At 36.7% G+C, this 57,671-nt stretch carries 53 protein-coding genes, 1 tRNA gene, 3 rRNA genes, 1 other RNA gene, 2 pseudogenes and 1 riboswitch (2 of these 61 only partly in view); of the genes and pseudogenes, 11 read left to right on the forward strand and 49 right to left on the reverse strand.

Annotated features, from left to right (window positions below; genetic code table 11):
- From LAU42_RS11400 to metG, 18 genes are all read right to left on the reverse strand, one after another.
- Nucleotides 1-346 carry the 5' portion of an FtsB family cell division protein gene (locus tag LAU42_RS11400; protein ID WP_224183649.1) on the reverse strand. 41 nt of this gene lie to the left of the window's left edge, so the window shows 346 of its 387 coding nt (coding positions 1-346); it begins with the start codon at nucleotides 344-346; its stop codon lies beyond the left edge, outside the window.
- Between the two features lie 11 nt (nucleotides 347-357).
- Nucleotides 358-624: an RNA-binding S4 domain-containing protein gene (locus LAU42_RS11405; RefSeq protein ID WP_224183650.1), complete on the reverse strand. Its 267-nt coding sequence runs from the start codon at nucleotides 622-624 to the stop codon at nucleotides 358-360.
- Nucleotides 611-1,783, reverse strand: a complete 1,173-nt coding sequence (locus tag LAU42_RS11410) for a MazG nucleotide pyrophosphohydrolase domain-containing protein (protein ID WP_224183651.1) — start codon at nucleotides 1,781-1,783, stop codon at nucleotides 611-613. The genes LAU42_RS11405 and LAU42_RS11410 overlap by 14 nt, the downstream gene beginning before the upstream one ends.
- A gap of 4 nt (nucleotides 1,784-1,787) precedes the next feature.
- Nucleotides 1,788-3,296, reverse strand: a complete 1,509-nt coding sequence (locus LAU42_RS11415; RefSeq protein WP_224183652.1) for a polysaccharide biosynthesis protein — start codon at nucleotides 3,294-3,296, stop codon at nucleotides 1,788-1,790.
- Nucleotides 3,286-6,786, reverse strand: a complete 3,501-nt coding sequence (gene mfd / locus LAU42_RS11420) for a transcription-repair coupling factor (protein WP_224184813.1) — start codon at nucleotides 6,784-6,786, stop codon at nucleotides 3,286-3,288. The genes LAU42_RS11415 and mfd overlap by 11 nt, the downstream gene beginning before the upstream one ends.
- Complete coding sequence (pth, locus tag LAU42_RS11425) at nucleotides 6,783-7,352, reverse strand: aminoacyl-tRNA hydrolase (protein WP_224183653.1); 570 nt, start codon at nucleotides 7,350-7,352, stop codon at nucleotides 6,783-6,785. Before pth ends, mfd begins: the two co-directional genes overlap by 4 nt.
- 117 nt (nucleotides 7,353-7,469) lie before the next feature.
- On the reverse strand, nucleotides 7,470-8,120 hold the full coding sequence (locus LAU42_RS11430) for a 50S ribosomal protein L25/general stress protein Ctc (RefSeq protein WP_224183654.1): 651 nt from the start codon (nucleotides 8,118-8,120) through the stop codon (nucleotides 7,470-7,472).
- 178 nt (nucleotides 8,121-8,298) lie between these two features.
- Nucleotides 8,299-9,264, reverse strand: coding sequence for a ribose-phosphate diphosphokinase (locus LAU42_RS11435; protein WP_224183655.1), 966 nt, complete (start codon nucleotides 9,262-9,264; stop codon nucleotides 8,299-8,301).
- Nucleotides 9,265-9,295: 31 nt separating this feature from the next.
- Nucleotides 9,296-10,651: a bifunctional UDP-N-acetylglucosamine diphosphorylase/glucosamine-1-phosphate N-acetyltransferase GlmU gene (gene glmU / locus LAU42_RS11440; protein ID WP_224183656.1), complete on the reverse strand. Its 1,356-nt coding sequence runs from the start codon at nucleotides 10,649-10,651 to the stop codon at nucleotides 9,296-9,298.
- Nucleotides 10,652-10,832: 181 nt separating this feature from the next.
- Nucleotides 10,833-11,153, reverse strand: a complete 321-nt coding sequence (gene spoVG / locus LAU42_RS11445) for a septation regulator SpoVG (protein WP_224183657.1) — start codon at nucleotides 11,151-11,153, stop codon at nucleotides 10,833-10,835.
- A 40-nt stretch (nucleotides 11,154-11,193) separates the two neighbouring features.
- Nucleotides 11,194-11,568, reverse strand: a complete 375-nt coding sequence (locus LAU42_RS11450; RefSeq protein WP_224183658.1) for a RidA family protein — start codon at nucleotides 11,566-11,568, stop codon at nucleotides 11,194-11,196.
- Nucleotides 11,568-12,410, reverse strand: coding sequence for a pur operon repressor (gene purR, locus LAU42_RS11455; RefSeq protein ID WP_224183659.1), 843 nt, complete (start codon nucleotides 12,408-12,410; stop codon nucleotides 11,568-11,570). Before purR ends, LAU42_RS11450 begins: the two co-directional genes overlap by 1 nt.
- Before the next feature lie 58 nt (nucleotides 12,411-12,468).
- A complete protein-coding gene (ispE, locus tag LAU42_RS11460) occupies nucleotides 12,469-13,320 on the reverse strand; it encodes a 4-(cytidine 5'-diphospho)-2-C-methyl-D-erythritol kinase (RefSeq protein ID WP_224183660.1) in 852 nt (283 codons plus the stop codon).
- Nucleotides 13,321-13,442: 122 nt separating this feature from the next.
- Entirely contained in the window at nucleotides 13,443-13,706 is a 264-nt protein-coding gene (gene veg / locus LAU42_RS11465) for a biofilm formation stimulator Veg (protein ID WP_041636232.1), read from the reverse strand.
- 98 nt (nucleotides 13,707-13,804) lie between these two features.
- On the reverse strand, nucleotides 13,805-14,695 hold the full coding sequence (rsmA, locus tag LAU42_RS11470; RefSeq protein ID WP_224183661.1) for a 16S rRNA (adenine(1518)-N(6)/adenine(1519)-N(6))-dimethyltransferase RsmA: 891 nt from the start codon (nucleotides 14,693-14,695) through the stop codon (nucleotides 13,805-13,807).
- Nucleotides 14,695-15,240, reverse strand: a complete 546-nt coding sequence (gene rnmV / locus LAU42_RS11475; protein ID WP_224183662.1) for a ribonuclease M5 — start codon at nucleotides 15,238-15,240, stop codon at nucleotides 14,695-14,697. Before rnmV ends, rsmA begins: the two co-directional genes overlap by 1 nt.
- 87 nt (nucleotides 15,241-15,327) lie before the next feature.
- Nucleotides 15,328-16,092 (reverse strand): TatD family hydrolase, encoded by a 765-nt coding sequence (locus LAU42_RS11480; RefSeq protein ID WP_224183663.1) that lies wholly within the window; start codon nucleotides 16,090-16,092, stop codon nucleotides 15,328-15,330.
- A 13-nt stretch (nucleotides 16,093-16,105) separates the two neighbouring features.
- On the reverse strand, nucleotides 16,106-18,070 hold the full coding sequence (gene metG / locus LAU42_RS11485) for a methionine--tRNA ligase (protein WP_224183664.1): 1,965 nt from the start codon (nucleotides 18,068-18,070) through the stop codon (nucleotides 16,106-16,108).
- Between the two features lie 298 nt (nucleotides 18,071-18,368).
- On the opposite strand from metG, the gene LAU42_RS11490 reads away from it, so the two are divergent.
- Nucleotides 18,369-18,647, forward strand: coding sequence for a transition state genes transcriptional regulator AbrB (locus tag LAU42_RS11490; protein WP_224187402.1), 279 nt, complete (start codon nucleotides 18,369-18,371; stop codon nucleotides 18,645-18,647).
- 48 nt (nucleotides 18,648-18,695) lie between these two features.
- On the opposite strand, the gene rsmI is transcribed toward LAU42_RS11490, so the two are convergent.
- From rsmI to LAU42_RS11555, 13 genes are all read right to left on the reverse strand, one after another.
- Nucleotides 18,696-19,532 (reverse strand): 16S rRNA (cytidine(1402)-2'-O)-methyltransferase, encoded by an 837-nt coding sequence (gene rsmI, locus LAU42_RS11495; RefSeq protein WP_224183665.1) that lies wholly within the window; start codon nucleotides 19,530-19,532, stop codon nucleotides 18,696-18,698.
- Entirely contained in the window at nucleotides 19,529-19,783 is a 255-nt protein-coding gene (locus LAU42_RS11500; protein WP_224183666.1) for a GIY-YIG nuclease family protein, read from the reverse strand. The genes rsmI and LAU42_RS11500 overlap by 4 nt, the downstream gene beginning before the upstream one ends.
- On the reverse strand, nucleotides 19,776-20,504 hold the full coding sequence (locus tag LAU42_RS11505) for a tRNA1(Val) (adenine(37)-N6)-methyltransferase (RefSeq protein ID WP_224183667.1): 729 nt from the start codon (nucleotides 20,502-20,504) through the stop codon (nucleotides 19,776-19,778). Before LAU42_RS11505 ends, LAU42_RS11500 begins: the two co-directional genes overlap by 8 nt.
- A gap of 37 nt (nucleotides 20,505-20,541) precedes the next feature.
- Entirely contained in the window at nucleotides 20,542-20,877 is a 336-nt protein-coding gene (gene yabA / locus LAU42_RS11510) for a DNA replication initiation control protein YabA (protein ID WP_224183668.1), read from the reverse strand.
- 11 nt (nucleotides 20,878-20,888) lie between these two features.
- Complete coding sequence (locus tag LAU42_RS11515; RefSeq protein ID WP_224183669.1) at nucleotides 20,889-21,689, reverse strand: PSP1 domain-containing protein; 801 nt, start codon at nucleotides 21,687-21,689, stop codon at nucleotides 20,889-20,891.
- Nucleotides 21,686-22,609, reverse strand: coding sequence for a DNA polymerase III subunit delta' C-terminal domain-containing protein (locus LAU42_RS11520; RefSeq protein ID WP_224183670.1), 924 nt, complete (start codon nucleotides 22,607-22,609; stop codon nucleotides 21,686-21,688). The genes LAU42_RS11515 and LAU42_RS11520 overlap by 4 nt, the downstream gene beginning before the upstream one ends.
- Before the next feature lie 50 nt (nucleotides 22,610-22,659).
- Nucleotides 22,660-22,989 carry a cyclic di-AMP receptor DarA gene (locus LAU42_RS11525; protein WP_224183671.1) on the reverse strand — a complete coding sequence of 110 codons (330 nt, stop codon included), beginning with the start codon at nucleotides 22,987-22,989 and terminating at the stop codon, nucleotides 22,660-22,662.
- Nucleotides 22,990-23,022: 33 nt separating this feature from the next.
- On the reverse strand, nucleotides 23,023-23,637 hold the full coding sequence (gene tmk, locus LAU42_RS11530) for a dTMP kinase (protein WP_224183672.1): 615 nt from the start codon (nucleotides 23,635-23,637) through the stop codon (nucleotides 23,023-23,025).
- A 13-nt stretch (nucleotides 23,638-23,650) separates the two neighbouring features.
- A complete protein-coding gene (locus LAU42_RS11535; protein ID WP_224183673.1) occupies nucleotides 23,651-25,021 on the reverse strand; it encodes an aminotransferase class I/II-fold pyridoxal phosphate-dependent enzyme in 1,371 nt (456 codons plus the stop codon).
- A 171-nt stretch (nucleotides 25,022-25,192) separates the two neighbouring features.
- Nucleotides 25,193-25,307: ribosomal RNA gene (gene rrf / locus LAU42_RS11540) — 5S ribosomal RNA — on the reverse strand.
- A gap of 97 nt (nucleotides 25,308-25,404) precedes the next feature.
- Nucleotides 25,405-28,329: ribosomal RNA gene (locus LAU42_RS11545) — 23S ribosomal RNA — on the reverse strand.
- A 218-nt stretch (nucleotides 28,330-28,547) separates the two neighbouring features.
- Nucleotides 28,548-30,101: ribosomal RNA gene (locus tag LAU42_RS11550) — 16S ribosomal RNA — on the reverse strand.
- The 16S, 23S and 5S rRNA genes sit together here, the layout of an rRNA operon.
- Before the next feature lie 289 nt (nucleotides 30,102-30,390).
- Nucleotides 30,391-31,233 (reverse strand): patatin-like phospholipase family protein, encoded by an 843-nt coding sequence (locus LAU42_RS11555; protein ID WP_224183674.1) that lies wholly within the window; start codon nucleotides 31,231-31,233, stop codon nucleotides 30,391-30,393.
- 180 nt (nucleotides 31,234-31,413) lie between these two features.
- Here LAU42_RS11555 and LAU42_RS11560 point away from each other — a divergent pair, with 180 nt between their 5' ends.
- The 4 genes and pseudogenes from LAU42_RS11560 to phnE (LAU42_RS11575) all read left to right on the forward strand — a co-directional run.
- Nucleotides 31,414-32,331 (forward strand): phosphate/phosphite/phosphonate ABC transporter substrate-binding protein, encoded by a 918-nt coding sequence (locus tag LAU42_RS11560; RefSeq protein WP_224183675.1) that lies wholly within the window; start codon nucleotides 31,414-31,416, stop codon nucleotides 32,329-32,331.
- Between the two features lie 79 nt (nucleotides 32,332-32,410).
- The gene (gene phnC, locus LAU42_RS11565) at nucleotides 32,411-33,184 is read left to right on the forward strand and encodes a phosphonate ABC transporter ATP-binding protein (protein WP_224183676.1); all 774 of its coding nucleotides are present in this window, start codon (nucleotides 32,411-32,413) and stop codon (nucleotides 33,182-33,184) included.
- Nucleotides 33,184-33,963 carry a phosphonate ABC transporter, permease protein PhnE gene (gene phnE, locus LAU42_RS11570; RefSeq protein WP_224183677.1) on the forward strand — a complete coding sequence of 260 codons (780 nt, stop codon included), beginning with the start codon at nucleotides 33,184-33,186 and terminating at the stop codon, nucleotides 33,961-33,963. Before phnC ends, phnE (LAU42_RS11570) begins: the two co-directional genes overlap by 1 nt.
- Before the next feature lie 56 nt (nucleotides 33,964-34,019).
- Nucleotides 34,020-34,766, forward strand: a pseudogene (gene phnE / locus LAU42_RS11575) (phosphonate ABC transporter, permease protein PhnE); the annotation flags it as partial.
- A gap of 41 nt (nucleotides 34,767-34,807) precedes the next feature.
- Here phnE (LAU42_RS11575) and recR read toward each other — a convergent pair.
- From recR to LAU42_RS11625, 10 genes are all read right to left on the reverse strand, one after another.
- The gene (recR, locus tag LAU42_RS11580; protein WP_224183679.1) at nucleotides 34,808-35,404 is read right to left on the reverse strand and encodes a recombination mediator RecR; all 597 of its coding nucleotides are present in this window, start codon (nucleotides 35,402-35,404) and stop codon (nucleotides 34,808-34,810) included.
- Between the two features lies 1 nt (nucleotide 35,405).
- Nucleotides 35,406-35,726 carry a YbaB/EbfC family nucleoid-associated protein gene (locus LAU42_RS11585; RefSeq protein ID WP_086043586.1) on the reverse strand — a complete coding sequence of 107 codons (321 nt, stop codon included), beginning with the start codon at nucleotides 35,724-35,726 and terminating at the stop codon, nucleotides 35,406-35,408.
- Between the two features lie 21 nt (nucleotides 35,727-35,747).
- Entirely contained in the window at nucleotides 35,748-37,394 is a 1,647-nt protein-coding gene (gene dnaX / locus LAU42_RS11590; RefSeq protein ID WP_224183680.1) for a DNA polymerase III subunit gamma/tau, read from the reverse strand.
- Between the two features lie 150 nt (nucleotides 37,395-37,544).
- An RNA gene (ffs, locus tag LAU42_RS11595) (signal recognition particle sRNA large type) lies at nucleotides 37,545-37,810 on the reverse strand.
- A 51-nt stretch (nucleotides 37,811-37,861) separates the two neighbouring features.
- Nucleotides 37,862-38,590, reverse strand: coding sequence for a trehalose operon repressor (treR, locus tag LAU42_RS11600; RefSeq protein ID WP_224183681.1), 729 nt, complete (start codon nucleotides 38,588-38,590; stop codon nucleotides 37,862-37,864).
- A gap of 47 nt (nucleotides 38,591-38,637) precedes the next feature.
- Entirely contained in the window at nucleotides 38,638-40,275 is a 1,638-nt protein-coding gene (treC, locus tag LAU42_RS11605; RefSeq protein WP_224183682.1) for an alpha,alpha-phosphotrehalase, read from the reverse strand.
- A 79-nt stretch (nucleotides 40,276-40,354) separates the two neighbouring features.
- Nucleotides 40,355-41,827, reverse strand: a complete 1,473-nt coding sequence (gene treP / locus LAU42_RS11610; RefSeq protein WP_224183683.1) for a PTS system trehalose-specific EIIBC component — start codon at nucleotides 41,825-41,827, stop codon at nucleotides 40,355-40,357.
- A gap of 146 nt (nucleotides 41,828-41,973) precedes the next feature.
- Nucleotides 41,974-43,527: a TcaA second domain-containing protein gene (locus LAU42_RS11615; protein ID WP_224183684.1), complete on the reverse strand. Its 1,554-nt coding sequence runs from the start codon at nucleotides 43,525-43,527 to the stop codon at nucleotides 41,974-41,976.
- A 19-nt stretch (nucleotides 43,528-43,546) separates the two neighbouring features.
- A complete protein-coding gene (locus LAU42_RS11620) occupies nucleotides 43,547-44,416 on the reverse strand; it encodes a cell division FtsX domain-containing protein (protein ID WP_224183685.1) in 870 nt (289 codons plus the stop codon).
- Between the two features lie 228 nt (nucleotides 44,417-44,644).
- Nucleotides 44,645-44,737, reverse strand: a tRNA-Ser gene (locus tag LAU42_RS11625).
- Between the two features lie 441 nt (nucleotides 44,738-45,178).
- Between LAU42_RS11625 and spn the strand changes: the two genes are divergently transcribed.
- From spn to LAU42_RS11640, 3 genes and pseudogenes are all read left to right on the forward strand, one after another.
- Nucleotides 45,179-45,472 carry an SPIN family peroxidase inhibitor gene (spn, locus tag LAU42_RS11630; protein ID WP_224183686.1) on the forward strand — a complete coding sequence of 98 codons (294 nt, stop codon included), beginning with the start codon at nucleotides 45,179-45,181 and terminating at the stop codon, nucleotides 45,470-45,472.
- Nucleotides 45,473-45,535: 63 nt separating this feature from the next.
- Nucleotides 45,536-45,715, forward strand: a complete 180-nt coding sequence (locus tag LAU42_RS11635) for a hypothetical protein (RefSeq protein ID WP_224183687.1) — start codon at nucleotides 45,536-45,538, stop codon at nucleotides 45,713-45,715.
- Nucleotides 45,716-45,972: 257 nt separating this feature from the next.
- Nucleotides 45,973-46,239: pseudogene (locus LAU42_RS11640) on the forward strand (transposase); the annotation flags it as partial.
- Nucleotides 46,240-46,650: 411 nt separating this feature from the next.
- On the opposite strand, the gene LAU42_RS11645 reads toward LAU42_RS11640, so the two are convergent.
- The 3 genes from LAU42_RS11645 to LAU42_RS11655 all read right to left on the reverse strand — a co-directional run bounded on the left by LAU42_RS11645 (nucleotide 46,651) and on the right by LAU42_RS11655 (nucleotide 49,389).
- Nucleotides 46,651-48,147, reverse strand: a complete 1,497-nt coding sequence (locus LAU42_RS11645; protein ID WP_224183688.1) for an RNA/DNA-binding domain-containing protein — start codon at nucleotides 48,145-48,147, stop codon at nucleotides 46,651-46,653.
- 688 nt (nucleotides 48,148-48,835) lie between these two features.
- Complete coding sequence (locus tag LAU42_RS11650) at nucleotides 48,836-49,177, reverse strand: sigma factor-like helix-turn-helix DNA-binding protein (protein ID WP_224183689.1); 342 nt, start codon at nucleotides 49,175-49,177, stop codon at nucleotides 48,836-48,838.
- Nucleotides 49,174-49,389 carry a hypothetical protein gene (locus tag LAU42_RS11655; protein ID WP_224183690.1) on the reverse strand — a complete coding sequence of 72 codons (216 nt, stop codon included), beginning with the start codon at nucleotides 49,387-49,389 and terminating at the stop codon, nucleotides 49,174-49,176. The genes LAU42_RS11650 and LAU42_RS11655 overlap by 4 nt, the downstream gene beginning before the upstream one ends.
- 10 nt (nucleotides 49,390-49,399) lie before the next feature.
- On the opposite strand from LAU42_RS11655, the gene LAU42_RS11660 reads away from it, so the two are divergent.
- Nucleotides 49,400-49,846 (forward strand): Abi family protein, encoded by a 447-nt coding sequence (locus tag LAU42_RS11660; protein ID WP_224184815.1) that lies wholly within the window; start codon nucleotides 49,400-49,402, stop codon nucleotides 49,844-49,846.
- Between the two features lie 188 nt (nucleotides 49,847-50,034).
- Here LAU42_RS11660 and guaA read toward each other — a convergent pair whose 3' ends face one another.
- From guaA to xpt, 4 genes are all read right to left on the reverse strand, one after another.
- Entirely contained in the window at nucleotides 50,035-51,576 is a 1,542-nt protein-coding gene (gene guaA / locus LAU42_RS11665) for a glutamine-hydrolyzing GMP synthase (protein WP_224183691.1), read from the reverse strand.
- Nucleotides 51,577-51,638: 62 nt separating this feature from the next.
- Nucleotides 51,639-53,108 (reverse strand): IMP dehydrogenase, encoded by a 1,470-nt coding sequence (gene guaB / locus LAU42_RS11670; protein ID WP_224183692.1) that lies wholly within the window; start codon nucleotides 53,106-53,108, stop codon nucleotides 51,639-51,641.
- Nucleotides 53,109-53,153: 45 nt separating this feature from the next.
- A complete protein-coding gene (locus tag LAU42_RS11675; protein WP_224183693.1) occupies nucleotides 53,154-54,422 on the reverse strand; it encodes a nucleobase:cation symporter-2 family protein in 1,269 nt (422 codons plus the stop codon).
- Nucleotides 54,422-55,006, reverse strand: a complete 585-nt coding sequence (gene xpt, locus LAU42_RS11680; protein WP_224183694.1) for a xanthine phosphoribosyltransferase — start codon at nucleotides 55,004-55,006, stop codon at nucleotides 54,422-54,424. The genes LAU42_RS11675 and xpt overlap by 1 nt, the downstream gene beginning before the upstream one ends.
- A 66-nt stretch (nucleotides 55,007-55,072) precedes the next feature.
- Nucleotides 55,073-55,174, reverse strand: a riboswitch (purine riboswitch).
- A gap of 308 nt (nucleotides 55,175-55,482) precedes the next feature.
- On the opposite strand from xpt, the gene LAU42_RS11685 reads away from it, so the two are divergent.
- Nucleotides 55,483-56,457 (forward strand): DUF2382 domain-containing protein, encoded by a 975-nt coding sequence (locus LAU42_RS11685; RefSeq protein ID WP_224183695.1) that lies wholly within the window; start codon nucleotides 55,483-55,485, stop codon nucleotides 56,455-56,457.
- A 115-nt stretch (nucleotides 56,458-56,572) separates the two neighbouring features.
- Nucleotides 56,573-57,187 (forward strand): GNAT family N-acetyltransferase, encoded by a 615-nt coding sequence (locus LAU42_RS11690; RefSeq protein ID WP_224183696.1) that lies wholly within the window; start codon nucleotides 56,573-56,575, stop codon nucleotides 57,185-57,187.
- Here the strand turns inward: LAU42_RS11690 and LAU42_RS11695 are convergent.
- Nucleotides 57,184-57,671: the 3' portion of a YfbU family protein gene (locus LAU42_RS11695; protein WP_224183697.1), read on the reverse strand. 76 nt of this gene lie beyond the right edge of the window; 488 of the gene's 564 nt are visible here — the last part of the coding sequence; the start codon falls outside the window, past its right edge — the gene reads right to left on this strand; it ends in the stop codon at nucleotides 57,184-57,186. The genes LAU42_RS11690 and LAU42_RS11695 overlap by 4 nt on opposite strands.

Raw genomic sequence — 57,671 nt, forward strand, 5'->3', positions numbered from 1 at the left:
ATTTAAATATCACTTCACCATCATTGCTCAGGAAATATTCACTGCGCGCAATCTTCTCGATGTATTCTTTACTGTTTAATTGTTTCAGCTTTTCTCTTAATACAATTTCTTTTTCCTGAAGCTTCTTATATTCAGCTGTCTGTTTCGCATGTTCTTCTTTAAGGTGGCGATTGACACTCATCTGATAAAGCATTAATCCTGATAAAAATAAGAGTATTAACAGTAGTCCTCCACCAAATACGAATAGTCGTCTTTTTACGACTTTATTTGTCTTTCTTTTACGTCGTGCCTGTAGTTCACGTTCTGATATATATTCATTTTCAATATTGCTTACTTTTTTTGCCACGCGGTACACCTCTATTCATCAGCGTGTATTTTCTCTTCAGAAATAACTTCGAACATTCCTTTTGCGTTATCTTTTGTTGCATGTTCTTTTAAGTCTACTACTTTAACCGTAATAATACGTTGTCCTAACCTTACTTCTAACACATCATCAATAGCAACGCTGCTTGATGCTTTCGCTACATTACCATTGATTTTAATACGGCCCTGGTCACTTACTTCTTTCGCTAATGTACGCCTTTTTATTAACCTTGATACTTTCAAATACTTATCGAGTCTCATCTTGTTCACCTGCCAATACTTTAAGTCCTTCTGCAATTGTCATATGCTGTTTGTTAACCAAATCATATAATTTTAAGTACAAATCTGCAAAAATTTTCTCTTGTTTAATTTCTTTTTCCTCTTTGCCTTCTGCCTGCTTCGCTTTTTTCCACACATCGTTCAAATCTTCAATATTATTCACTTCCACGCCTTCTCCGAATATGTGCGGATGACGTCTAATCATTTTATCTGTAATTACGCTAACCACTTCACGTGCATCGAACATCATCGACTTCTTGCCGATTGCACTATGAAATACGACTTGAAGCAGTATATCTCCTAACTCTTCAATCATGTTATCAATATCATCATTATCAATCGCTTCAAATAATTCGTATGTTTCCTCTAATAAATATCGTTTTAAGCTTTCATGGGTCTGGGCTTTATCGAAAGGACACCCATCTTCTGCTACTAAAGTATCCATAACCTGCATTAAATATTCGAATTCACCAGAAAGGTTTTCATCTGATAATGCCGGCACAAATAGTGATGTCAAATTTGAAAGTTCGAACTCATGGTCGATTTCATATAACGGACACCAACGTACTACAGAACCTTCACCACGCGCGCCCGTCACAATTGCAACTTGATGTTCATCAGGATACTTTTCCATTAGTGTCACTTTAACATCTCCAGCAATCATCTGATCATACACTTGCGTAATAATCAGTGCACTTCGCACATTAATCATATCGCTTTGAAGCATCGTACCATCCAGCATTTGAAATCCATTATTCGGATCATATGCTACAGCATGAAACATATCATCTATAAAGCTTTTTCCACCGATTACCTCTACTTGAATCGATGCATCGTCGAGCAGTAATTCTGTCGTTGATTCTGCAACCATAGGATGACCAGGTACAGCATAGACGATATCCCCTTGCTGCGCTTTATCTTTTAACGTTGATACAATTTCTCGATATACATCTTCAAATCGATCGTGACGTTCATAAATGTGGTCAAAACTAATCCATTTAATATCTTCCAAATCTTCTACAACTGGATGATCAATCGTTCTCACATACACGACATCTGATTTATTTAAAAATCGATATATTCCAAACGGCAGTTCATCGAGACCATAGTTACCTAAACCTACTACTGTTATTTTCCCCATGTAATCACTCTTTCATAAATTTTATCATGACATTCCCAAATGGTAAGTGATGCCACTCATCAATACTAATAATTTTCCACTTTATCATAGCATATAAAACGATTATTAAACCGATCACGATGCCAATAAGAGATACGCCCATCGCCTGCATTCTGGAATCAAATGGTATTAATAGCACACATTGAATTAAAACACTCATTACGATTAATGTGCCAATCCATCGAACTAGAAACGTGTTTAAACTTAAATCATACAGTGCTTTTACATTTATATATAAAATTGCAGCATACATAAAGAGTCCGGCAACCGTTGCTATAGATGCACCAACAATATTAAACTGCTGCACCATTATAACGTTAAGTATTAATTTCATCATCACACCTATTGCAACAGCTGCAACTTGTACTTTATAAGCATTAAATATTTGAAGCATCGCCGTAAACATAATGATCAATGACACAAATATGACGGAAATCATATAAATCGCAAGTGCCTCGTAACCATTAACAGTCTTAAATAAAAATAAATTGAGTGGGCGAATCAAATTCATTAAGCCGACTGCCGCTGCACTACTGAAAATAATCGTAATTTTTAAAGCACTACTCGCATATGACTGCATATTTTTAATGTCATCGTCATGTTTACACTTAGCAAGAACAGGTATTAGCACTAACGAAAACGATGTCGTAACAATTAATCCTACTTGTATCAATGAACTGCCACGGTCATATACACCTTTTAAATCTCGCGCATCATTTAATGACATCACTTGCTTAAGTTGGTTAATAATCGTAAAACTATCTACAAGCTGCCATATAATAAGCACTAAATAACTTAAACTGTAGAAGAAAATAAGCGTGATAAATTGTCTGTAATGTGACCCTTCTTCACTTATATTCGTTTCATTATCCGTAATTCGAATACCTTTATACTTTAAATAAACAAACGCACCACTCAGTCCTAAAAATGAGCCCAGTATGCTGATGACACCACTATCGTAAACAGTTAGGTCAATATTTACGTATAACAGTATTGCAATCAGAATCGTACCTACTCTTATAACTTGATCAATGACCTGACTAATTGCAATTTGCTCCATCATATGTCGTTTCTGAAGTATGCCCCGCGCGAGCGACACGAACGGAAACGGCAATAACACGAGCGCTGATACTTTTAACATTCCAGATAATGCTCTATCCCCCATCATTTGCGCAATCTGCTCACTGCACAATGCAGTCAATATAACAAGTGACACACTTATAACAAAAAGCCATACATGGAGTTGTTTCATAAATGTATTACTGTACCTTGACTGGCTTACGACTGAAGGAATCGCATTGAGCGATAATACTGATACGATTGCAATAATCGGATAAACTTGCTGATACGCATACAACCCCGCATCACCTAATATATTCTGATATGGCACGCGATATATCGCACTCAGCACTTTAACGAGCAACATCGTAAACGTTAATATAATCACACTGTTGAATACCGGTTTACTCTCCATCCATCATTATTCCTTCCTGAATGCACTGCGATAGTTGAACGAGTGACAATAACCAGTTTGCATTTTTCTTTAATATAAAAGTGATTTTATTGTTCTTAAATTCTATCTTCAAATCTCGACCAAAGCTTTCTGTAGCTTTAAAAAGTCGTTCTCCGTTAATACGTGACGTTGTCGCTTCAGATGATTCAAGTTCAATTGTTTTCCCAATATCTTTAACTTGGATAATACCAAAATTCAATGCATTAACTTTAATCTCAACAATTTTCATCAAGTGATCAACCGCTTCTGGATATTCACCAAATCGATCCGTCATTTCATCCTGTACATCAATTAATTCCTGCTCTGTCGTTACGCTGCGAAGCTTTTTATAAAATTCTATCTTCGCCTGCTCTTCTCTAATATATTCAGCTGGAATATATGCATCGATTTCCACATCAATCTCAAGTTGTGGTACGATTGTTTCCTCTTTAATGCCACGTTTTTCATTCACTGCTTGCTGTAACATTTCTGAGTATAGATCATATCCGACAGAGTCAATAAATCCATGCTGCTGTTTACCGAGTAAGTTACCTGCACCACGAATATTTAAATCCCGCATTGCAATCTTAAATCCCGATCCAAGCTCTGTAAATTCTTTAATCGCCTGTAAACGTTGCTCCGCTACTTCTGTGAGCACTTTATTTGGTGCATGCAGGAAATACGCATAACTAATTCGATTGCTTCTGCCGACACGACCACGAAGTTGATACAACTGACTGAGCCCGAATCGATCGGCATCTTCTATAATTAATGTATTCGCGTTCGGGACATCAACACCTGTTTCAATAATTGTTGTTGTCACTAATATATCGTACTCACCATTAATGAATCCGAGCATTGTTTCTTCAAGTTCACGTTCAGACATCTGCCCATGCGCAACTGCAATACGCGCATCCGGCATCATCATCTCAAGCTGCTCTGCCTTTTGATAAATTGTCGCAACGCGGTTGTAGAGGTAGAATACTTGCCCATTTCTTGATAACTCACGTTCCATTGCTTCTTTTATGAAGTTATGCTGATACTCAAGTACGTATGTTTGCACAGGAAATCTATTTTCTGGTGGCGTTTCTATAACAGATAAATCTCTTACACCAAGCAGACTCATATGCAATGTTCTTGGAATTGGCGTAGCCGTTAGCGTCAATACATCTACATTTGTTTTTAACGCTTTTATCTTTTCCTTATGCGTTACGCCGAAACGTTGTTCTTCATCCACAATTAATAACCCTAAATCTTTATATTCAATATCTTTCCCAAGTAACTTATGCGTTCCTACAACAATATCGACAAATCCGGACTTTAGCCCCTTCTTCGTTTCATTAATCTCTTTTGTCGTTCTGAATCGACTCATCATCTGAATTTCTACAGGGTAATCCTGCATACGTTCCATTATCGTTTCATAGTGCTGCTGTGCTAATATCGTTGTCGGTACTAGAAATGCTACTTGCTTACCATCCATTACCGCTTTAAACGCTGCTCGAACAGCAACTTCCGTCTTACCGTAACCAACATCTCCACATAACAGACGGTCCATCGGCTTTCGTTTTTCCATGTCAGCTTTTATTTCAACGAGACTCTGTTTCTGATCATCAGTCGGTTCATAAGGGAAGTCCATTTCAAAGTTTTCCTGTTCTTCTGTATCAGGACCAAACTGATAACCTTCAACACGCTCACGTTCCTGATACAGTTTCAGCAATTCTTCTGCGATATCTTCTACATTCTTCTGAACGCGCGCCTTCGTTTTCTTCCATTCAGTTCCACCAAGTTTATTAAGCTTTGGATCCTTGTCTTCAGAGCCAACAAACTTCTGTACTTGATCCATCTGATCTACGGGTACAAATAGCTGATCTGTCCCTTTGTACTGAATTTTAATGTAGTCTTTATGCATCTTATTGACAAGCAGTGTCTCTACACCTAAATAACGTCCGACACCATGATGCGTATGTACAACATAATCGCCTATATTAAGCTCCTGGTATGACTTAATCTTTTCTGCATTCGATAGCTTCTTCTGTGTACGTTTCGGTTTTTCCTTACGTAGTTTAAAAAGCTCTCTCTCTGTAATGATGACGAGCTTCATATAAGGGAGTTCCAGACCTTCTGAAAGATCACCTTTCGCGATGATAGATATCCCTGGCTTACTCTCTTCTGCACGGAATGTTACAGGAAGCTTCATGTCGGTTAACATCGTCTTAATTTTTTCTTTTCTTGTATCATTCGTTGCCAATACGACAATATTAAAATCATTTTTGCGATAGCGTTCGAATTCTGAAAGCATCAAATCATATTGACCATAAAATTGCTGAACAGGTTTACAGGAGAACTTAAATATTTCTTCCAGCTGTACAGACATACTCGCTGTGAATAGCGTAAAGTATGCAACTTTATGATGATGCGTTAATTGATTTAAACACCCTTCTTTCACGAATGTCTGACCAACAAACCCGCGTCCGGACTCGATAAGCGATTCCATAAATTCGCTGTTTTCACGGATTGTCGCGTCTTTTGCTTCAACTACGCGATTATACTCATCTATAATTATAATTGCGTCTTCCTTTAAATAATCTACAATTGTCGTCTCTATAGGATACGCAAACTTAACCATGCGACGCAGCACATTATGATTGAGTAATTCTGTCATATTTAATTTAATTGTTTCATACGTTTCTCTTAAATCGTCACGTACATTCGTTTTGATTTTAGTACGCGTCGCTTCAAATGCATCATTTAAATTAAGCGCCATCAAATCAATATCTTCTTTCGAGAAAATAAATTCACTTGCGGTGCTTAATTCGACGTGTTCAATATTATGAAGTGACCTCTGACTATCAGCATCAAATGCGCGAATTGCATCGACTTCGGTATCAAACAACTCTATACGCACCGGCTCACCAATCATTGGATATACATCAATCAAACCGCCACGAACAGAAAACTCACCGAGCGTTGTAACACGTTCTCGTTTTTGATATCCCATATCGATAAGTTGTTGCTGTAATTCAATTAAATCTATATCCATACCTAATTTAATATCAATATGATACTTTAAAAAAGTTTCCTTCTGACTAATCAGTTTTTCTAAACCATTCACCGGAATGAGAAATAACCCATTCTGGCCTTTCGCCAAATGGGTAAGCGTTCTAATTCTCTCCTGCATTAAATCCGGGCTTTTAGTTGAGAACTCCTCAATCATAATATCCTGAACCGGAAACTTAAATACTGCATCTTCATCAACGAGCTGTACTAAATCTCTTTCTAACTTTTCAGCCTGATATAAGTTGCTCATAACAATAACCATCTGCTTTTGATGATATTTGTAACTTTCAGCAATCATAACTGCTTTAGCTGAAGAATTTAAACCTGTTATCAATACATCTTTTTTGCCAAGCGCCTTATTATATTCCTGAAATCGTTCATCTCTATAAATAAATTGATCCAGTATTTGCATTATACATCACCGTTATACTTGTTCATTACATTTTCAAACTTTTCGCCTTTAATAAACGCTTCTAACGCTTCAATTGTGTGATCGATTACTTTTTCCATCGTAATCATCTCATCATCACTAAATTTTTGTAATACATAATCGACAACTGGCTTACGACCTTCCGGGCGACCGATACCTAGTCTGATGCGTTTAAATTCCTGCGTACCTAAATGCTGAATCATTGAACGCATTCCATTTTGTCCACCGGCAGAACCTTTTTGACGAATACGAATGCGCCCTTGCGGCATATCTAAATCATCATAAAGTACTACTAGATCTTCGACTGAAACTTTATAATAATCCATTAATGGACGCACTGCTTCTCCAGACAAATTCATGTATGTCATAGGTTCAATGAACAGTACTTTCTCGCCATGAATATTCGCCACTGTATAATTCCCTTTAAACTTCTGTTTATCTAAATCGATATTATATTTATCTAAAAATGCATCTACTACCATAAAACCAACGTTATGGCGTGTTTGCTCATATTTCTTACCTATATTACCTAGACCAACAATACACTTCATTTTCTTTTCCTCCGAATATCAATTACTACTATTATAGACAAATTGAATATAAATATCATTCAATAAATATGCAAAAAATTCCTGATGCGTGAGCATCAGGAATCTTTACTTTAAATATTATTCAGCTTTTTCTTCGCCTTCAGCTTCTTCTTTAACTTCTTCAGTAGCTTCTACTGCTTCACCTTCAGCATCTTCCACTTCTTCACCTTCAGCAGGTGCTACAGTCGGAGGTACTACAGAAACAATCGCCTCATCGTCTTCGTTGTTAATTGTATATGATTTGTTAGCTTTTAAATCACCAACTAAAATAGAGTCTCCAACATTTAATTCTGTTACATCTACTTCAATTGATTCCGGAATTTCGTCTGGTGTTGCTGTAACCGATAATTGGAATAATGGTTGCTGAACAACGCCACCTTCTTTAGCACCTACAGCTTCACCTGTTAAGTTTACAACAACATCTACTGTTAATTCTGATTTCATATTGATTGATAAGAAGTCAATATGTGTAATTTGGTTTTTAATTGGGTCAATTTGGTAATCTGATACCATAACTTTGATTGTTTTTGATCCTACACCTAACTCGATAATACCATTACGCCCTACTTCACGGATAACTTTAATAAATTCTGGCTCATCAACTTTAACTGAAGTATTGTTTGCACCGAATCCATAAACTACTGCCGGAATTTTACCTTCGTTTCTGATTTTGTTTAATGAACCTTTCGTTTGTTTACCTTGTCTAATAATTGCTTTTAATGAAGTCATTATAATTTCTCCTTTTTTTGCGCCTATTGCGCTCCTACGCTCACCCATCAGTTGTGTTAACCTGCTTGTAAAGCGTTTATTTTGTATGTCTATGTTTTATATATACCCCGCAAAAATTGTTATAAACATAAAATATAAAAAAAGTTAAAGTGCAGACCATTGCCTGCACTTTAACTTATTAATCGAATAATATACTTACTGACTCCTGCTCATATACACGAACAATTGCCTGCGCTAATAATTCACCTACTGAAAGTTGTTTAATTTTAGTCGGTTTGTTTTCTTCAGGTAATAAAATTGAATTCGTTACAACGAGTTCTTTAATCGCTGAATCTGTAATACGTTGGTATGCTGGGCCTGATAATACAGGGTGTGTACAGCATGCATATACTTCTTTTGCACCTTTGTCAATTAACGCTTGTGCCGCTAATGTAATCGTACCTGCTGTATCAATAATATCATCGATAATAATCGCTGTTTTACCATTAATATCACCAACGATATTCATAACTTCCGCTACATTCGGCTTCGGACGACGTTTATCAATAATTGCAATTGGTGCTTTTAGACGGTCCGCCATTTTACGTGCACGTGTAACCCCACCATGGTCAGGTGATACAACTACGATAGAGTCTTTATCAATTTCTTCTTTTGCATCGAAGTAATCCGCAAGAATTGGCACTCCCATTAAGTGGTCAATCGGAATGTTGAAGAACCCTTGAATTTGAGGTGCGTGTAAATCAAGTGCGATAACGCGATCTGCACCCGCTTTTTCCATCATATCTGCTACTAATTTCGCAGTAATCGGCTCACGACTTCTTGCTTTACGGTCTTGTCTTGCATAACCGTAATATGGCATAACGATATTAATCGTTTCTGCAGATGCACGCTTTAATGCATCGATCATAATTAATAACTCCATTAAATGTTCGTTAACAGGGTTAGATGTTGGTTGTACGATAAATACATCACATCCACGAATACTTTCTTCAATATTAATTTGCACTTCACCGTCACTGAAACGTTTAACGCTTGATTTCCCTAATGGAATCCCTACTACTTTAGCGATTTCTTCCGCTAATGGCTTATTACCGTTTAAAGAAAATATTTTTAAAGATGTGTTTTTGTATTCACTATTCATCATTTTTATTTGCCCCCATTTTGAAATATATCGTTTATTTATTATAATAGCCTTCTTTATTTGTTTGACGCGCGCGTCCTAATGCTAAACTCTTCTCTGGTACATCATCTGTAATCGTACTACCAGCAGCAACGAATGAACCATCACCGACAGTAACCGGTGCTACTAAGTTTGAATTACATCCGATAAATGCGTCTTTCCCTACTACTGTTTTAAATTTATTCTTGCCATCATAATTTACAGTAATTGCACCGCACCCAACATTTGTGCGTGCACCAATTTCAGCGTCTCCAATATAGCTTAAATGAGATACTTTCGCTTCATCTTCAAGCGTCGCTTTTTTCACTTCAACGAAATTACCAATCTTCACTTCTTTTCCAAGAATGCTACCCGGTCTCAGTTGAGCAAATGGTCCTATCGTTGTACCGTCGTCTACTTTAGACTCACTGATAATAGAATGCTTCACTGTAACACCATTACCAATTTCACTATCAGTAATTGTGCTACCTGATGTAATAACAACCTCACTACCGATCTGTGTATTACCTTTAAGCATTACACCCGGCTCAATCACCGTGTCATTACCGATTGTTACTTCTGTATCTATGTACGTCGTTAACGGATCAACAATCGTAACACCATTCATCATATGCTGTTTGTTAATACGTAGACGTAACGTTTGTTCTGCAATCGATAAATTATATCTATCATTAATTCCTAATGTTTCACTAAAGTCTTCAGTAACATATGCTTCTACAAGCTCACCTTTTTCACGCAGGAGCCTTATCACATCCGGAAGGTAGTACTCACCTTGTGCATTGTTGTTATCAACTTGCTGAAGTAATTCAAATAGCAATGCATTATCAAAACAAAATGTTCCAGAGCTTACTTCATTCACAAGTTTTTCTTCTATAGTGGCATCTTTCTCTTCCACAATACGCTCAACTGCACCATGTTCATCACGAATAATTCTACCGTAACCGAATGGTGTATTCGTCTTCGCTGAAAGAATTGTAGCTTTCGCACCTGTAGTTTCGTGATGTGCAATAAAACCAGCGATTGTTTCTTCTGAAATAAGCGGTGTATCTCCACAAATTACAATCGTTGTTCCTTGCTTATTCTGTAAGTGCTCAGCTGCCATTTGCACAGCATGCGCTGTACCGAGTTGCTCAGCTTGCATACTGAACAATGATTGTTCCTTTAGCGCTGCTTTAACATCTTCTGCACCATATCCGACAATCGTTACGATTTCTGTGACATCTGCCTTCTTAATATTATCTATGACATGTTGCACCATCGGCTTACCACAGACAGGGTGCAACACTTTGTGAAGCTTTGACTTCATTCTCGTACCCTTACCAGCAGCGAGAATAACAGCTTGTCTCGTCATAATGTTTCCTCCATTTTGAGTGATATTATAATTTATGATAGAGCATCTTTTCACAAGTACTCAGTCTATAATATTTTAACATAGTTTTTGTATCTATAGGACAATTTTCAAGACAACCCTCTAAACATATTGTATACAAAAAGAGATCATGTGATGTGTTCACATGACCTCCTAAAGATAATTATTCACTTTGTTCGTTCGCTTCTTCAGTTTCTGATGCATCTGTATGATGTGCTGTAGGTTCTACAGCTTCGGTCTCATCATAAACTTTCATAACAGCATCCTGAATTTCCTGACGCATTTCACTATTAATCGGATGTGCGATATCACGGAATTCGCCATCAGAAGTGCGTTTACTCGGCATTGCTACAAACAATCCGTTATTCCCTTCGATTACACGAAGATCATGCACAACAAACACATCATCTAATGTAATAGATACTAATGCTTTCATTCTACTATCTGTAATTAATTTTCTCATTCTTACATCTGTGACTTTCATGCTGAATAGCCTCCCAAAATAAATGTAAGTTAATGATCATTTATAATTTCAGGGCTACCGCTTCGATTTCAACCTTTACATCCTTTGGCAAGCGACTCACTTCAACACAACTTCTTGCAGGTAAATGCGTATGGAAATACTCTCCATAAACTTCATTAATCAGCGGGAAATCATTCATGTCGCTAATAAAGATTGTCGTTTTAACAACACTATCTAAACTCGCGCCACTATCCTTTAATACTGCTGATAAGTTTTCAAGAACTTGTTTCGTTTGCGCTTGAACGTCGTCACTTACAAGCTCTCCTTGAAGCGTTAACGGAATCTGTCCACTCGTATAAACCATATTGTTTACTACAACTGCATGACAGTATGGACCGATTGCTGCTGGTGCATTTTTAGAAATAACATTTTTCATTACTCATTTCTCCCTACTTTAGAAAATTTGTCTAAGCAATTGCCTTCTTCAACTGTAAAAGATTGATTATACTCATCAACATCCGATAATTTCACCAAAGAGGTATAGTCCTGAATTAAACGATTCTTAACTTCTTTCGATTCTACAAGTACTGTTACCCCTTTTACGGTTGCTTTAAACTCATTCATCAAATTCATAACACCCGTTATAGAACCACCCGCTCGCATGAAATCATCAACGATTAATACTTTCGATCCTTCCGGCAATGTACGTTTTGATAATACCATTGTCTCTATCTTACGTGAAGATCCTGAAACATAATTAATCGACACTGTAGACCCTTCAGTCACTTTATTATCCTTTCGAATAACAACGACCGGTAAATTCATAATGCCCGCTACTGCATTTGCCAGGGAAATTCCTTTTGTTGCTATCGTTACAACGGCGTCTATTTCCCTATTCATATACATCGTAGCTATCAGCTTTCCGACCTGGTTTAGTAATCTAGGGTTTCCTACAACATCGGACATAAATAAGTAACCACCTGGAAGCAGTCTTTCTTTTTCCTGAAGCATCGTACATAACGTTTTTATCAATCTTTCTGCTTCATCATAATACATACGATGTTTGAACATGACGCCACCGCTTGCACCTGCTGTTGTCGTAATAATGCCAATTTCTTCTTTTTCAAATGTATCTTTAATTATTTGTACGTCTTCACTTATAGATGACTTTGCTTGTCCGAATTTTTCTACAAAATATGTTAACGGTACAAGTTCATTTGGATGACTGAGCAAATAACTCGTCATATATACGATACGCTCGCTCCTTTTAAACTTCATAAAACCCCTCTTTTACGCATAATATACGTATAATATACCACAAATGTTCGTGTTTTACCTACCCTAACATTCTTACCATATACACTTCTTTACAGCAGCCTTTTAATGCATTTACAATTCCTTTTGCCTGTCTTTCTTTCGCTGCAAGGCCATATACAGTCGGACCACTACCACTCATCATCGCCGCATCCGCACCTGCTTTCATCATCGTATCTTTCAGCATCTGAATAACCGGATGCATTTCAATCGTCACAGGCTCCAGACGATTTCCAAGCGACTGTATCATCTCCTGATAGTCACCGGATTCAATTGCCGTTTTACAACGTGCATTATCGATGACGTCATGTGGCGCTGTTAAATCAAGCGCGCCATAAACTTCTTGAGTTGATACACTAATTTCCGGTTTCGCTAATACAACCCAGCATGCCGGAGGTTTCGGTAAGTGCTCAAGCACTTCTCCACGCCCCTTACATAACGTTGTCTTACCATGGACGCAAAACGGAATATCTGATCCAATTTCGCTGGACAGCTCTGCAAGTGTATCAAGTGATAATCCTAAATTAAAGAGTCTGTTCATCCCTCTAAATGTCGCTGCCGCATCGCTTGAACCTCCCGCAAGCCCTGCAGCTATCGGAATCGTTTTATCAAGCGTAATCGTTACACCTTGTTTTAAGTCATAGCGTTCCATCATTAATTGTGCCGCTTTATATGCTAAGTTACGATGATCATTCGGTACGTAACGATGTTCAATTTTGAGTACTATTCTTTTGTCCTTGCGTTTCTCTAATGTTAGCCTGTCATACAAATCAACAGTTGTCATAATCATCTCAACTTCATGATAGCCATCACTTCTTTTAAACAGCGTATCAAGTGTTAAATTTATTTTTGCCGGTGCATTTTCATAAATCATATCGTGTCCTCGCTCATTAATTAATAAAGCTATTTTATCACAATTCGATTTCAAAATTTAAAATATAAGAAAAGAAAAATAAAAAACTGAGACGCATATTCGTCTCAGTTCTTTATCGATGGTTATTGTACAAGAAATTCTTCTTGTTGATCATTTACAAATGTTACTTGTACGTTTTCTGTTAAAACGTCAGTGTATGTATAAGACACACGCTCAAAATTATGTTGCTCCTGGTCTAACTCGACCACGAAAACTGATGGATAAGTTTCTTTAAGCACGCCACGGCGCTCAATTAACTTTTTACGTCCTCCATTAGCTCTTAGTACAATTCGATTACCTAACTGACAGTCAAGAATTTTTTTGATGTCTACTAATGTTTTTGGCATAATGACCCACCTCGCTATACCATTTATTATAGCATAATAACATTAAAATGTAAATAAAATTTTTAATTTTATCAATTATATTTTATGTTGTCAATATTTTAAATCACTAATTCGGGATATTTTTTCATGTTATTAGCAAGATTCGCATAATCATTTAAATCGAGACTCTCCCCTCGTCTCGTAGGCGCTACACCACTTGCTTCCAGCCATTCCATAATACGTTCTTTATGAACTTTACTCTCTTGGATTAAGCTCATATAATTGTTTAAAATCGTCTTTCTGCGCTGTACAAATGCGCCACGCGTTAATTTAAAGAATAACTGTTCATCCTCTACTTGTACATGTGGTTTATCAAGCGTTGTCAGCTTTACAACAAGTGAATCCACATTCGGTGGTGGCATGAACACACCTTTAGGCACGACCATTACACGTTTAACATCTGTATAGTACTGGACAGCAATCGATAATGATCCATACGCTTTCGTTGATGGTAACGCCGTTAGACGTTCTCCAACTTCCTTTTGCATCATGACTACATAACTATTAATATTTAAGTGTTGTTCCAGTAATCCCATTAATATCGGCGTCGTAATATAGTATGGTAAGTTTGCCACAACAAATACTTGATCACACTCGCTTAAATGCGCATTAATTGCTTCACTTACATTCGCTTTTAATATATCTTCGTTAATCACAGTGACATTATCATACGGGCTTAATGTTTCCCCGAGTATCGGTATTAAACGCTGATCAATTTCAAATGCCAGTACATGTTTTGCATGTTTCGCTAACTGCTCTGTTAAACTTCCCATACCTGGACCAATTTCAATAACACCAGACGTCTTATCAATACCAGCTGCATCGATAATATTTCTAATTACATTCGTATCAATTAAAAAGTTCTGACCGAGACTTTTCTTAAATTTAAATCCATATTGCTCTAATAATTGTTTCGTACGCGACGGTGTTGCAATATCGTTATATTCCATTATTTCTCTCCTTTATTGTGTAATGCATCATATACATCTGCTTCTGTTATACCAAAAGCATTTAATCTATGAAATAATTGCTTACCATTGCAGTAACCAATTTTTAAGTACTTGCATACATTTTTTCGTTTTTCCTTTGCATATGGTCCGACAATTAATCCATTATCGACTAAAAATGCCTTACTGACAGTCTCATACGTATGATCAAACGGTGTTGATACATGTATCAATGCATCCTGAATTGCTTCGATTGGAGCATGTTCTATACCGATTTTACCACGTTTATTCACAGCAACATCTGCATCGATAAAAGCATGCTTTACATTAGGAACATAATTTTCAATCGTCTTTCTAATTTTATTTCCTGGGTAATCTGGATCAGTTAAAACGATGACCCCTCTGACATCAGCCGCATGCTTAATCGCGTCAAGTGTCGCCTCATCAATAGCCGATCCGTTCGTCTCTATCGTATCACATGTTACTGCAAGCTTGACGCGTGTCGTATCATCTTTACCTTCAACTACAATGATTTCATTGATTTTCATCTACATCTTCCTTAATTCTTTAGCTTCGCACTAAATTATACTTGAAATAAAGAAAAAAGACCATGTATCCATGGTCTTAATCTCTATTTATAGGTTAAACAGTCGTTCTGCATTTTCTGTCGTTTGTCGTGCAACCGTTTCAAATGACACACCGCGTAACGCTGCTATTTCTTCAGCAACAAGCTTAACGTGCATCGGTTCATTGCGCTTTCCACGATATGGATGCGGTGTTAAGTAAGGTGCATCTGTTTCAACGAGCAGCTTATCAAGTGGTACGTGTTTGGCAACTTCTTTTGGTTGCTTTGCATTCTTAAATGTAACTGGACCACCTAATGAAATAACAAAGTTCAGCTTCAGTACTTCATCACACGTTTCCGGGCTGCCACTAAAGCTATGCATCACACCGCCAACTTCCTGTGCATTTTCCGACTTCAGTATTTCGATAACATCCTGAGTCGCCTCACGGTTATGAATTACAATCGGTAAATTCACTTCTTTTGCAAGTTGAATCTGGCGTTTAAACACTTTTTTCTGTACGTCTTTCGGCGATTTATCCCAATGATAATCTAAGCCCATCTCACCAATCGCAACTATTTTAGGATGTTTACATAAATCTTTAATCCATTCATAATGTTCATCAGTGAAATCAATCGCATCAACCGGATGCCATCCGATGACACCATAAACGAAATCATATGCATCAATGAGACGCATCGTACGCTTAATTGTTTTCTCATCAAACCCAACTACAATCATACGATCGATGCCATTCTCACGCGCTCTATCAATAACGTCCTGTAAATCTTCGTCGTACTGGTCTGCATTCAAATGTACATGTGTATCGATTAACACAATATCACTCCTATTATTTAACGATTGAACCGTTCTCAATCGTGTTCGGTAAACTTACAAGTGTAAGTTGTCCATCTTTTTCTGCTGAAAGGATCATACCTTCTGATTTCTCACCACGAAGTTCGACAGGTTTTAAGTTCGTCACAACGACAACTTTCTTTCCGATGATATCTTCCGGTTTATAGAACTCTGCAATTCCAGAAACAATCTGACGCTTTTCATTTCCTAAGTCAACTTGAATCTTCAGTAATTTCTTCGCTTTCTTTACATAATCCGCATCAATAATCGTCGCTGACTTTAACTCTACTTTATCGAATACATCGATTGTAATTTCTTCTTTACCCGGAACATCAACTTGCTCAGGCGCTGGTGGCTGCATTGTTCCTTTAATAAACTCTACTTCCGCTTCTACATCTAATCTCGGGAATATTGGCGTTGCTTTCTCCACCACTGTTAATTGTTTAATCTGTCCGTAAGATTTCAGACTGTCAAACTCATATAATGTTTCATCCGTTAAATTTAACTGTTCAAAGATTTTGTAAGGTGTTTCAGTTAAGAACGGTCTTAATAATACTGCCGCAAAGCGAATATTTTCAACTAAATGATACATTACGCTTTCTAACAGTTCTTTCTGACTTTCATCTTTAATTAAAATCCATGGTGTCGTTTCATCAATATACTTATTTGTACGTGAAATAAGCTTCCATACTTCCTGAAGTGCTACTGAATACTGCATATTCTCCATAGCTGCATCATATGCTGCTTTCGTTTCGACAGCCAACTTTTCGATTTCAGCATCGACTTCATGCATTTGCCCTTTATATCCGCTTAATGTACCACCAAAATATTTGTTAATCATTGCAATTGTACGGTTTACAAGGTTACCTAAATCATTTGCCAGATCAAAGTTTGTACGATCTACGAAAGCTTCAGGTGTGAATACACCATCAGAACCAAACGGCAATTCTCTCATTAAGTAGTAACGTACCGCATCTAATCCGTAACGATCAATTAATATATGAGGATCTACGACGTTTCCTTTAGACTTACTCATCTTTCCGTCTTTCATTAATATCCAGCCATGTGCAAAGATTTTCTTCGGTAATGGTAAATCCAATGCCATTAATAGTGCTGGCCAGATAATTGTATGGAAACGCACGATTTCTTTCGCCATAATATGCACATCTGCCGGCCAGTATTTATTAAATTCTGTTTCATCATCAGATAAATAGCCAAGTGCAGAAATATAGTTCGTTAGCGCATCAATCCATACGTATACGACGTGTTTCGGGTTAGAAGGCACTTTAATACCCCAGTTAAACGAAGTACGTGATACTGCTAAATCTTCAAGACCCGGCTTAATAAAGTTATTAAGCATTTCATTTTTGCGTGACACTGGCTGGATAAATTCCGGATGTGCGTCGTAATATTCAATTAAGCGATCCGTATATTTACTTAGTTTAAAAAAGTAACTTTCCTCTTTAACAAGTTGTACGGGGTGGTGAGAGTCTGGACTCTTACCTCCAACAATCTTTTCTCCTTCATAAATCGGATCCACAAGTTGTGTTTCAGTATAGAATGTCTCATCAGGAACAGAATACCATCCTTCGTATTCACCAAGATAAATATCACCTTGTGCTAATAAGCGTTCGAATACTTTTTCCACTACAACTTTATGTCTATCTTCTGTCGTTCTAATAAAATCATCGTTTGAAATGTCGAGTTTCTTCCAGAGCGCTTTAATATCTGTAATAATTTCATCAAGATATTCGATTTCAGATTTCCCGGCCGCTTGCGCCTTCTCCTGAATCTTCTGCCCGTGCTCATCTGTTCCTGTTAAATATTTAACATCGTATCCCTGCATTCTTTTATAACGTGCGATTGCATCTCCAGCTACAGTGGAATATGCATGTCCTATATGTAATTTACCACTTGGATAATAAATAGGTGTTGTAACGTAAAAAGTATTATTCGTCATGTGAAATCCTCCTCATCTTTACTTATTAAATATACATAAAAACAAGCTTTTTTTCAATATTACTAATACTTACAATTCGACATGTTTGCAAAAATAATACATATAATTACCTATTATTAATATTAATTATAATTAACAAACATTACTGTTATATTACATTTCTGTTTTATAAATTGATATCATTGACTTTGTAAAAAAACGGTAGTAAACTCTAATTAAGACAAATGTCGAACAAATTACTTCGAATGTCGAATTTACTGATATTAATTAAATATACTATTATATGGAGGAAATTATAATGAAATCTACGGGTATTGTAAGAAAAGTTGACGAATTAGGACGTGTAGTAATTCCTATCGAATTACGTCGTATTTTAGATATCGCTGAGAAAGATGCTTTAGAAATTTACACAGATGCTGATAAAATTATTCTTAAGAAATATAAGCCAAGCATGACATGTGCTGTAACTGGTGATGTTTCTGAAGACAACTACTTATTAGCGGGTGGTAAAATCGTATTAAGTAAAGAAGGTATTGCTCAATTACTTAAAGAAATCGAAGAAAAAGAAGGAAAGTAATAACTTTTCTAATATAAAAGGCATCACGGATTTTGTCCGTGATGCCTTTTAGCTTTCTATATGATATATTTCATACACTTCATTCTTCTTCATATCTCGATCTATTGCAGTTTGCTTAATCGCATCTTTAGAGCGCATACCTTCATCAATATAATGCACAACATGGTCATACACTGTTAGCGATGCCCACCAATGCACTTTATCCGCTTCGTCCATTGCATCAATAACAATCACAAATTCACCTTTTAAGTTGATGTCGTCTTCTAATCTATCGTATATTTCTGAAACAGATGCAGTAACAACTTGCTCAAATTTCTTTGTGAGTTCTCTTGCTACTGCCACTTTTCTATTGCGATCAATTTCCATAATCGTTTCGATTGTATGTTTCACGCGAAACGGCGACTCATAAATAATAACTGTATGCGGTAATGTCATTAGTGATTCCAGACGCGCTTTCTTCTCTTTATCCTTTCTAGGCAAAAAGCCATCAAATAAAAATGAATACGATGCAATGCCGCTTGTCATCAAGGCTGAAAGTGCTGCATTTGGTCCTGGAATCGTTTCAACGTTTATACCTTTGTTGCGACATTCTACAACGAGTTCGAATCCCGGATCACTAATGAGTGGTAATCCTGCATCTGATACGAGTGCAATCGTATGGCCACCTTCAAGATCATTTATTAATTGCGCTGTAACTTTATCTTTATTATGTTCATGATAGCTTTTTAATGGTGTTGCTATTTCATAATGCATCGTTAGCTTCTTCGTAACACGTGTATCTTCACAATAAATAAAGTCTGCTTCTTTTAACGTTCTAATTGCACGAAACGTAATATCTTCTAAATTACCGATTGGGGTTCCTACTAAATATAACGTACCTGTCATTCGATCTCTCCTTTAATAAGCTTTAGTTTCTGTGCTCTCGTCAATTGTTTAATCGCGTATTCTCTCTGCATCGCTGCACGTTTTGTCTCAAAGTGTTCCTCGTAAACACGATGTACTGGTAAACGTACACGCGTATACTTTGCTCCCTTTCCTTCGTTATGCGCTGCAAGTCTTCTATCTAGATGTGTTGTATACCCCGTATATAGCGTATCGTCTGCACACTTTAATATGTAAACATAATGATTATCCATAATAAACCTCATTCATACTTTCTGAATATGTATCATCTTCATTATAGATATAAAATGGCTGACTAATCTTCATATCCGGTTTCCCACCTTTAATACCTTCAACAACAATTGTTATCGCCTGTGGCTTAGATTGCTTTGAATATATCGGAATTAATCTTTTCGGTTCAACACCGTTTAATCTCATATCTATCAATACATCCGCAAGACGATCTGCTCTTTGTACGACTACAAGTTTCCCACCTTGTTTCAGCAAATGATTTGATGCCTTAACACAATCAGAGAAACTACACATTACTTCATGGCGTGCAATGCGATGTGCCTCCTTTATATGCTGAAATGTTTGATTTTCCCTAAAATAAGGTGGATTGCATGTAACGATATCAAATTGACTCGGGGTAAATATACTTTGCACATCTTTTAAGTCCATATGATGCATCGTAATATGGTCTTCTAATTTGTTATGCTGAATCGTTCTCGACGCCATATCAACTAAAGCTTCCTGAATTTCTATTGCTTCTATATGCATCTGTGTGCGATGCGTAAGCAATAACGGAATAATACCGTTACCCGAACACAAATCCATAATTTTATCTTTTGGACGTAATTTTGTAAAATGAGCGAGCAGTAGCGCATCTGTTGAAAACGAAAAAACGTCATCGTTTTGTATTATGTATAATTTCTCTTTAATTAGCTGGTCAAATCTTTCATTTGCTTTTAACATAAGTACCCTCCAATAAAAAAAGGCTTTACGCCTTTTTTTATTTCTTATCCGATAATAAATTTAAGCAGAATATACAGCCTTCCCCACCGCGATGCTTTCCGAATAAATCTGTTGGACAAATATGAAATCCTTCTGCATATAACATCGCAAGATTGTCTTTACTTTGAAGCACTGTACTTTTCTTCGGTGCTTTAGCTTCTTCTTTTTTCGGCTCATTAATAAACATCTGCATGTTCTCAATTTCTAAATTTAACGTCACGTTCTCTTCAACAAGCGCTACAACCATATTTTTAAGCTGGTCGTAACTTTCATTGATTTGTTTAATGTCTTTTTCAAGTTGCGAAAGTTGCTTCAACATTTCGTCTCGATTCACGTATAATCCCCCTAAATCTCTATTTCATCAATATGAAATTCAATTGGCGCTTCCATTTCAGGAACTTTAACCTGCATCGTAACGTCCAGTATATTTAATCCGATTACTTTTCCTTTACCATGAGGTGTATCAATCATAGTACCGATATCAGGCAGCTTTTTACGCGTTTCTTCATAGTAATCATTCTCGTATTTCAGACAGCACATTAATCTTCCGCACGCACCTGAAATTTTAGTAGGATTTAATGATAGATTCTGGTCTTTAGCCATCTTTATAGAAACTGGTTCAAAGTCTCCAAGATAAGTAGCACAGCATAGGCTTCTTCCGCAAGGTCCTATACCACCAAGAATCTTCGCTTCATCTCTGACACCAATTTGTCTTAATTCAATTCTCGTCTTTAAATCGAACGCTAAACTCTTAACAAGTTCACGGAAATCTACACGCTCACTTGCAGTAAAGTTAAAGATTATTTTACCTTTATCCAGCGTATATTGTGCATTTACTAAACGCATATCTAATTCATGGTTATGAATATGTTTTTTACAGATTTCAAGCGCTTTATCTGCATCTATCATATTCTGCTCATACTTTATTAAATCTTCTTCTGTTGCTCTTCTATGGATAGCCGGTACAGGTGTTACGACTTCATCATCATTTACCGTTTTGTTCGGTATTATGACACGTGCTAATTCCATACCACGTTTCTTATGATTAATGACGACAAATTCATTTCTGTAAAATTGCTCTTTCCCGGGACTATAATATTCAGTTCGTCCTGCTTTTTGAAACTTAACTCCTATAACTTCAATCATTTTTTAACCTCACCTACGATTCTGATCGCCAATTGTTCATATACTAATGTTGCGTTTACGTATTGTAATAACTTTTGTTTACTCTTTAATGTCATATCTATCATATTAACTGTTTGTTCAACAGAGAATTTCTGGCTTAAACTTCTTAAATTTGCTTCATAGTCCGGAAAACTACTTACAGTTTGCTCATTGATCTGCATATAAAGCATATCTTGTAAAAATAGTTGTACCATATCGATTACAATTTGCTGACTTGCGCGATCATCAAGCAATGACTGCAGGCTTGTAATGTTAATTAAACCTATCATATCACCATTTAACAATGTCTGTAGCCATTTTACTACTTGTGTTCTTATTTCTGCAAAGTTTTTTTCATTAAACCATGTTTTTGCCTCTTCTTCACTCACAGATAACTTTGCTAATGTCATCAAAATTGGCGCCGGTACTTCACCACTCAACGATAATGTAATATCGTGGTCATGACGTACTAATATATGCTGACATCTCGAGTGAATTGTAGGTAATATTTCATTAGGTGCTGTTGTTAATAATATTGCAATTGTATTTTCCGGTGGCTCTTCAAGAAACTTGAGTATGCTGTTTTCACCTTGTGTTGTTACTTTATCAAAATCAACAATAATATACACTTTATAAATGCCTTCAATCGGTTTTTGATGCATTCGGTGAAGGACATCTTCTATCATTTCTTTTTTTATCGTCGCCTCGTCTGTTTCTAATAATAAATAATCAGAATGATTTCGCTCTTCTATTCTTAAACGGCACGTCTCATTATCACCACAAATAATTGAGGAAGCGAAATGAATGGCTTCATCTTTCAGTGCTTGTTTATTATTCCCTTCGAATAAATAGGCATGACTCAGCTTCTTATTTTTAATTGCTTGTACTAATTGCTGCTGCATCTTAAACTCCTTTTTACACGTATTGAAAAAGCCGCTTAAAGCAGCTTTGATTAGAACTGATGAAATTGTTCAACAGGCATAACAAATACAGTTGCACCACCGACTTCCACTTCAACCGGAAATGGGATATATGCATCAGCATTGCCACCCATCGGTGTAACAGGCGTTATCGTTTGTTCTCTATTACGACAGTTTGTATTAATAAGGTTTAGTAATTCATCTACGCGTTCGTCTTCTACACCACATAAAAACGTAGTATTTCCTGCACGAAGAAAACCACCTGTTGTTGCAAGTTTTGTCGTTCTAAAGTTATGCTTTGTTAATGCATCCGATAATGTCTGACTATCTTGATCCTGTACAATTGCAATTACCATTTTCATTATAAACACCTCTTTATTAAATTATATCATAAATTAATTCAATAACTGATTAATCCATTTCATGCTTTCTTCCACAACCTTATCAACAGATTGCTCAGCATCTACAACTTTTATTCGTTCAGGAAATGCCTGGGCAAGTTTATCGTATCCTGCTACAACATTTTTATGAAAACAAATCGATTCTTTGTCTAAACGATTTGTTTCACGTGAATTATCTTTAATTCGTTGTAGCCCAGTATGCGCACTGACTTTAAGATATAATGTTAAATCCGGATATTTACCTTCGATTGCAAACTCATTAATAGTACGAATTTCATCCATTCCAATACCTCGCGCATAGCCTTGATATGCTAGAGAACTATCTATAAAACGATCACAAATTACAATTTCCCCACGCTTTAGAGCAGGTAACACTTTCTCAACGAGATGCTGTCTTCTACTTGCAGCAAACAATAGTGCCTCTGTGCGGTAGTCCATTGCATTAGCCTCATCAAGCAATATCGTTCTTATATCTTCGCTTATTTTTATACCACCCGGCTCTCTCGTCGTTACAACCACTTTATGTTTCTGTAATTGTTCCGTAATCGCTTTAATTACCGTAGTTTTACCAGAACCTTCCGGCCCCTCTATCGTTATAAAGTAAGACATATTTATCTCCAATCTATTCATATACTCTTATTGCGTCATTATAAACGCCATGTATTTTACCACCATCTTTAATATACTGCATAAGCGATGTGATGATTACATCCGTAATCACTTCTCCTTGCAGCACGTAAGGTATTCCTGGCGGATACGGAACTATTGGTTGGGCTGCACGATATCCCTCACAATGGCGTAAAGAACGCCATATAGTATCCTGATGTGCATATTCTATATCCATAAAACCGTGTTCCGTATTTTTTAATAATAGGTCACCATTAGAACTTACAAATTCTGAATGAGGTAGCTGCATGCTATCCACTCTTTTTAATAAATCATCAAATGGATATCTATCCCCATTATGCCATAATGGAAGAACAAGTAGGACAAATTTTTCATTGCTCAGTTCGGTATATATACCATGTTCACATAATCGCTCTGATAATTGAAATCCTGTATCATTTTCACTGTAAACGACTAACTTTAACGGGTCATCAACAACAGACACATCTAAGTTTTTTTCCTTGAGCTTTTCAATTAGTTGTGCACGTTGATAAAAAAATACTTTATCTTCATACGTTTTATAAAAGTATTGTGCATGCTCTAATCCGAGCATTAATAAATATGATGGACTAGATGACTGCAATATTGATAACATGCGTAATATCGCATCCTTGTACTTGTTATCTTCCTTAATGTGTATTACCGAACTCATCGTAAAAGCTGGCAATGTTTTATGATAAGACTGGATGACAACATCCGCACCAAACTGTAAACTCGATTCAGGAAATTGTGGCGTAATATCAAAATGCGCTCCGTGCGCTTCGTCAATGATAGTAATTATATTTCTTTCTCGAAAAAAATTTATTATCTCTTCTATATTGTATGTTTCACCATAATAATTCGGGTACGTAAGCACTGCGACATGAATGTCTTTAAGTATTGTTTCATCAATTTTCAGCAAATCTATACTTGAATATTCATGCGTAATATTCGAAACTTTAGTAGGCAATATATATGCGTTTACGCCCGCAACTTGTATCGCATTGATAATGGACTTATGCGCGTTACGCATAACAGCAATCGGATAACCTCCTAACTGTCTATGATTAAAAATTCCTAATATAGATGATACAATTCCACTCGTTGTACCCCCAACTAAAAACTTAGATATATACGATACATGCCGTGATAATTGGTATTGACTATCCTTAATAATTGTTTCGGGGTGATGATAGTCATCCATACCTTCTATTTCTGTAACGTCATAACAAAAATCAAGCTTATCCAGGCGACCGATAGTATTATAATGATGCCCCGGTACGTGCAAAGAAATAGGCTGCCTATTAAAATGATTTTTCATATGTGCTAATATCGGTTTATTGTTCATTGTATTACCTCAGATCATTGTTTATATCATTATTATATAAAAAAGAAAGCGAGTGGTCGAAATAAGAACATATCGATCACTCACTATTATATTTTTAGCCCATTAAAAAAGTACAAAAAAAAGAGACCTAACAGGTCCCTCAAAGTGCGGCTCATCGCATCCATTTTTATTGCCCGGCAACGTCCTACTCTCGCGGATCGTAAGACCAACTACCATCGGCGCTAGAGAGCTTAACTTCTGTGTTCGGTATGGGAACAGGTGTGACCTCTCTGCCATCGTCACCAGACAAATGAAAGATAAATAAATTATACTTTCAAAACTAGATAAAGTAAGTAAGATATATTAAGTTTTACTCGGCAATTCCGAATAAAAAATCTTTAAAATTGATTAAGTCTTCGATCGATTAGTATTCGTCAGCTCCATACATTACTGCACTTCCACCTCGAACCTATTAACCTCATCATCTTTGAGGGATCTTATAACCGAAGTTGGGAAATCTCATCTTGAGGGGGGCTTCATGCTTAGATGCTTTCAGCACTTATCCCGTCCATACATAGCTACCCAGCTATGCCGCTGGCGCGACAACTGGTACACCAGAGGTATGTCCATCCCGGTCCTCTCGTACTAAGGACAGCTCCTCTCAAATTTCCTACGCCCACGACGGATAGGGACCGAACTGTCTCACGACGTTCTGAACCCAGCTCGCGTACCGCTTTAATGGGCGAACAGCCCAACCCTTGGGACCGACTACAGCCCCAGGATGCGATGAGCCGACATCGAGGTGCCAAACCTCCCCGTCGATGTGAACTCTTGGGGGAGATAAGCCTGTTATCCCCGGGGTAGCTTTTATCCGTTGAGCGATGGCCCTTCCATGCGGAACCACCGGATCACTAAGTCCGTCTTTCGACCCTGCTCGACTTGTAGGTCTCGCAGTCAAGCTCCCTTGTGCCTTTACACTCTGCGAATGATTTCCAACCATTCTGAGGGAACCTTTGAGCGCCTCCGTTACTCTTTAGGAGGCGACCGCCCCAGTCAAACTGTCCGCCTGACACTGTCTCCCACCACGATAAGTGGTGCGGGTTAGAAAGTCAACACAGCCAGGGTAGTATCCCACCAGCGCCTCTACGTAAGCTGACGCTCACGCTTCAAAGGCTCCTACCTATCCTGTACAAGCTGTGCCGAATTTCAATATCAGGCTACAGTAAAGCTCCACGGGGTCTTTCCGTCCTGTCGCGGGTAACCTGCATCTTCACAGGTACTATGATTTCACCGAGTCTCTCGTTGAGACAGTGCCCAAATCGTTACGCCTTTCGTGCGGGTCGGAACTTACCCGACAAGGAATTTCGCTACCTTAGGACCGTTATAGTTACGGCCGCCGTTTACTGGGGCTTCAATTCGTAGCTTCGCATACGCTAACCACTCCTTTTAACCTTCCAGCACCGGGCAGGCGTCAGCCCCTATACTTCACCTTACGGTTTTGCAGAGACCTGTGTTTTTGATAAACAGTCGCTTGGGCCTATTCACTGCGGCTCTTCAAGGCTTGCACCCTAAAAAGCACCCCTTCTCCCGAAGTTACGGGGTCATTTTGCCGAGTTCCTTAACGAGAGTTCGCTCGCTCACCTTAGAATTCTCATCTTGACTACCTGTGTCGGTTTGCGGTACGGGCACCTAATTTCTAACTAGAGGCTTTTCTTGGCAGTGTGAAATCAACGACTTCGCTACTATAATTTCGCTCCCCATCACACCTTGATCTTAATGAGTACCGGATTTTCCTAATACTCAATCTCAGTGCTTGGACGTACATAACCAACAGTACGCTTCGCCTATCCTACTGCGTCCCCCCATCGTTCAAACAATCTTAGGTGGTACAGGAATATCTACCTGTTGTCCATCGCCTACGCCATTCGGCCTCGGCTTAGGTCCCGACTAACCCAGAGCGGACGAGCCTTCCTCTGGAAACCTTAGTCAATCGGTGGACGGGATTCTCACCCGTCTTTCGCTACTCACACCGGCATTCTCACTTCTAAGCGCTCCACATGTCCTTACGATCATGCTTCGACGCCCTTAGAACGCTCTCCTACCATTGTCCAAAGGACAATCCACAGCTTCGGTAATATGTTTAGCCCCGGTACATTTTCGGCGCAGCGTCACTCGACTAGTGAGCTATTACGCACTCTTTAAATGATGGCTGCTTCTAAGCCAACATCCTAGTTGTCTGGGCAACGCCACATCCTTTTCCACTTAACATATATTTTGGGACCTTAGCTGGTGGTCTGGGCTGTTTCCCTCTCGACTACGGACCTTATCACCCGCAGTCTGACTCCCGCATTAAATTATCTGGCATTCGGAGTTTGTCTGAATTCGGTAACCCGAGGGGGGCCCCTAGTCCAAACAGTGCTCTACCTCCAGTAATCATCATGCGAGGCTAGCCCTAAAGCTATTTCGGAGAGAACCAGCTATCTCCAGGTTCGATTGGAATTTCTCCGCTACCCACACCTCATCCGCTCACTTTTCAACGTAAGTCGGTTCGGTCCTCCATTCAGTGTTACCTGAACTTCAACCTGGACATGGGTAGATCACCTGGTTTCGGGTCTACGACCTGATACTCATTCGCCCTATTCAGACTCGCTTTCGCTACGGCTCCACATATACTGCTTAACCTTGCATCAAATCGTAACTCGCCGGTTCATTCTACAAAAGGCACGCCATCACCCATTAACGGGCTCTGACTACTTGTAAGCACACGGTTTCAGGTTCTATTTCACTCCCCTTCCGGGGTGCTTTTCACCTTTCCCTCACGGTACTGGTTCACTATCGGTCACTAGAGAGTATTTAGCCTTGGGAGATGGTCCTCCCGGATTCCGACGGAATTCCACGTGTTCCGCCGTACTCAGGATCCACTCAGGAGAGAATAACTTTTCGACTACAGGGCCTTTACCTTCTATGGCTGATTTTTCCAAAATCATTCGTCTAAACTATTCCTTTGTAACTCCGTATTGAGTGTCCTACAACCCCAGAGTGCAAGCACTCTGGTTTGGGCTCTTCCCGTTTCGCTCGCCGCTACTAAGGGAATCGAATTTTCTTTCTCTTCCTCCGGGTACTTAGATGTTTCAGTTCTCCGGGTGTGCCTTCTCATATGCTATGTATTCACATATGGATAACATGACATAACTCATGCTGGGTTTCCCCATTCGGAAATCTCTGGATCAAAGCTTACTTACAGCTCCCCAAAGCATATCGTCGTTAGTAACGTCCTTCTTCGGCTTCTAGTGCCAAGGCATCCACCGTGCGCCCTTAATAACTTAATCTGTTATTAATATTGTGATGTCTGCATAATGCAGACGCGCGATTTTTTCAAGAATTCAAATATGAACTCACTCGGTTTTGCTTGGTAAAATCTTTTTTATATCTTCTTACTTTATCTAGTTTTCAAAGTACAATCTGAATGTATAAACATTCAAAACTGAATACAATATGTCTCCGTTATTCCTACAAACCTGATGGTTTGTTTCCGTATTATCCTTAGAAAGGAGGTGATCCAGCCGCACCTTCCGATACGGCTACCTTGTTACGACTTCACCCCAATCATCTGTCCCACCTTCGACGGCTAGCTCCTAAAAGGTTACTCCACCGGCTTCGGGTGTTACAAACTCTCGTGGTGTGACGGGCGGTGTGTACAAGACCCGGGAACGTATTCACCGTAGCATGCTGATCTACGATTACTAGCGATTCCAGCTTCATGTAGTCGAGTTGCAGACTACAATCCGAACTGAGAATGGTTTTATGGGATTTGCTTGACCTCGCGGTTTTGCTGCCCTTTGTACCATCCATTGTAGCACGTGTGTAGCCCAAATCATAAGGGGCATGATGATTTGACGTCATCCCCACCTTCCTCCGGTTTATCACCGGCAGTCTCTCTAGAGTGCCCAACTTAATGATGGCAACTAAAGATAAGGGTTGCGCTCGTTGCGGGACTTAACCCAACATCTCACGACACGAGCTGACGACAACCATGCACCACCTGTCACTTTGTCCCCCGAAGGGGAAAGCTCTATCTCTAGAGTTGTCAAAGGATGTCAAGATTTGGTAAGGTTCTTCGCGTTGCTTCGAATTAAACCACATGCTCCACCGCTTGTGCGGGTCCCCGTCAATTCCTTTGAGTTTCAGTCTTGCGACCGTACTCCCCAGGCGGAGTGCTTAATGCGTTAGCTGCAGCACTGAGGGGCGGAAACCCCCCAACACTTAGCACTCATCGTTTACGGCGTGGACTACCAGGGTATCTAATCCTGTTTGATCCCCACGCTTTCGCACCTCAGCGTCAGTTACAGACCAGAGAGCCGCCTTCGCCACTGGTGTTCCTCCATATCTCTGCGCATTTCACCGCTACACATGGAATTCCACTCTCCTCTTCTGCACTCAAGTTTCCCAGTTTCCAATGACCCTCCCCGGTTGAGCCGGGGGCTTTCACATCAGACTTAAGAAACCGCCTACGCGCGCTTTACGCCCAATAATTCCGGATAACGCTTGCCACCTACGTATTACCGCGGCTGCTGGCACGTAGTTAGCCGTGGCTTTCTGGTAAGGTACCGTCAAGGTACGTTCAGTTACTAACGTACTTGTTCTTCCCTTACAACAGAGTTTTACGATCCGAAAACCTTCTTCACTCACGCGGCGTTGCTCCGTCAGACTTTCGTCCATTGCGGAAGATTCCCTACTGCTGCCTCCCGTAGGAGTCTGGGCCGTGTCTCAGTCCCAGTGTGGCCGATCACCCTCTCAGGTCGGCTATGTATCGTTGCCTTGGTGAGCCGTTACCTCACCAACTAGCTAATACACCGCGGGTCCATCTATAAGTGACAGCAAAACCGTCTTTCACTATTGCTTCATGCGAAGCTAAATATTATCCGGTATTAGCTCCGGTTTCCCGAAGTTATCCCAGTCTTATAGGTAGGTTACCCACGTGTTACTCACCCGTCCGCCGCTAACGTCAGAGAGTGCAAGCACTCTCGTCAGTTCGCTCGACTTGCATGTATTAGGCACGCCGCCAGCGTTCATCCTGAGCCAGGATCAAACTCTCCATAATAGATTGCTTGATAAAGCTCTTTGATTGCTTGAGGCAATCACTCTTGGGAGTGAACTTAATCACTCAAATTATTGGAATTAACGTTGACATATTGTCATTCAGTTTTCAATGTTCATTTCTGTCTCACAAGATTTAATTATACGCTCTTTCATTTCCAAAGTCAACAACTTTTTTGAAAAAGTTTTTTGTTTTCTTTTTTAATGTTTGAACCCTGTATTTCATATCTCTGTCGGACAAGATATAACTATACAGGGTTTTTAAACATCTCACAAGCATAAAATTTACACTTTTAATCTTTTTTTAATTTTTTAATCGCTTCTATTTGTTTAAGTGCGTCGTTATAGCCTAAATCATACAATTGACTTAACTTGTTTTTATCCTTTTCCATGCGATCAACCTTTAAATCCTGTGATGGACGTATTACAATGACATGACCATTTTCTTCCTGCTGCTCAATATAGTTCAAAGTCTCATTATAATGTCCTGCACGCTTCAGCATCGCTTCATCTATCTTTTTATATCCTTTTAGCTTGAACCACTTTGCAAATCGACTTGTTCGCTTTACGTATCCAGCTGGACGTGTCAATACTACTACGTTCTTCACCATACCGTCTCTCTGTGCTTTTCTTAGCGGTATAGGGTCTGTTATTCCACCGTCCAGAAGTTTCTTACCATCATATTCTACAATTGGTGCCATAAACGGTAATGAACTTGATGCTCTTAAAATCGTCATTAAGTCTTTTTTTAAATACTTCTGATTATAGTATTCTGTTTCTCCGGTTTCACAGTTTGTACATGCAATAATATATTCGCCATTATATTGAAGAAACTCATCCATATCGAACGGCGCATAAGTTTTTGGAATTTCCTCAAATATGAAATCCATTCCGAACATCTCTCTGTTCTTAATATAATTTGCGAATGATAAATATCGTTTGTCATCCAGAAACTCCAGGCTCACCTTTTTATTACGACCTCTTTGCTTCGACAAATAAGAGGCTGCCATATTTCCTCCGGCTGAAACTCCGATGACATAATTGAACATCATGTCATTATCCAAAAAACAATCCAGTACACCAGCAGTATAAATCCCTCTCATACCGCCACCTTCCAATACTAATCCTGCACTCATCTGATCACCTCATATTAATTATAGTCCACTGTTCTATATAATTTCTTGTTATACGCTTATAAAGTTCTAAATCTCACTTTTTACATTTATACATTAATATTTACAAATTTTTTACACCCTTAAGAAAAATTTTTTGCTAGAATAAGTATGTACATACTATAACAATAAAGGAGCACTAAAATGATTAAAAATGTAATTAAAGGTTCTACAGTTGTTTTATTATCTACTACGCTACTTGCAGCATGCGGTTCTGGCGAATCTAAGGATTCAGGTAAAGGTTATACACCTGAGAAGCTGACAGTTCAGTTCGTCCCTTCTCAAAATGCTGAAACGCTTGAAGCTAAAGCTAAACCATTAGAAAAATTATTAAAAAAAGAACTGGGTATCCCTGTTGAAGTATCAGTATCAACAAATTACAACACTATCGTTGAAGCAATGAAATCTAAAAAGGTCGACATCGGATTCTTACCTCCGACTGCATATGTATTAGCGCACGATCAAAAAGCTGCTGACGTGTTATTACAGGCACAACGATACGGCGTTAACGACGATGGTACTCCTACAAAAGAACTAGTGGACTTCTATAAATCACAATTTATCGTTAAGAAAGACTCTAATATCAAGTCTTTAAAAGATATGAAAGGCAAAAAAATTGCAATGCAGGACGTAACTTCTACAGCAGGTTATGTATTCCCAGCCGTAGATCTTAAAAACGAAGGTATCGACCCACTGAAAGATATGCAAGTAACAACAGTAAAAGGTCACGATCAGGCTGTTATTTCATTATTAAATGGTGATGTTGATGTTGCTACAACATTCCAGGATGCACGTAATATCGTGAAAAAGGATCAGCCTAATGTATTTAAAGACACTGAAATCGTAAAACTTACAGAAAAGATTCCAAACGATACAATTTCAGCACGTTCTGATATGACTGATGAATGGAAGAAAAAAGTAACGGATGCTTTCATTAAAATCGGTAAAGATAAAGAAGGACATAAAATTATTCAGGAAGTTTACTCACACGAAGGATACGTAAAATCAGATGATTCTAAGTTTGACGTTATTCGTGAATATGACAAAAAAGTTAAAAAATAATCCCAACCCCATGCTTTAATATAATCAAAAAGCTAAACTCAAATAGAGTTTAGCTTTTTCAATCATAAGGAGTGGCAATATGAGTCAAATCGTATTTAAAGATGTAAATAAAGTTTATCCGAACGGGCACGTTGGACTTAACAATGTAAATCTGGAAATTAATCAAGGAGAGTTCATTGTTATCGTTGGTCTTTCAGGTGCAGGGAAGTCTACGTTATTACGCTCAATAAATAGACTACACGAGATTTCATCAGGAGATATTTCAATTGATGGAGAATCTATAACAAAGGCGAAAGGAAATAAATTACTGTTGATGCGACGAAATATCGGGATGATATTCCAGAGCTTCAATCTTGTTAAACGTTCGACTGTTATTCGTAACGTATTAAGTGGTCGTGTTGGTTATCATCCGACATGGAAAATGATACTCGGCCTATTCCCGAAAAAAGATAAGCAGATTGCGCTTGAAGCTTTAGATCGCGTGAATATTGTAGAAAAAGCATACAGTCGTGCAGACGAGCTTTCGGGTGGCCAGCAGCAACGCGTATCTATCGCTCGCGCACTTGCACAGGAACCTAAGATTATATTAGCTGACGAACCTGTCGCTTCACTGGATCCGTTAACTACAAAGCAAGTCATGGATGACCTGAAACGTATAAATCAGGACCTCGGCATCACTGTAATCGTCAACTTACACTTCGTCGATCTCGCAAGAGAATATGCGACACGTATTATCGGTCTCAGAGCTGGAGAAGTTGTATTTGATGGTCCGGTAAGCAGCGCGACAGATGAAGCATTCTCTCAAATATACGGTCGCGAAATCAAAGAGGATGAAGTTATGGGGGTGTTATAATGGCACAACCAAACATCAAACCTAATCACACACTTAAATGGTCTTTTACACTTATATTACTTATTGCCTTAGTAATATGGAGTGGCTTTAAAACGAACTTTAGTATTGCAAGTTTAAATCAAGGTTTCCCTGAAATGATGAATCTTATCAAAGAGATGATGCCACCAGACTGGACATATTTCAAAGAAATCGTTAAACCTATGGCTGATACAATCCGTATGGCTGTTCTAGGTACAACTTTCGGATCGTTACTCGCTATTCCAGTGGCGCTACTCGCAGCAAGTAATGTTTTTAAATCTAAATGGATTAATATTCCTGTACGACTCATACTTAATATTATCCGTACTATACCCGATTTACTACTTGCTTCAATTTTCGTTGCAGTATTCGGTATCGGTGCTTTACCAGGTATATTCGCACTTACAGTGTTATCTTTTGGTATTGTAGCGAAATTATTTTATGAATCATTAGAAAACATCGATAATGGGCCGCTAGAAGCTATGACTGCTGTAGGTGCAAATAAATCTAAGTGGATTACGTTCGGCGTGTTACCTCAGGCAATAGCTCCATACCTTTCGTTCGTACTATTCACATTCGAAATTAATATTCGTGCAGCTGCCGTACTTGGTCTCGTAGGTGCAGGTGGTATCGGTTTATTTTACGATAAAACATTGGGCTATTTTGAGTACCCGAAAGTGACAACTATTATTATTTTCACATTAGTAATCGTAATGATTATTGACTTTGTGAGCACTAGAGTAAGGGAGCGTTTATTATGAGCAAAAATTATGATCATTTAAAACCGAAGTCTTCTGTCCCTTCAATAATACGAACGGTAATCATTGCGATAATAGTAGTCGCAATATATGTATGGGCATTTAGCGGGATGCCTAAATTAGAAATTAAAGAAAAATCTATCGAAATTTTATCTAATATATGGAACGGAATCATACATCCTGATACCGACTATATTTATATGCCTGAAGGAGAGGACTTACTGAGAGGTCTGCTTGAAACATTTGCAATCGCCTTTTTAGGTACGATTATTTCGGCTGTACTCTGTATACCATTTGCTTTCTTATCAGCCAGAAATATTTCAAATCGTTTCTTATCAGAAATCAGCAAGTTTTTATTAAGCTTCATTCGTGTATTTCCAGAAATCATATTAGCGTTACTGTTCATAAAAGCTGTAGGTCCTGGAGCATTTGCTGGTGTACTGGCGGTAGGTATCCACTCAATCGGTATGCTCGGTAAACTGTTTGCTGAAGATATGGAGAATTTAGATATGGGACCATCAGAAGCTTTAAAGGCTACCGGAGCAAATAAAACAAAAACATTAATGTTTGCAGTTGTGCCTCAAATATTACCTGCGTTTATCTCATTTGTATTGTATCGTTTCGAAATAAACTTAAGAAGCGCATCAATTCTAGGATTAATCGGTGCAGGTGGTATAGGAACACCATTAATATTCGCATTACAGGGACGTACGTGGGATCGCGTAGGTATTATCCTCATCGGTATTGTAATTATGGTTATTATCGTTGATACAATTTCTGGTATGATCAGAAAACGACTCGTATAAAAAATAAGCTTGAGGGCATCCTCAAGCTTATTTTTATACTATTAAATTTCTGTTCTTCCTGATATCGCTTTTGAAAGGGTTACCTCATCAGCATACTCTAAATCGCCTCCGACAGGTAAACCGTGTGCAAGGCGCGTCACTTTAATTCCAATCGGCTTTACTAGTCGTGCAATATACATTGCTGTCGACTCTCCTTCGATGTTAGGGTTCGTTGCCAGAATTAACTCCTGTACATTCTCATCACGTAAACGTGTCAATAATGAAGGCACATTTATATCTTCCGGTCCAACGCCTTCCATTGGTGAGATCGCACCATGAAGTACATGGTACAATCCTTTATACTCTCGCATTTTTTCCATCGCAATCACATCTTTTGTTTCTTCAACAACACAAATGATCGATTGGTCGCGCGATTTATCTTCACAAATATAACATGGATCTGTATCGGTAATGTGTCCGCACACTGAGCAGTATGTCAGCTCACGTTTCACATCAACTAGCGCTTTCGCAAAGCCTACTACATCGTCTTCTTTCATATCTAATACATGAAATGCCAGACGGCTTGCAGTTTTCGGACCAATACCCGGAAGTTTCATAAAACTGTCTATCAACTTTGAAATTGGTGCAGGATAATGCATATTACATCATTCCTGGAATGTTTAATCCTTTAGTATGTTGTCCTAAACGTTGTGCAGTTACATCATCCGCTTTAGATAATGCATCGTTCGTCGCAGCTAATACTAAGTCTTGTAACATTTCAATATCTTCAGGGTCTACTACTTCTTCTTTAATGATTACATCTAAAACTTCTTTATGTCCTGAAACGACAACAGTAACCATACCGCCACCAGCTGTTCCTTCGATGCGTTCTTCTTTTAATTTTTCTTGTTCCTCAGCCATTTTCTTTTGCATCTTCTGCATTTGTTTCATCATTTGTTGCATATTTCCGCCACCGCGCATAATATAATTCCTCCTATAAATTTATTCAATAATATTAATTGTATCTTTACCAAACAACTTCGCTGCTTGTGTAACGATATCATCTTCTACAGGCTTCTCTTCCTGTTTCGGATGTTTTCTATTTTCCAGATAATCATGCCTTACTTGAAGCCACTGCGAATCTGGTACTCCTACCATTTTAACTTGTTTTTGAATAATTGTGTATACTATTGACTCAATCTGTTCTCTTTTTGCTTCATCATTATTCACCATATCGCAATGAATCTCTTCATCAAATTTAATAAGTACGTGTGTACTACTTGCCGCAACCGGTTCCGAATTTTTAAGCAAGCTGACGAGAGATTTCTGTCCTTCACTTTCTACATGATGAATCAATGTGTGCCAGTTCTGCTTTAAGTAGTTTAAATCTTCTCGATTTGCATGATCCAGTACTGTCTCTATTTGACGCATAGAAAACGCATTTTTAGAGCGTTTCGCTTCTTTTTTAGGTTTCGCTGTTTTTACAGGCGCACTTTGAATACCATTTGCAACTTGTTTCTCAAGCTGCAGAATCCTCTTCTCAAGGTGAGACGTATCCACTTGCACAACATTTCGAGGTGTACTGTGCATATTGCTACGTTTCACAAGTTCTGCAAGCTTTACAATCAACACTTCAAAATGCACATTTGTATTCACAGCAAATCGCATTGATACAAGCGTGTCATTAATTTTATCAATCATTTCATATAACAGACTAATATCAAGCTGATAAATTTGTGCATCGCCTTTTTCTCCGGCAGCATAATCCATAATAACATCTCTTAAAAAGTAAATCAGATCATTAACAAGTCGCGTAACTTCTTTTCCTTCTGATAACAATCTATGATAAAGCTTAAATGCTGATTGAATATCATGCTCAACAATGTAATTCGTAAGCTCAAGAAAGTCGTTACGACCGACACTTCCTGTAACGCTTAAAACGTGTTCCAGCGTCAGTTCATCTGCGCCGAATGCAATCGCCTGATCGAGAATACTAAGCGCGTCACGCATACCACCTTCAGCTGTTGTTGCTATAAAGCTCAATGCCTCTTCGTGATATTTAATCCCTTCCGTATCACATACATATGCCAGATGTTCTGTAATATCAGTAACAGAAATTGCTTTGAAGTCGAATCTCTGACAACGAGAAATAATCGTTGCCGGAATTTTATGTGGCTCTGTTGTAGCCAATATAAAGATGGCATGCGCCGGCGGTTCTTCAAGCGTCTTTAAAAGCGCGTTAAACGCCCCTGTCGTAAGCATATGTACTTCATCAATGATGTATACTTTATATGTAGATTCACCAGGTGCATACTTTACTTTATCTCTAATGTTACGTATTTCATCAACACCGTTATTACTTGCCGCATCGATTTCGATAACATCCGAATTAGTACCATTTGTTATTGAAATACACGTTTCGCATTTGTTACAAGGTTCACCATCTGTGCGCTCTGTACAGTTAATCGCTTTAGCAAATATTTTAGCGATACTTGTTTTCCCCGTCCCTCTTGGACCATTAAACAAGTATGCATGAGAGATTTTATTCTTTTGAATTGCATTCTTTAATGTAGTTGTAACATGCTTTTGTCCAACAACCTCCGCAAAAGATTGAGATCTGAACACTCGGTATAACGCTTGATAACTCAAAAGGATTCCCTCCATAAATGTAATAATATTAATTATACCACTTAAAATACATCATTTTAAAACGATATTATCATTTCCCAGGCAATAAAAAATGAGACAGGGAGTCTCCCAGTCTCATATCTATAAAAATATCATTAATTTCAATTAAAACCGTGCACCTTTGCTTCGAATAAAAAGCACAAGCGTTACCTGAATCGACAGCTCAAAAACGGCTACCCCAGTCACATACAAATGACCACTTAATGCTGCTTCCTTCCGGACCTGACATGATTCATGGGTTTATATTGGCTAGGACCGCTCTCTCAACACTACGTGTTCAGGTCAGACCTCACAACTTAATACCCTCTGCAAAGGAATTAGGTCTTACCTAAGCGGATTGTAAGTACAAGGAACCGCTACCTCCCCACTTAGCACGGCAACATTAATAATACTATATTTATAATACTTAATGCAACCTTTTAAGCAATCTATTTTTGAGTTGTACGGCGTGAGAAGTCTACAAACTTAAATTCGCTCGCTCTATGCTTTGAAACATTGTATTGAAACGCTGTTGCATCCTCAAGATGAACGACTGATCTTACGACAGCCGCATAAGGTGGCATCGTTTCTTCAAACAACTCTAGATCAAATTCAGTCATGGGCTCGAACGTGATCGCTTTGTTCGAATATGAAATCTTCAGTCCAAGACGGCGCTCAATATAATCATAAATCGATTGGCCAGCAATTTCTTCATTCAAAGCAGGCATCATAGACTTGATGAAATAATCGGTATCTATAATATTCACTCTGCCTTTTTCTCTGCGGCTACGTACGACACGGTATAATTCTGTATCACCTTCTAAACTTAGCGCTTCCTGTACAGATGTATAGTCAGCCGCCACCACAGTTTCAAATGATTCCACTACCGTTTCATAGTCCATATTCAATGAATGTTTAATTTCCTCAAAACTAATGAGTTTAGATACAGGGAAATTCATCGATTGATTATAAATAACGATTGATCCTTTACCTTTTAATTTTTGAATATATCCATTCGTCTGAAGTAAACTTAATGCTTTTCTTACTGTTTCTCGGGAAACACCATAATGTTTTACGAGCAAGTTTTCAGATGGTAATTGAGAACCTTCTTTGTATTCACCGTTAATAATTTTTCCACTCAGTTCCTGGTATATCTTTCTATACTTGTTGCTATTCAATTTTTTCACCTCTATATCTAAAAGTATATTCAGATTAGGGAAAACAATTATCGAAGAATGGCGAACGCTTGATATGGTTTTAAATGATGGCAGATTTCTCCATCGTTTTGTATCATTACTTCTCCATCTAAATCGAATGTAGCTGGTAGCTCAGCTTGAGTATCACTAAAGTTAGCAATAACAAGCAACGTATTGCCATCTAATATTCTTTCATAAGCAAAGATTTGCTTATCCTCTTCTAATAAAGGTTTCACTTCTCCATAAGTAATAATATCTTGTTCATGTCTTAATTTTATCAGTTTTTGGTAAGTATAAAAGATTGAATTTATATCTTTTAAAGCTTTTTCCACATTGATTGTTTCGTAGTTTGAAGCAACATTAATCCATGGTGTTCCATCTGTAAACCCAGCATTTTTCGTGCCATCCCACTGTACAGGAGATCTTGAATTATCTCTCGATTTATCTTGGAGTATCGCGATTATTTCACTTTCAGAATAGCCGTTATCCTTCATAATCTCAAATGCATTCAATGATTCTACATCACGATAATCTTCAATTCGATTAAAGTATAAGTTTGTCATACCAATCTCTTCACCTTGATAAATGTAAGGTGTTCCCTGAAGTAAATGTAGTGTAATTGCAAGCATCTTGCCCGATTGAACACGTAGTTCTTCTGTAGTATCATTTCCGAAACGACTTACAACACGCGGTTGATCATGATTACACCAGAAGATCGCATTCCATCCACCACCTGCTGCAATACCTTTTTGCCATTTAAATAAAATTCCCTTTAGTTCAACAAAGTTATAAGGCATCTTTGTCCACTTCTCACCCTCTTTGTAATCCACTTTAAGATGATGGAAGTTAAACACACTACTTAATTCCTGTCTATCAGGGTGCGTATATTTAACACAATGTTCAAGCGTCGTAGAACTCATTTCTCCAACCGTCATAAACCCGGGAATATTGCCGAATGTATTACGGTTTAATTCATGAAGAAATTCATGCACACGCGGTCCATCTGTATAAAATTCTTTACCGATTTTGTCAGAGTTTTTATATTTACCTTTAGATATTAAGTTAATAACATCAAATCTGAAACCATCCATACCGAAATCTATCCAGTAGTTAATCATATCGTAAATTTCTTTACGCAGCTTGTCATTCTCCCAGTTTAAATCTGCTTGTGTTACATCAAATAATCTCAAGTAATATTGGCCAGTCGCTTCATCATATTGCCATGCATTACCACCAAACTTAGATTCCCAGTTTGTTGGTGGTGCACCGTTATCTCCATCTTTCCATATATAGTAGTCTCGATATGGATTATCTTTAGATTTACGAGATTCAACAAACCAGTTATGATGCGTAGACGTATGATTAATAACAATATCAGACATAATTTTTATTCCACGGCGGTGCGCTTCGTCCAGCAATCGTCTGAAGTCTGCTTTAGTACCGAAGTCAGGATTAATTTCATAATAATCACTAATGTCATATCCATTATCATTCATTGGAGAACGATACACAGGTGTAAGCCATAAGTAATCCACACCTAAAGTTTTTAAGTAATCTAACTTTTCTATAATGCCATTAATGTCGCCTTGACCGCTTCCGGTCGTATCATTAAATGACTTAGGGTAAATTTGATAAACAACAGACTTTCTCCAATCAGTTACAGCCATTATAAAACTCCTAACATTTAGTATAATATGAGTTTAAACCGAACAACATGTATTTACAAGTTGTTCGGTTTAATTTGTTTTACAATTTTTTGTCAGTAACGATAGGCTCTACCACATCTTCGCCCATTTTCTTCTTAGCAAAGTTTGAGAATACTAATGTTAAAATCATCGGTAATACTATCGCGATAAGCATACCAATTAAGAAAGTACCTTTGAAACCACTATTAATACTCATAATACCCGGTACACCACCGACACCCACTTTACCTAATAATTGCTGTGATCCAAATAATGCACCAACAAGCCCTGTAGTGAGCACTGCCGCGATAAATGGATATTTCAGCGGGATGTTGACCCCAAACATTGCAGGCTCTGTTACACCTAACCATCCAGAAATACCTGAAGTAAATGCTAAACCTTGTTCTTTAACCATTTTCTTACGTTTATATAAGAACCATGCTGCAAACGCTGCAGATCCTTGAGAAATATTAGAGATTGCTAAAATTGGCCATAAGTAGGTACCATTTAAATTAGAACTCATTAGCTGGAAGTCTACCGCTAAGAACATATGATGTAATCCCGTGATTACAAGCGGAGCATAAACTAATCCGTAAATTAATCCACCTAACCATCCAGCTTGCACGAAGATAAACTGAATAGCGCCAGTAATTAGGTTACCTAACCAGAATGCAACCGGACCAATAATTACAAATGATAAGAACCCTACTAATAATAATGCAACCGGACCTACGACTAACATCTTAATCGAGTCGTGAACACGTTTATTTAAGAAACGCTCAACTTGTGCTAAACACCAAGTAGCAATTAGAATTGGTAACACTTGCGCTGCATAGTTTAATTGCTGAACCTTTAAACCAAATACATCCCAAGTTGGAATTTCCACAAGTTTACCAGTCTTTGCATCTGCTAATCCATATTGAGAAGCTAATGCCGGATTAACTAATACTAAACCTAAAACTAAACCGAGGATTGGGCTGCCCCCAAACACACGCATTGCACTCCAACCAATTAAAGCCGGCAGGAAGTGGAACGGTGTTACAGCAATTAATTTAATAATTTCTGCAATCCCTTTAATTTGAGGATATACATCTACAACTGCTTTCCCTTTGAAAATCGCACCAGATTCTAATAATAAGTTTGATAATCCTAATAATAAACCAGCTGTAACGATTGCAGGTAATAAAGGAATGAATACATCCCCTAACGTTTTAATCAAACGTTGTAATGGACTCATCTTGTCTGCTGCTGCTGCTTTAACATCTTCTTTAGAGCTTTCCCCGACATTTGTTTCATCTACAAATACTTTATACGCCTCATCTACAGTACCAGGCCCGATTACTATCTGGAACTGATTATTAGCTGCAAACGAACCTTTAACTAATCCAATTTTATCTAACGCTTCTTTGTCGACTTTACTATCATCTTTCAATACTAATCTTAATCTTGTAACACAATGCGTGGCTGCATTAACGTTCTCTTTACCACCTATAGCTGCAATAATGTCTTTAACATCTTGTCTGTTGACTGCCAAATTGGTCAACTCCTTTTTCATATTATGCTTACATTGTACTCTGTCTATACAAGTATGTAAAGGCTTTATGAAAAGGTTTACAAAATTAATAAAATATAAATAAAGTGATGCTAGAAAATATTTATTCTAGCATCACTCTATTAAGATTAATTTACCCAAGGATCATTTGCTTCTTCAGGTTTTTGAGTTAAATATTTAATTGTTTCTTCATCTTTCATTACAATAACAAATACGAAGTTATTTCCTCTTGTACCATCAATGTAATATACAGTTTCCCCGTCTTTATTTTTTTCTGTATGTTTAGGTTTTCCGAAAAACTCTTCGATATTTTCTAAATCCCAAGTCTCCCAAGAATCTGGCACAATAAGGATACGCTTGACCTTTTCTTTATCGTCATATTCTATACCCATATTGCCATAAGCTTTCATGTTTTCCTTACTTGAGTCTATATAACTAGAATCTTCACCTAGCAAGTCCTCTACTTCCTCTTTCGTCATACCAACTTTAACACCTTTGAATTCATCGATATGAATTGCTTTCGAATATTCATTGATAAACTCGTCTCCTTGTATATCAATTGTACGACGATCGCGTTGTTCTTCTTCTTTTTTCATCTGCTTATCATAATTTTCACTTTTAAATTTAGATATTAATGCATCATCAAATTTTACTGTAACTTCTTGGTTCTCATTATTTTCAGTCTTCTCGATTTTAACTTTTTCTTTCGATGATTCAAATTCTTTTCCGTCAGCAGTTCCCTTAGCCTGGACATCTATCTCTTCACCGATTTCAAATGGCCCGACCACGTTATTACCTTCATGATTTTCAAATTCTTTGCCATTTATGAAGATTTTATATGTACTGTCATCTAAAGAATATATGTTTTCTGCATGTATTTGCAAATAAGTATATTCAAATTCTTCTTCAACAGTCATGCCGTCTCCCATATTTACTACAAGATTTCCATCAAATTTCTTACCTTCAACCTCTTTAGTTGCCGGAATTTTATAATTTCCTAAAGGTAAAGTCCCAAGTTTAACATTTTTCCCACTTTCTAAATCTACACTTTGTTCCTTACCTTTAAGTTTGTATTTCAGTTTACTCATCTCTCTTGCATCTAAAGAAATTTGATGTGAAGGAATGCTAAATGCATATTTTTGAAATAAGCCTAAAGTCTTACCGTCTTGTGCAACTCTAAGAAGCTCATTTTCATATTCATTATATATTGTCACTGTTGGATACTTAGTTTCTTTCATTGATTTAGTATGCGCTTTTACATTTTCGATGAAAAGGTGTGCTTCATCATTATCATACAAATAATCAATAAATGCCTTTGCTTCAGATTTATCAATATCTTCACCATTGCTTGTTACTAACTTGCTTAATTTATCAGCATTTTTATCTTTAACAGCATCTGACACTTTATTTGCAACTGAAACTGGATCATACTGACTTTCAATAATTTTATATAGTCCTATTAACAATATAAGTCCAGCCAAAGCACTTATTAACATTATCTTTGTCTTCTTACTCATAGGTTTACGTGGTGCTGGTGCTGGCGATGAATTATGAACTGGCGTTGTCTTCTGTTGCTCGGGCACTTCATTATTCACTTGTTTTTGTTCAACCGGTGTTCCACATTTTGTGCATACTTTCTGGCCTGGTTTTATTTCATTTCCACAATTTATACAGTATTTCATGTTTAAACCTCCATGTCATTTAGAAAATTGAATAAAATGAACTTAACACTGAATTCCCGATTTTTTCGGCAAAAATTCCGAATGAAATCAATAGTAACACAGCATATATAACAACGATTAAGAATGATGGTACCTTACTTTTATATAGCGACGAATACTTTCCAAAGAAATATACCGGAGAGAATAAAATTAATATCGTGCCTAAAGTTAGTATAATCATCCCGAACCCATACGATCCAATAACGATTAATAACATCGCAAATACGATTACACAAACGCTATAAGTATTAACAACTACAAAATCAGAGAATGATTTCGCAAATGTAAGCGATGGATTAATTAAAAATTTAGAAAGTAAGAATTTAAAAGTAAAAACTAATGCAACTATCACAAAACCACTAATTACAAATGTCATTGCTACGTCACTTTTAGAAGCCCCTAACATCGAAACGTCGTCAGGTGTTGCTATTGATAATAATATCCCGATAATAACAAGACCTGCAGCTACTAATATCCCATTTAGTGCTAGAGAGAAGAAGTGATTATTTGCAATTTCATCATCATGTGCACTGAATGCTTGTCGAAAGAATCCTTTCCCTTCATTCACAAGTGCTTTTGATTGTTCATTCACTTGTTCTTTATTAATAATTGGAGCTGATTGTTGCTGATATTGTTGTGCAGGAGGCACTTGCTGCATTTGTTGTTGTGACTCCGGTGTTGATTGAGTATTATGTATAACTTGTTCTTTTTTAGGTTCATATGTCTTATTTTCATTTTGCGGTGCAGCATTTCCTTGCATCTCGGCACGTTGCACTCTAAGATCATTTCCACATTCTCCGCAAAATAAATCTTCACTACCTACAACACTGTTACATTTGTTACATTTCATAATTATTACCTCCAAATAAATATTTTCATTTCAATTATAGAATAAAAATATACTGTATTCTATGTAATAATTGAAAAATTATAACAAATTAAATAATTATCAACAATTTTAATATGTTAGTTTGTTATTTTATACATTATTTACAAATCATCTATGGTGAACAAAAAAAAGAGCTAGGCAAAAGCCTAGCTCTTTTCAATATATAAAGGTTTTTTAATGTCAAAATAATGGCGGAGGAAGAGGGATTCGAACCCCCGCGAGCCGTTAAGCCCCTGTCGGTTTTCAAGACCGATCCCTTCAGCCGGACTTGGGTATTCCTCCAAATAAGACAATATCAATCTTATTATAAATAACGTTTACTGTCAATAAAATATCTTAATATTTTTGTAGAAATTTTACACTTGAAATCTAGAGTAACAAATTAAAAAGAGGCTCAAATAGCCTCTAAAAATTACTCTTCTGAACTCATATCTGTCGCAACTTCTGTTACTGCCTCTGCACATAAATACGTTCCAACGGCAATAGCCGATGCTCCAACAATTTTCATCAAGTTGTTCATTTCAATCACTCCTCAAAAAATCTATCGATTGGCTGAAATTACTTTTACTTATCAAACAGTTTTATAAACTGTAAAGTTACTTTACCCTTAAACCTTTACTTTAAACATCTGTACTCATTAACTATCTCTTATCCTTTATAAAACCTCGTTCACATTTGATAATCTGCTATATTTTTGTACTAATATAAAAGGAGTGAAAGACAATGAAATTTAAATCCATCGCTATCGTAGCCCTCACAGCTGGAACACTATCGATTAACGAAGCACATGCAAGTACAATACATCAAAACGGTATTGCTCTACACGATGACTCTAAGTTACTTGAACACGAACTTACTTATGCAGACGTACTCGTTAACCAAAAAACTGATACAGCAACTAAAAATGTATTAAAAAAATATTTTGCGAACTTAGGGCTTTACAGCATCTCAGACATTGTTAAAAAAGCTAAAATGGACGACCTTAATGTTACTAAATATGAGAAGTTCATTAAATAATATATACCCTCGCCATTGACGAGGGTATTCTTTGATATAATATAGTTATATAGGAGGTGCAATATGGAAATATTATTATTCGGACTGATGATATTTGTCGTATGTATGGCCGCAAGTTATATAACTGCTTTATTAATCAATCGTTTTTCAAAAAACGAATATCGCTTTAACTTTAAATTTGCATTCTTTAATGCCCTTTTTTTTACAATCGCATATATTTTAATTATGTCTCTTACTAAGTAAATCAATTAATTGTCTCTTTTAAACATCATTGTATCCATGTTTAAAAGAGATTTTTATTTTAAAAAATTATGTCCTGTCTGATACAAACCTTTCAGAATATATTTTTTAATTCCCACTATTTCTTATTTGTATTATAAATTTAGATTCTCTCATTAAATATTCTCAATGCTCTAATTATGAATCGTCTACACTTAATTGGACAAATTCTATGAGAATAGATATTGTTAACTTAAGAAAGTAGGCGATTCAAGACGAATGCTTATGTAAATAAGTTGAAAGAAAATAAAATGTTTCAAAGTATGTCCCGTAAAGGTAACTGTCTGGATAACTCTCCGATGGAAAGCTTTGTCGGTATCTTGAAACAAGAAGTATTCTACGGTAAGGTTTATGAAAATTATGAACAGCTTGAAGAAACAATTAACGATTATATATGGTATTACAACAATAAACGAATTAAATCGAAACTAGAATGGTTAAGCCCTGTAGGGTTCAGAGAGAAGTGTGTAAATTTAAAAATTGCATAAAAAAGAGGAATGGATTTCTCCATTCCTAAAAAGTCTAACTTTCGGGGGTAACTTCATAACCATTGCGGTTAAATGGTTTCTTATTTTTACGCTTCTATTCCCACTCAATCGACAACAAGAAAAATAGAAAAATCATATAGTTTCAAAACCTTATATATCAACGGTTTGAAGCGGTCATATTTTATATTGTGTTTCCTGGTGTTGCCCATTGCATTATAAATCTGCCCATTTTTTGTACCTTGTCCACATTAAGAAAAGGAATGTAGTAAAAAAGTATTTTTATTTAAAATAGGTATACAACTTTAATTAGAAAATAAGGCTTTAATACCTTTTAATTTCATTTTAACAGTGCCGCTACTTTTATCAAAAGTTGGCTACTTTTTGGCTATTTATAATTTACATCTCTTGTTTTTATCTATTTTTATCTACTATATAATTTTGCATATTTCTAATATCATGTTCTAAACTCGCTATCAATTCACTTCCATCTCTTTGTAGTCCATATTTAGTAGATCTGCTATCTCCATATTTTTCTACTATATTTTTTTCCATTAAAATTTTTATTCTCGTTTTTGCTATATATTCAGTTAGTCCTTCTAGTGCTTGTAATTCTTTCATTGTAGCAAATCCATTTTTTTCAATGTAACTAATTATTATTTTTTCTTCCTCGCTTAAATCTGTATAACTATCAATCAAATCTATCTTCCAAATCTTTAAGATTGTTTTTCCTTCATTACTTTGTATTTCAGGAATACGAAATTTATTCTGAGTAGCTACTTGAAATATTTTCATCCCACCAGACCCGGCTCTTTCGCTGTATCCGGCTTTTCTAAATAACGTAACTATCGTCGTATTTCTTGCTTTTGTTTCTCCACCTCGAGCGAACTCTTCTTTTGTCACTAACATTTCTCCAGGGTTACTAAATACATAATGGTTTTTAAAGGCTTCTATTTTAATCGTTACATTATCTTCGTAGTCTGCATGAATTAATGCATTAGCTAACGCTTCTCTTAAAGAAATCTCTACATCCCTTTTCGCACTTTCTCTCCTTTTGGTATCTTCGTTTAATTGGAAGTTATCTAGTACGGTGTTAACTAACTTCTCTAAAACTATATTATAAAAATTGAATAAATTCATTTCTGAATTGTTTATTTCTCCAGATGAAACTCTGTCAATCCATCTAGTCTCTAAGGTTTCTTGTATTCTATTCCTATAATCTAAATGATAGTTAGGATACACTGATAATATAGACTCTTCTTTACCAAAGAACAATAAAGCTCCTTTTTTTAATTTATATTCTCCTGTAGTTCTATCCATACCTATCGCACCGTACTTTTTTAAAAATTCCCAGTTATCCATTTCCAAAATATTTAATTCTTCATTTCTGTCTTGAATTAATTCTTTATATTTCCTAATTGTTTTAACATCTAAATGCTCTAAATTAAAAAAATTAATTAACTCGGCGTCATTATTTGGATTAGCATCTCGTAGATATCTCCTAATTTCTTCTCCAGTCATACGTTGATCACTGTCATTCCTTCTAATATAAGAGTTACTTATATTACCTCTTATGTGTACTGGTTTACTATCAATAGGAGCTTCTGGGATATAAACTTCTATATATTCCATTTGCTCTTCTTTTAATATCTTTACGTTGTTTTGTTTTATATTGTTATAATTAGTATATTCACGATCATTCGCTTGCGTAGTCAAATCTTTTAATATTTTTTCTATATTTTTTACTCCAGTTACCTTTAGTCCTGTCTTTTCTTCACTAATACCTAAATAAACATATCCGCCTTTAGAATTCGAAAATGATGAATATGTCTCCCAAAATGACTTAGGAAGTCTATCCTCTGACTTTTTATATTCAACTTCAAACCCTTCTCGTTTTAGTTCTTTTTTCATTGAATTTACTCCTTTATTTTCTAGAGGTTTTCTAGAGGTTTTCTAGAGGTTTTTGATTATTCTTTAGATTAAACCCTTAGTTTCTCTAGAAATTTCCTAGAGACTTTCTAGAGGTTAACTAGAGATTGGTTAGTAGGCTCACTTACAAAAGGTCGTTGTTTCAGCATGGTGTGGACATAATTATTTAATACATTAATATGCACTTAAGCCAACAATCCAATCTTCTCAAACATTTCATAAACCTACTTACACAAGACTAAGTTTCTAAAAATTTCTTTTACCATTTTATTATTAAACATTGGCATACACTCCTTAAAGTCACTTAACGTTTTAACGGTGGTTAAAAGTAAAAGTTGAATCTTGTGTGAGCTGACTCGCTAGCTTAAAGACACATTATATTTATTATATTTCATTAATCAATTTATAACCATAAAAAACTACCCACCATATAGGTGGATAGTCAGCATAGCATTCAGATAGGTTAGTATTTGTTAGCAAATAGACGTTTTTGACAGGTTATTGACTCTAGTATTTTCTAGCAAATGGTAGGTCCCCCCTCACGTGTGAGAGATCTATATTTTTGGACAATCGATCCCATCACCGTTTCCAAAGTCTTTATATTTACCATCAATTTTTATGGTGGGGGTAGTGCATAGTAAAAAGTCCTACATTAAATGTATAGGCTTCATTATTGCTTACTTATAATTTTAATTATTACATCATCATATACTTGTCTTACACGTCCCCTGGATAAGCTAAACACCTTCCCTACTTCTTCTAGTGTTCTGCCTTCACTCATCAAGTAGAATATGTAAAATTCTTTGTCAGTTCCAACCGCTTCAGCTAAATATAATATTTCGTTCATATAAGCTATATCATCAATGTGTTCATTGATTGTATAGTGATCATCAATATTATTTGTAATAAAAAACGTATCTATATTATCATTTAATTCTAATGGTGTTGTTTCTATATTCAATTGACTGTAATACTTAATAAACGTTTTTATATCTTCTACTTTCTGCTTCATATAAGCCCCATAGAACGCTTGTACTTATTAATTAGCTTATTGCGTTCACGTTCTCTATTACGCTCTATACGTGCGTTATTTGATAGTATATAGAGTTCTTTACTTATCTTGTCTATCGTTTCATCTATCCTATACACGCCATTACTTTTCATAAATCCCATAACTTCCTGGCGTTGCTTCAATGGATAACCTTCTAACAATCTTTTTACCATTGATAATTTTATATCAGACGATTCATATCATCAAGAAGTACCTTTGTGGGTACTAGTAAACTACTTAACTATAGGTAATGTTTATCACTTTTATAAATCTTTGGATGATGATTTATCTAAGGATATAGCAGAGTTTTTCGCTGATCGTTACGTTAGAGAAAGAAGACATCATCTATCTTTATCTACAAAAGACCTGAGGACTTTTATCAACTTTATTAAAACATTTAGAAATGTTTGTGCCCATGAGGAAAGATTATATGATTTACAAATTGTGCCTCCCATTATTTCAAAATACATAAATGCTTATAATAGAGAAGCGAATATAAATGTAACAAATGACGAACTTTCTAAAGGCGATATGTTTTCACTTCTTTTTGTTTTGCGTTTTTATTTATGTAAAAAGACTATGATGATCTTATTAATCAAGTTGAGAATATACTTGATGAACATAGGTTAGATTTTACAGATAAAAGTTATAGGATGATTACTTCTAAGTTTGGCCTTCAAGATATAAAATTAAAAAAATTAAAGATTTAAGCTATAACCATAAAATGTCTTTCTCACACTTTGCCCATTTTTTAATTTTACAAACACAAAAACAACCCTCTAACCATTTCGGTTAAAGGGTTTATTATTTTTACGCTTCTATTCCCACTCAATCGTGCTTGGTGGCTTAGATGTAATATCATAGACAACGCGGTTAACGTGGTCTACTTCATTTACGATACGGCTTGATACTTTTTGAAGAACTTCCCAGTCAATACGGGCAAAGTCACTTGTCATACCGTCAATACTTGTAACAGCACGCACACCTACTGTATAGTCATACGTTCTGTAATCACCCATAACACCTACTGAACGAATATCAGGTAATACCGTGAAGTATTGCCAAATATCGCGCTCTAATCCCGCTTCAGCAATTACTTCTCTTAAAATCGCATCTGATTCACGTACGATTTCTAATTTCTCTTCAGTAATCTCTCCTAATACACGAATGCCAAGTCCAGGACCCGGGAATGGCTGACGCCATACTAAATGTTCAGGAATGCCTAATTCAATACCTAATGCACGTACTTCGTCTTTAAATAATGTATTCACAGGTTCGATTAATTCAAACTGCATGTCTTCAGGTAATCCACCAACGTTATGATGAGATTTAATTGTTTGTGCAGTCTTCGTACCTGATTCAATAATATCTGTATAAAGCGTACCTTGTGCTAAGAAATCAGCATCTTTTAATTTCGCTGCTTCTTCATCAAATAAGTAAACGAATTCATTACCAATAATTTTACGTTTTTGTTCTGGATCTGATACACCAGCTAATTTGCTCATGAAACGTTCTTTAGCGTCAACACGAATAATATTCATGTTGAAACCTTCACCAAACTGTTTCATAACCATGTCGCCTTCACCTTTACGAAGTAAACCATGATCTACGAAGATACATGTTAACTGATCACCAATTGCTTTGTGAATCAATACTGCAACAACCGATGAATCAACCCCACCGCTCATCGCACAAATAACTTTTCTATCTCCAACTTTTTCACGAATCTTCTCGATTTCGATTTCGATGAAGTTTTCCATTGTCCATTCGCCTGTACATTTACAGATTTCACGAATAAAGTTGCGTAATAAGTCATTTCCATACTCAGAATGACGCACTTCCGGGTGGAACTGAACACCGTAAAGATTACGTTCAGGGTTTTCGATTGCAGCATACTTACAGCTTGGAGAATGTGCAATTACGTTAAATCCTTCTGGTAAGTTAATTACTTTATCACTATGACTCATCCATACTGTCTGTTCTTCAGGCAGTTTCGTGAATAATGAATGTGTTTCCGCTTTAATGACTGCTTTACCGTATTCACGTTCATTTGCACGCTCTACAGAACCACCTAACAGTTTCGTCATTAACTGCATTCCGTAACAAATACCCATTACAGGAACGCCTAGATTAAAGATTTCCGGATCTACTGTGAATGAACCTTCTTCATATACTGAGTTTGGTCCACCAGAAAGAATAATTCCTTTTGGGTTCATCTTTTTAATTTCTTCAATTGAAATTTCATGATCGTGAAGTTCAGAGTAAACACCCATTTCACGAATACGACGCGTAATAAGCTGGTTATACTGACTTCCGAAGTCGAGAACGAGAATCAGTTCTTGTTCTAATGCCATTTCCATAGTTTGTTCTCCTTTTATATAAGTTGTTTTTATTATAAATGATTTCAGTTATAAAAATATAATTACATTGAATAGTTTGGTGATTCTTTCGTAATTTGAACGTCATGTGGATGACTTTCGATTAAGCCGGCACCTGTCATGCGAATAAACATTGCTTCTTCACGTAATGCTTCTAAGTCTTTAGAACCCGTATAACCCATTCCGCTTCTAAGACCACCCATTAACTGATACACGCTATCTTGTAATGCACCTTTATAAGCGATACGTCCTTCAATGCCTTCAGGAACAAACTTTTTCGCATCTTTGTCTTCCTGGAAGTAACGGTCTTTAGAACCTTTTTCCATTGCACCAAGCGATCCCATACCACGATATACTTTGTACTGACGTCCCTGGAAGATTTCAGTGTCGCCAGGAGATTCTGTCGTTCCTGCTAATAATGATCCTAACATTACTGCATGTCCACCGGCAGCTAATGCTTTCGCGATATCTCCAGAGAATTTAATACCACCATCTGCAATGATTGTTTTTCCGTGTTTCTTTGCTTCTGTCGCCGCATCGTAAATTGCAGTAATTTGAGGTACTCCGACACCTGCTACAACACGTGTCGTACAAATTGAACCTGGTCCAATACCCACTTTAACAACGTCTGCTCCTGCTTCAATTAATGCACGTGTCCCTTCAGCTGTAGCAACATTACCAGCGATTAATGTGACATCAGAGAAATGTTTTTTAAGTTCAGTAACCATTTCTAATACACCTTTAGAGTGCCCGTGTGCTGTATCGATAACTAATGCATCAGTTCCTGCTTCAACAAGTTTTGTTGCACGTGTAATCGTGTCTTTTGCAATACCTACTGCTGCTGCTACTAATAAACGTCCGTGCTCATCTTTTGCAGCATTAGGGAATTCAATGACTTTCTCGATATCTTTAATTGTGATTAATCCTTTTAAATGGCCAGTTTTATCAACAATCGGTAACTTTTCAATTTTATGTTTTTGTAATATTTTTTCAGCCTGTTCTAAAGTAGTTCCAACTGGTGCAGTAACAAGTTCTTCAGTTGTCATCACTTCAGAAATTTTAATTGAATAATCTTCAATAAAACGAAGGTCACGGTTCGTCAAGATACCTACAAGTTTCATTTCTTCTTCACTATTAACAATCGGCACACCTGAAATTCTATATTTACCCATTAAATGTTCTGCTGCAAATACTTGCTCATCAGGTGTTAAGTAAAATGGATTTGTAATGACACCATTTTCTGAACGCTTAACTTTTTGTACTTCATCTGCCTGCTGCTCGATGCTCATATTTTTATGAATAACACCTAAACCACCTTGACGTGCCATAGCAATCGCCATTTTTGCTTCAGTTACAGTATCCATACCTGCCGAAAGTACCGGAATCTTTAAGTTTAATCTTTCTGATAAAGATACGCTTAAATCTACCGTGTGTGGTAATACTTCTGAATGTCCCGGCACTAATAATACATCATCAAATGTTAGACCCTCTTTTTGAAACTTGTTTTCCCACATAATTGACTTTACCTCCACATGATTTATTAATCTTTAGTAGCTCTATTATTTCACATTTTTCGAGTTTTGTTTATCATTTAATCCATTAAAAAATAAATTAAGGATAATAGCGGTAAACGTACCGATAACAATCCCGTTTTGTGTCAACCATTCATAGTCGCTACCGAACTTACTAAATGCTTCTGGAACAGTTGTAATTCCTAATCCAATACCTACAGATACTGCAATAATCAACAAATTATCTTGTCTTGTAAAATCAATAGCACCAAGCATTTTTACACCATATGCCATGACCATACCAAACATTGCAATCATTGCACCTCCAAGTACAGATGTCGGGATGATTGTCGCAATTGCACCAAGTTTCGGAATCGATCCGCATAACAATAATAAACCGACCATCCCATACATTACTTTATTTGATTTCACACCTGATAATGAAACAAGTCCTACGTTTTGTGAATATGCTGTATATGGAAATGCATTGAAGATAGATCCTAATACAATTGCAATCCCTTCAGCACGGTAACCTTTAGATATATCTTTTCTATCTATTTTTGTTTTTGTAATCTCACTCAGTGCCGAATAAACACCTGTTGATTCGATCAAACTGACGATTCCTACTATAACAAACAATAAAATTGAACCTAACTCAAATTTAAATCCTGCAAATCTAAACGGTTTCGGTAATTCGAACCAGTTTGATTCATGCACTGCGCCTAAATTTACTAATCCAAAGAACGAAGCAATCATTGTACCGATCACTAAACCGAGTAATATCGCAATTGAACGAATAAATCCTGAAGATAATCTATGGATAACTAATATAATAATTAATGTGATTAAGCCTAATGATATATTAATCGGTGCTCCGTAATCCTTACTTCCTTGACCTCCTGCCAGGTTATTCATCGCAACTGGCATTAGTGTAATACCGATAATCGTAACAACACTACCTGTTACTACTGGCGGGAATATTTTTACTAAATATGAAAAGAACGGTGATATAAGGACGATAATAATACCTGAAGCAAAGAGAGATCCGTACAGTACATCTATACCGTGTTTTGAACCTACCATAATCATTGGAGTTACGGCAGTAAATGTACATCCAAGCACTACAGGTAAGCCAATTCCGATACCTTTATATACTTGTAGGAATGTAGCAACACCACACATAAAGATATCGACAGAAACTAAATATGCTGTTTCTTGTGCACTGAACCCTAATGCATGCCCGACGATAATTGGAACAATAATTGCTCCGGCATACATCGCAAGAAGATGTTGCAAACTTAACAGTAAATTTTTCATTAATGTTCGCCCTCTCCTACTAATGTAACTTTGCCATTATCAAGCGCAGCAATTTCGCACAGACTCGTTACATCTAAACCTGCATCAAGCAGACGCTGTTTACCCGGCTGAAAACTTTTCTCGACTACAATTCCAACACCAACACACGTTGCTCCTGCTTGTTGTACAAGATTATAAAGACCAAGTGCTGCCTCACCATTTGCTAAAAAGTCATCAATGATGACTACTCGATCATCTTCATTTAAGAATCGTTTTGACACGACAACGTGACTCGTCTTATTTTTCGTATAAGAATGAATATCTGTGTGATACACTTCTTCAGTCAATGTGCTCGGTACAGATTTTTTCGCAAAAAGACAAGGTACTTTAAACTTTAGTGCGGCCATTATAGCTGGTGCAATTCCAGATGCCTCAATCGTCAAAACTTTAGTGACACCCTCATTTTTATACTTGTCGTATATCGTTTCACCAACTTCATACATTAATTCAGGGTCAATTTGATGATTCAGAAACGAATCCACTTTCAAAATACCACCATCAATAACAACACCATCTTCTTTTACACGTTGCTGCAACTTTTCCACTTGTCTTCCTCCTATACTATACAAAAAAACTCATCTAAATCATTTAGATGAGTAATAAATAAAAAACCTCTTTATTTAATTACTCATAGTCGCATTATTTACGGTAATGCGGTAGAAACTCCAAAGCCATATTCTTTAATTTATATGAGTATAATTTGTATGTAATTTATATTAATGTTTTTGATAATAACAAAATCAGCTCGATTTAGCAATATCATTTTTGAAATAAGTCAGAATATTATATGAAAAATGTAATCCGATATTATCCTTAAACGATATGTTATCAATTTATTCTATTTTATTTTAAAAAATTAAACTGGTTTTCTTCTATATAACGCATGCATTTTGTCAAGTCTTTTTTTAATATTTTTTAATACTTTTTGTTTGAAACTATATGCACTGGGTATACATTTAGCATAGCAACAAAACAACGACATCATGAAAGTACATAAACCAAAATATTGGAGGTACGAATAATGAGACAAAGACATTTAGAATCATTTTCAAATGAAGAGACGTTATTAAGAAGAATTGATCAATTAAAATCTGAAGGGATTTCTGAGCATGATATTCATGTTGTTTCAAAACATAAATTAGAAGGCTCAGCTTTAGATTACACAGATGTACAATACAAAAATGCAGAAGGTTCATTTGGTGATAAAGTGGCGGCATTCTTCACTGGTGAAGACCCACAACACCGCGTATTTGATAAATTGAACTTAACAGATAGCGAAAAAGTAGAATATGAAAATGCTGTTGAAAGTGGCCAAATCTTATTATATGTAGATAACGAGTCATACTATGATAGCGTTCCAAACAATAAAGAAGATGACCGTACTGGTCTTGGCTATGCAGCAAGTGCTACTGCAGATAGCGATGCAGATTATGCGAGTAAACATCGTAACAACAATTTACAAAATGGAGAGGAAGTAGTAGATATGAACAACTATAATTATGATGAATATAGTAAATTAAGCCGTGAAGAACGTTTAAACTTATTAGATGAAGACATTCGTAACCGTGATGATTTAGGTGAAGATGAAAAAATCCAATTACATGAAGAGCGTTTACGTGTAAACAAAGATTCAGTTCAATCTGGAGAAGTTACAATCGATAAAAATGTTGTAACTGAGCGTCAGGAATTTGACGTACCTGTATCACACGACGAAGTAACAATTGAGCGTCGTAAAGTAAGTGACCAAGTTGTATCTGATGATCACTTTGATAATAACTTAGAAGATGAAACAATCCGTGTACCATTAACAGAAGAACGTGTTAATATCGAAAAAGATAATGTTGTTTCAGAAGAATTATTAATCAAGAAAAATCGTGTAACTGAAACTGAACACGTATCTGAAGATGTACGTAAAGAAGAAGTTGAAATTGACGATTCAAACGCACACCTAAAAGACCGTAGCTTTAATAACGACGACTTAACTGACCGTCGCTAATTTAGCAAAAAAGATAGGGCTTATCCCTATCTTTTTTTGTTGTAAAACATCATTTATGACCTTCCACTTCCAATATGTTACAATACGAGTAAATATACTTATAGGAGTAATACAAATGAAGCTCATCTCTCTTAATTCGACGGATCATTATTTTAATCAAAGCATGGAACTCTATACAAAAGAATTCCCCGCTGAAATATGCGAGCCAGTCGAAGTATTTTACAAATCATTTGATCTTAAATCAAAAAACTATGAACGTTACCACTTTGTTGTAGCATATGAAGATAATACAGTATTAGGCTTCATCGCATTCCACCTTGAAGTTACGTACAGTATTGGTTATATTGTTTACTTAGTCGTAAACGAAAAAGCACGCGGCAAAAACATTGCACGTACACTCATGAACGAAGCAGAACAAACGATGAAAACGCTTTGCGAAGAGAATGGAACGACTTTAAAAACTATCATGCTGGAATGTGAAAAAGATGCACATGGAAAAAGTCCTCTTGCTGGATTTTATGATAAATTTGGTTTCGAGCAATATGAGATTAATTATTATCAGCCAGGTTTGAGAAGTGATGCACCTGTTCCAATGAATTTATTTGTTAAATCATTAGAATCACATAACAATAAACAATATGCAATTGAATATATTTATCGCACAAAATACGGTACGTGCAATGAAATTGATGAACACATTATTAATGATTTAATAAGCAATATGCGCTAACCTAATATCTCTTTTATTTCCTGATACGTCAAATATGTATTAATCTGATATTTTTTATAACGGTCAACCATTTCCTTATAATAAGTGAGACTTTGTGGTTTTGTTTTGCAAGTATGAAACTTTTCGAGGTTTAATAAATGATCATATGACATCAGTTCCGTTAAATAATAATTTGCATAAACTTCGTAATCCGATTCATAGTTTAAACTAAACCCTATAAAGTTCGAATAAGGATGTTGTTCTATTTGAATTCGCTGCGTATTGGACAGTGTTTTATAAGATTTAGTTAAGTGTACATACATCATAATGATATATTCTACAGTTCTCATTACAGATGTAAGAATCTTTTCACTTTCTAGTGTCAGTTCTTCAAACAGTAATGGATACTGCTCTTCTCTACACTCTTTTAATATGTTCTTATGAAAACAATGTAATTCTGCATTTGGTAAATCTACTTTTTCAAGAATTTGATACATTTTGAACA

This window comes from Macrococcus armenti (assembly GCF_020097135.1).
In the GTDB taxonomy this organism is placed as follows: domain Bacteria; phylum Bacillota; class Bacilli; order Staphylococcales; family Staphylococcaceae; genus Macrococcoides; species Macrococcoides armenti.

Excerpts from the sequence above, each read along its gene's own strand:
- veg (WP_041636232.1), bottom strand. The coding sequence starts at position 13,706 with ATGCCAAAAACATTAGTAGACATCAAAAAAATTCTTGACTGTCAGTTA.
- LAU42_RS11555 (WP_224183674.1), bottom strand. The coding sequence starts at position 31,233 with ATGAGTGCAGGATTAGTATTGGAAGGTGGCGGTATGAGAGGGATTTAT.
- LAU42_RS11690 (WP_224183696.1), top strand. The coding sequence starts at position 56,573 with ATGAAGCTCATCTCTCTTAATTCGACGGATCATTATTTTAATCAAAGC.
- LAU42_RS11520 (WP_224183670.1), bottom strand. The coding sequence starts at position 22,609 with ATGCAGCAGCAATTAGTACAAGCAATTAAAAATAAGAAGCTGAGTCAT.
- guaB (WP_224183692.1), bottom strand. The coding sequence starts at position 53,108 with ATGTGGGAAAACAAGTTTCAAAAAGAGGGTCTAACATTTGATGATGTA.
- treC (WP_224183682.1), bottom strand. The coding sequence starts at position 40,275 with ATGGCTGTAACTGATTGGAGAAAGTCTGTTGTTTATCAAATTTACCCT.
- LAU42_RS11675 (WP_224183693.1), bottom strand. The coding sequence starts at position 54,422 with ATGAAAAATTTACTGTTAAGTTTGCAACATCTTCTTGCGATGTATGCC.
- LAU42_RS11655 (WP_224183690.1), bottom strand. The coding sequence starts at position 49,389 with ATGGTAAAAAGATTGTTAGAAGGTTATCCATTGAAGCAACGCCAGGAA.
- LAU42_RS11650 (WP_224183689.1), bottom strand. The coding sequence starts at position 49,177 with ATGAAGCAGAAAGTAGAAGATATAAAAACGTTTATTAAGTATTACAGT.
- recR (WP_224183679.1), bottom strand. The coding sequence starts at position 35,404 with ATGCATTATCCTGCACCAATTTCAAAGTTGATAGACAGTTTTATGAAA.
- LAU42_RS11560 (WP_224183675.1), top strand. The coding sequence starts at position 31,414 with ATGATTAAAAATGTAATTAAAGGTTCTACAGTTGTTTTATTATCTACT.
- tmk (WP_224183672.1), bottom strand. The coding sequence starts at position 23,637 with ATGTCTTACTTTATAACGATAGAGGGGCCGGAAGGTTCTGGTAAAACT.
- pth (WP_224183653.1), bottom strand. The coding sequence starts at position 7,352 with ATGAAGTGTATTGTTGGTCTAGGTAATATAGGTAAGAAATATGAGCAA.
- LAU42_RS11685 (WP_224183695.1), top strand. The coding sequence starts at position 55,483 with ATGAGACAAAGACATTTAGAATCATTTTCAAATGAAGAGACGTTATTA.
- LAU42_RS11515 (WP_224183669.1), bottom strand. The coding sequence starts at position 21,689 with ATGATTGAAGTTATAGGAGTTAAGTTTCAAAAAGCAGGACGAACTGAA.
- LAU42_RS11535 (WP_224183673.1), bottom strand. The coding sequence starts at position 25,021 with ATGAACAATAAACCGATATTAGCACATATGAAAAATCATTTTAATAGG.
- rsmI (WP_224183665.1), bottom strand. The coding sequence starts at position 19,532 with ATGACAGGTACGTTATATTTAGTAGGAACCCCAATCGGTAATTTAGAA.
- LAU42_RS11615 (WP_224183684.1), bottom strand. The coding sequence starts at position 43,527 with ATGAAATACTGTATAAATTGTGGAAATGAAATAAAACCAGGCCAGAAA.
- rnmV (WP_224183662.1), bottom strand. The coding sequence starts at position 15,240 with ATGAAAATCAATGAAATCATTGTAGTTGAAGGTAAAGATGATACGACA.
- guaA (WP_224183691.1), bottom strand. The coding sequence starts at position 51,576 with ATGGAAATGGCATTAGAACAAGAACTGATTCTCGTTCTCGACTTCGGA.
- LAU42_RS11435 (WP_224183655.1), bottom strand. The coding sequence starts at position 9,264 with ATGATGAATAGTGAATACAAAAACACATCTTTAAAAATATTTTCTTTA.
- phnE (WP_224183677.1), top strand. The coding sequence starts at position 33,184 with ATGGCACAACCAAACATCAAACCTAATCACACACTTAAATGGTCTTTT.
- LAU42_RS11620 (WP_224183685.1), bottom strand. The coding sequence starts at position 44,416 with ATGAAATGTAACAAATGTAACAGTGTTGTAGGTAGTGAAGATTTATTT.
- spn (WP_224183686.1), top strand. The coding sequence starts at position 45,179 with ATGAAATTTAAATCCATCGCTATCGTAGCCCTCACAGCTGGAACACTA.
- LAU42_RS11505 (WP_224183667.1), bottom strand. The coding sequence starts at position 20,504 with ATGTTAAAAGCAAATGAAAGATTTGACCAGCTAATTAAAGAGAAATTA.
- LAU42_RS11635 (WP_224183687.1), top strand. The coding sequence starts at position 45,536 with ATGGAAATATTATTATTCGGACTGATGATATTTGTCGTATGTATGGCC.
- LAU42_RS11645 (WP_224183688.1), bottom strand. The coding sequence starts at position 48,147 with ATGAAAAAAGAACTAAAACGAGAAGGGTTTGAAGTTGAATATAAAAAG.
- LAU42_RS11415 (WP_224183652.1), bottom strand. The coding sequence starts at position 3,296 with ATGGAGAGTAAACCGGTATTCAACAGTGTGATTATATTAACGTTTACG.
- LAU42_RS11450 (WP_224183658.1), bottom strand. The coding sequence starts at position 11,568 with ATGAAAAATGTTATTTCTAAAAATGCACCAGCAGCAATCGGTCCATAC.
- spoVG (WP_224183657.1), bottom strand. The coding sequence starts at position 11,153 with ATGAAAGTCACAGATGTAAGAATGAGAAAATTAATTACAGATAGTAGA.
- purR (WP_224183659.1), bottom strand. The coding sequence starts at position 12,410 with ATGAAGTTTAAAAGGAGCGAGCGTATCGTATATATGACGAGTTATTTG.
- metG (WP_224183664.1), bottom strand. The coding sequence starts at position 18,070 with ATGACGAATAATACTTTTTACGTTACAACACCTATTTATTATCCAAGT.
- LAU42_RS11430 (WP_224183654.1), bottom strand. The coding sequence starts at position 8,120 with ATGACTTCATTAAAAGCAATTATTAGACAAGGTAAACAAACGAAAGGT.
- LAU42_RS11525 (WP_224183671.1), bottom strand. The coding sequence starts at position 22,989 with ATGAAAATGGTAATTGCAATTGTACAGGATCAAGATAGTCAGACATTA.
- LAU42_RS11500 (WP_224183666.1), bottom strand. The coding sequence starts at position 19,783 with ATGGATAATCATTATGTTTACATATTAAAGTGTGCAGACGATACGCTA.
- phnC (WP_224183676.1), top strand. The coding sequence starts at position 32,411 with ATGAGTCAAATCGTATTTAAAGATGTAAATAAAGTTTATCCGAACGGG.
- ispE (WP_224183660.1), bottom strand. The coding sequence starts at position 13,320 with ATGATTTATGAAAATGCACCGGCAAAAATAAATTTAACACTTGATACG.
- rsmA (WP_224183661.1), bottom strand. The coding sequence starts at position 14,695 with ATGGAATATAACGATATTGCAACACCGTCGCGTACGAAACAATTATTA.
- LAU42_RS11490 (WP_224187402.1), top strand. The coding sequence starts at position 18,369 with ATGAAATCTACGGGTATTGTAAGAAAAGTTGACGAATTAGGACGTGTA.
- LAU42_RS11585 (WP_086043586.1), bottom strand. The coding sequence starts at position 35,726 with ATGCGCGGTGGCGGAAATATGCAACAAATGATGAAACAAATGCAGAAG.
- glmU (WP_224183656.1), bottom strand. The coding sequence starts at position 10,651 with ATGACGAGACAAGCTGTTATTCTCGCTGCTGGTAAGGGTACGAGAATG.
- LAU42_RS11405 (WP_224183650.1), bottom strand. The coding sequence starts at position 624 with ATGAGACTCGATAAGTATTTGAAAGTATCAAGGTTAATAAAAAGGCGT.
- LAU42_RS11410 (WP_224183651.1), bottom strand. The coding sequence starts at position 1,783 with ATGGGGAAAATAACAGTAGTAGGTTTAGGTAACTATGGTCTCGATGAA.